The organism is Reichenbachiella sp. MALMAid0571 (genome assembly GCF_040151475.1).
GTDB lineage: Bacteria > Bacteroidota > Bacteroidia > Cytophagales > Cyclobacteriaceae > CAXBNB01.
Genome location: NZ_JBDKWG010000123.1, coordinates 57,672 through 107,799, shown reverse-complemented (window position 1 = coordinate 107,799; position 50,128 = coordinate 57,672). Strand labels below are relative to the sequence as shown.

31 protein-coding genes and 1 CRISPR repeat array (1 of these 32 running past the window's edge) are annotated in these 50,128 nt (G+C 39.7%); of the genes, 30 read left to right on the top strand and 1 reads right to left on the bottom strand.

From position 1 onward, the window contains the following. From AAOP42_RS10160 to AAOP42_RS10015, 30 genes are all read left to right on the top strand, one after another. On the top strand, positions 1-283 hold a 283-nt coding region (locus AAOP42_RS10160), incomplete at its 5' end, for a hypothetical protein (RefSeq protein ID WP_349528393.1). 1 nt (position 284) lies between these two features. Further along, positions 285-710, top strand: coding sequence for a hypothetical protein (locus AAOP42_RS10155; RefSeq protein ID WP_349528392.1), 426 nt, complete (start codon positions 285-287; stop codon positions 708-710). Continuing rightward, positions 707-961, top strand: a complete 255-nt coding sequence (locus AAOP42_RS10150; protein WP_349528391.1) for a hypothetical protein — start codon at positions 707-709, stop codon at positions 959-961. The genes AAOP42_RS10155 and AAOP42_RS10150 overlap by 4 nt, the downstream gene beginning before the upstream one ends. A 90-nt stretch (positions 962-1,051) precedes the next feature. Next, complete coding sequence (locus AAOP42_RS10145; protein ID WP_349528390.1) at positions 1,052-1,687, top strand: RNA polymerase sigma-70 factor; 636 nt, start codon at positions 1,052-1,054, stop codon at positions 1,685-1,687. Between the two features lie 105 nt (positions 1,688-1,792). Beyond that, positions 1,793-2,830, top strand: coding sequence for a FecR family protein (locus AAOP42_RS10140; RefSeq protein ID WP_349528389.1), 1,038 nt, complete (start codon positions 1,793-1,795; stop codon positions 2,828-2,830). Positions 2,831-2,993: 163 nt separating this feature from the next. Continuing rightward, positions 2,994-6,422, top strand: coding sequence for a SusC/RagA family TonB-linked outer membrane protein (locus AAOP42_RS10135; RefSeq protein ID WP_349528388.1), 3,429 nt, complete (start codon positions 2,994-2,996; stop codon positions 6,420-6,422). A 38-nt stretch (positions 6,423-6,460) separates the two neighbouring features. Then, the gene (locus tag AAOP42_RS10130) at positions 6,461-8,218 is read left to right on the top strand and encodes a RagB/SusD family nutrient uptake outer membrane protein (RefSeq protein WP_349528387.1); all 1,758 of its coding nucleotides are present in this window, start codon (positions 6,461-6,463) and stop codon (positions 8,216-8,218) included. A gap of 279 nt (positions 8,219-8,497) precedes the next feature. Further along, a complete protein-coding gene (locus AAOP42_RS10125; protein WP_349528386.1) occupies positions 8,498-11,179 on the top strand; it encodes a glycoside hydrolase domain-containing protein in 2,682 nt (893 codons plus the stop codon). Positions 11,180-11,227: 48 nt separating this feature from the next. Next, positions 11,228-13,501 carry a hypothetical protein gene (locus AAOP42_RS10120; protein WP_349528385.1) on the top strand — a complete coding sequence of 758 codons (2,274 nt, stop codon included), beginning with the start codon at positions 11,228-11,230 and terminating at the stop codon, positions 13,499-13,501. Between the two features lie 51 nt (positions 13,502-13,552). Continuing rightward, positions 13,553-14,833, top strand: coding sequence for an alpha-L-fucosidase (locus AAOP42_RS10115; protein ID WP_349528384.1), 1,281 nt, complete (start codon positions 13,553-13,555; stop codon positions 14,831-14,833). A gap of 235 nt (positions 14,834-15,068) precedes the next feature. Further along, positions 15,069-17,855, top strand: a complete 2,787-nt coding sequence (locus tag AAOP42_RS10110; RefSeq protein WP_349528383.1) for an NPCBM/NEW2 domain-containing protein — start codon at positions 15,069-15,071, stop codon at positions 17,853-17,855. 31 nt (positions 17,856-17,886) lie between these two features. After that, positions 17,887-20,319 carry a hypothetical protein gene (locus AAOP42_RS10105; protein ID WP_349528382.1) on the top strand — a complete coding sequence of 811 codons (2,433 nt, stop codon included), beginning with the start codon at positions 17,887-17,889 and terminating at the stop codon, positions 20,317-20,319. Between the two features lie 489 nt (positions 20,320-20,808). Continuing rightward, a complete protein-coding gene (gene cas9 / locus AAOP42_RS10100) occupies positions 20,809-26,493 on the top strand; it encodes a type II CRISPR RNA-guided endonuclease Cas9 (RefSeq protein ID WP_349528381.1) in 5,685 nt (1,894 codons plus the stop codon). Positions 26,494-26,518: 25 nt separating this feature from the next. Then, on the top strand, positions 26,519-26,677 hold the full coding sequence (locus tag AAOP42_RS10095) for a hypothetical protein (protein ID WP_349528380.1): 159 nt from the start codon (positions 26,519-26,521) through the stop codon (positions 26,675-26,677). Positions 26,678-26,695: 18 nt separating this feature from the next. After that, positions 26,696-27,337 (top strand): hypothetical protein, encoded by a 642-nt coding sequence (locus AAOP42_RS10090; protein ID WP_349528379.1) that lies wholly within the window; start codon positions 26,696-26,698, stop codon positions 27,335-27,337. Next, positions 27,330-27,677 (top strand): hypothetical protein, encoded by a 348-nt coding sequence (locus AAOP42_RS10085; protein WP_349528378.1) that lies wholly within the window; start codon positions 27,330-27,332, stop codon positions 27,675-27,677. The genes AAOP42_RS10090 and AAOP42_RS10085 overlap by 8 nt, the downstream gene beginning before the upstream one ends. 11 nt (positions 27,678-27,688) lie before the next feature. Further along, entirely contained in the window at positions 27,689-28,282 is a 594-nt protein-coding gene (locus tag AAOP42_RS10080) for a transposase (protein WP_349528377.1), read from the top strand. A 15-nt stretch (positions 28,283-28,297) separates the two neighbouring features. After that, positions 28,298-29,194, top strand: coding sequence for a type II CRISPR-associated endonuclease Cas1 (gene cas1 / locus AAOP42_RS10075; RefSeq protein ID WP_349528376.1), 897 nt, complete (start codon positions 28,298-28,300; stop codon positions 29,192-29,194). Beyond that, on the top strand, positions 29,191-29,529 hold the full coding sequence (cas2, locus tag AAOP42_RS10070) for a CRISPR-associated endonuclease Cas2 (protein WP_349528375.1): 339 nt from the start codon (positions 29,191-29,193) through the stop codon (positions 29,527-29,529). The genes cas1 and cas2 overlap by 4 nt, the downstream gene beginning before the upstream one ends. Positions 29,530-29,612: 83 nt before the next feature. Continuing rightward, a CRISPR array of direct repeats spans positions 29,613-31,362; the repeat unit is 36 nt; unit sequence ACTGTTGCAATCTAATCATTGAAAGCCAATCACAAC. A gap of 239 nt (positions 31,363-31,601) precedes the next feature. After that, entirely contained in the window at positions 31,602-32,204 is a 603-nt protein-coding gene (locus tag AAOP42_RS10065) for an RNA polymerase sigma factor (protein ID WP_349528374.1), read from the top strand. A gap of 155 nt (positions 32,205-32,359) precedes the next feature. After that, entirely contained in the window at positions 32,360-33,418 is a 1,059-nt protein-coding gene (locus AAOP42_RS10060; RefSeq protein ID WP_349528373.1) for a FecR family protein, read from the top strand. Positions 33,419-33,572: 154 nt separating this feature from the next. After that, positions 33,573-37,118, top strand: a complete 3,546-nt coding sequence (locus AAOP42_RS10055; protein ID WP_349528372.1) for a SusC/RagA family TonB-linked outer membrane protein — start codon at positions 33,573-33,575, stop codon at positions 37,116-37,118. A 10-nt stretch (positions 37,119-37,128) separates the two neighbouring features. Then, on the top strand, positions 37,129-39,003 hold the full coding sequence (locus AAOP42_RS10050) for a RagB/SusD family nutrient uptake outer membrane protein (protein ID WP_349528371.1): 1,875 nt from the start codon (positions 37,129-37,131) through the stop codon (positions 39,001-39,003). An 18-nt stretch (positions 39,004-39,021) separates the two neighbouring features. Then, positions 39,022-39,465: a DUF5018-related domain-containing protein gene (locus AAOP42_RS10045; protein WP_349528370.1), complete on the top strand. Its 444-nt coding sequence runs from the start codon at positions 39,022-39,024 to the stop codon at positions 39,463-39,465. A gap of 123 nt (positions 39,466-39,588) precedes the next feature. After that, positions 39,589-41,958, top strand: coding sequence for an alpha-L-fucosidase (locus AAOP42_RS10040; protein WP_349528369.1), 2,370 nt, complete (start codon positions 39,589-39,591; stop codon positions 41,956-41,958). Positions 41,959-41,965: 7 nt separating this feature from the next. Further along, positions 41,966-43,777, top strand: coding sequence for an arylsulfatase (locus AAOP42_RS10035; RefSeq protein ID WP_349528368.1), 1,812 nt, complete (start codon positions 41,966-41,968; stop codon positions 43,775-43,777). A 23-nt stretch (positions 43,778-43,800) separates the two neighbouring features. Further along, complete coding sequence (locus AAOP42_RS10030) at positions 43,801-45,477, top strand: alpha-L-fucosidase (RefSeq protein ID WP_349528367.1); 1,677 nt, start codon at positions 43,801-43,803, stop codon at positions 45,475-45,477. A gap of 61 nt (positions 45,478-45,538) precedes the next feature. Next, entirely contained in the window at positions 45,539-47,095 is a 1,557-nt protein-coding gene (locus AAOP42_RS10025; RefSeq protein ID WP_349528366.1) for a sulfatase, read from the top strand. Positions 47,096-47,230: 135 nt separating this feature from the next. Further along, positions 47,231-48,676, top strand: coding sequence for a sulfatase family protein (locus AAOP42_RS10020; protein ID WP_349528365.1), 1,446 nt, complete (start codon positions 47,231-47,233; stop codon positions 48,674-48,676). A gap of 27 nt (positions 48,677-48,703) precedes the next feature. After that, complete coding sequence (locus AAOP42_RS10015) at positions 48,704-49,807, top strand: acyltransferase family protein (RefSeq protein ID WP_349528364.1); 1,104 nt, start codon at positions 48,704-48,706, stop codon at positions 49,805-49,807. Positions 49,808-49,832: 25 nt separating this feature from the next. Here the strand turns inward: AAOP42_RS10015 and AAOP42_RS10010 are convergent, their stop codons facing one another. After that, positions 49,833-50,128 carry the 3' end of a hypothetical protein gene (locus AAOP42_RS10010; protein WP_349528362.1) on the bottom strand. Its footprint extends 625 nt past the window's final position, so the window shows 296 of its 921 coding nt (coding positions 626-921); the start codon falls outside the window, past its right edge — the gene reads right to left on this strand; the stop codon is at positions 49,833-49,835.

Here is a 50,128-nt window from a genome sequence, read left to right as displayed (position 1 = left end):
TAAATACCCTGAAAAAGTACGTTTAAACGAAATGAGAAAAGATTTTTTCGATTTCCTAAAACTACCCCCGTCCCCTGAAGGGGTGATCAAAAAGTCCCCTTTAGGGGATTTAGGGGTGATTTTGATGAATTTTCTTAGATGGCAAAATCTTTTCTCGGACACCAATAGTGTTAATACAAATAAAAAGGGCTGTCTGAAAAGACAGCCTTTTTATTTGATTTGCAGTCCTGATTCCACCATTCATCAATTAAAAAAACAAACTAAAAAACCTGAGAAAGGATGATTTGTTGGAACTGTGCCTGAGGATCGGGAAATACAAAAAAGACAACAAGGAATTACTCACCTATCTGTTGTTTGAAGCACATGACGAGCAAGGGTACATTGAGTCTGTCAAAAGAGACATGGATGAACAGGTGGAAAGCATCAATACTCGGAATACATGTTTGGCCAAAAAGACCCTGAGAAAGGTATTGCGGTCAGCCAACAAGTTCATTAGATATTTGGGAAACAAGCAGACTACAGTGGGGGTGTTGATGTATTTTTGTACTGTTCTCAAAGATTCGGGCATTCCTCTATACCAAAGTAGAGTTTTGACCAATATGTTTGATATGCAGATCAAGAATATAAAGCATGCTCTTGCCACGCTACATGAAGACTTGCAATACGATTACCAGCTTGAATTGGAAAACCTCGAAATGAAACGTCGATGAATTGTGTAACCAATAAAAGATGCTACGAAACCAAAGAAATGGCCGAAGAGGCTCTGATTCAAAACAGGTCTCGCAATCATCATGCTCCAAACACCGGGCCGGTCAATGTGTACCACTGCCATGAGTGTGGCAACTATCATTTCACATCCAAAGGACCGTCAAGTGAGATTCTGAATGCTGAAGATGTCAAGCGTAAAATAGCCTTAGGCAAAGAAGCCAGCTATTGGGAGGATAAGTACCGGAGGAGGTGATAACTTGTTTTAAGTTTTTTATTTCCGGTGTAAGGGAAAAATTTAAAACTTGTGTCATGTTTAAGGGATACCTAATAAGCAAAAGCTGATTTGGCAAATAATAATCACATAGACAGGGATAAACAGCTGGATTCTATTCGCAGAATAGTTCAATCTATATCTGAGCATGATGATCGGTTTGCTTTCAAAGAACTTTTCAATATTTATTATCCAAAATTACTGAATTACGCTTTCTATATTCTTGAGTCCCGGTCAGATGCTGATGAAGTAGTTTCTATGATTTTTGTTAAAATCTGGGATCAGAGAAAAAAAATATCGGATATAAAAAACCTTGACGGATACTTGTATATTTCTATAAAAAACCTGTGCTACAACTATATCCGGGATAATAAAATTTTTTTATTTGAAACACTGGATTCCGAAGAGTGTAAAGTGATAACGTCATTTGAAAATCCGGAAAACAACTTTTTAGAGAGTGAACTAAGAGAAAAGGTACTTGAAGCCATTGAAGAGTTGCCCCCCAGATGCAAGTTGATTTTTCGTATGGTAAGAGAGGATGGCTTAAAATACAACGACGTAGCAAAATTATTGAAATTATCAGTTAAGACAGTTGAAGTGCAGATGGGAAGGGCTTATTCTAAAATGAGGTCAGCATTGATTCCTTTTGTTCAAAATCATGACATTAGGTCTCCCTTGAAGGTGCTTCGAGATACCAAGACCGGATAATCTGAGCAGAAAAAACAAGTCTTTTTACTGTTGATGTAAGGGGAAAATAAATAGGCTGTGTCCTTTTATTGACGTGCAGTTAAAGTAAATATTAATAGATATAAAATGATTGAACCAAAATTTTCCAGGATAATGGCCAAAGTACTTTCGGGGGAAGCTACTATGGAAGAGAAGGTGGAAATTATGGAATGGGCCAATGCTTCTGAGGAGAACAACAAGCTTTTTAAGCTGTCAGAAATAGCATGGAAGGAAATTAAGACTAAAGTCAAAATAGATCAATCTGATGCTGTTTTTGATAACATTCAAAACACGATTGACAAGAAATCCAAATCCGGATATGAGACCAGGATGACAGGTATGTTGATAAAGTCCGGATGGAGAAGAGCCGAATATTTTGCAGCGGCAGTTGTTGTTTTGATATTGGCTGTGTCTGTTGTGTTTTATAGTCAAACGGATACGACTCATGAGGCGGTGGAAAATAACGAACAATGGGTGCATAAAGTGAATGCCAAAGGAGAAAAGTTAAAGGTTTTTCTTTCTGATGGTACTGTTGTGTGGTTAAACGGGGAAAGCAGTTTGTCATATAGAAAGCCTTTTAGTACAAATAAAAGACATGTGATTTTAAGCGGCGAGGCTTATTTCGATGTGGCACACGATCCTCAAAATCCTTTTTCAGTAAAGACAGGAAATGTAACTACTACGGCATTGGGGACTTCTTTCAATATTAAAGCCTATAGTGATGAAGAGTTTATAGATGTTGATCTGGAAACAGGCAAAGTCTTGGTGTCACTAAGTGAGCCAAGTAATGAAAGTCAGGTATTTATTGAACCGGGAGAAAGAATCAGGTACAACAAAACGGATAGCAAGATGGTAGTTTCAAAGTTTAACCCACTTCATGAACTTTGTTGGAAAGATGGCATTTTGAGCTTTGAAAATGCCCATTTCGAAGAAACAATTAAAAAATTGTCCAGATGGTATGGGGTGAAGTTTGAAATCAGGAATGGGGAGAAAAACAAACAGGAGTGGAGCTATACTGCACGGTTTAAAAATGATTACTTAAGCAGCATTTTGGAAGGAATGAGTTTCACCAAAAAGTTTGACTACACTATCAACAATGAATTAGTAACCATTACATTTAGGTAAATGCATATGAAATAGAGATATCTAAAAAAAGACCGGCCTCCTTAAGAAGGAGAGCCGGAAACAGTGTGTTGATTTCCAGTTTTATTGAATGTATTCGAGCACCTTCAATAATCTCAGGAAATGATTTTTAATGATTTTAATTATAAAACCAAACCTTAAAGTTATGAAAATAAAACTTTTACGACTAATATATATGATGTCAAAATACACGATTTTAGGTATATTGATAATTTGCACTCTTGCGGGTATGTTGGTTGCTTCCAATGGTAATGCCCAAAAAGCTAATAGTGTAAGGGAAGTTCTGGTAGATATTAAAGTGACAAATTCTGATTTGGCACAAGTATTATTAGAAATTGAAGCCAAGACCAATTTTAATTTTGCTTATGATAAAAAGGATCTGAAAGAAAGTGATCAGATTAATCTGGACTATCAGCAAGCTTCTGTAGCCGAGGTACTGATGGCTATTTCCAAAGTGTCTAATCTCAAATTCAAGCAAATCAATAATTTCATCAATATCAGCAAAAGAAAAAGCAGGGATAAAACTCCGTTAGAAATAATTCTCGGACAAGAAGTCGATATTTCCGGTAGGATCACAGATGAAAATGGAGATGGTCTCCCCGGGGCAACTGTTGTAGTAAAAGGAACTGCTCTAGGGACGACTACTGATATTGATGGCAAATATAAATTGTCTGTTCCTGATGATGCTTTACTTACTATTTCCTTTGTAGGGTATAAAACACAGGAAATCTCGATTGCTGGTAGAAGTACAGTAGATGTTGAGATGGTACTGGATGCCGAACAATTGAACGAAATTATTGTTATTGGTTACGGTACACAAAAGAAAGAATCAGTTACTGGAGCGGTAGCTACCATGAAAGCTGAAGATGTTGAGCGAATTCCCGTAGCTAACCTTTCAAATGCACTAGCTGGTCGTATTAGTGGAGTATTTGTTACACAGGCTTCTGGTGCACCTGGTTATGCTGAGGATATTCGTATAAGATCTATAAACACTTGGAAAGATTCAGGAACACAGCAACCGTTATACGTGATTGATGGAATAGTAAGAGATAAGCGAGCATTTAACGCCTTGGACTATGCTCAGGTTGATAAAATTACAGTTCTAAAAGATGCTGCTTCCGGGGCTATCTATGGAGCCCGTGCAGCCAATGGAGTTATTCTGGTTACTACAAAAACTGGCAAAAGTGGTGACTTTAAACTAAACTATAATTATTCATATAGTTTCGACAATCCCTCTAAAATCCCCGAGTATATGGATATGAAAGATATGGTCAGATTAGAGAACTATGCTTCTGCTCAAACGGGATCCGTATTTTATGATGATTTAGAGGTTGAATATTTTAGCAAGAATGATCCAGCAAGGGATTGGTACAATTTAGCTTATAAGGATCCTACATTGCAAAGGCATGCGGTCTCGGCTTCCGGAGGTTCTGATAATGTAAGGTACTTTGTGGGTGGGTCTTTTTTCGACCAAACAGCTTTTGTGAAAAATGCTGACTTTAAGAAGTACAATTTTCGATCAAATGTCAATGTTGATTTTACCAAGAATCTTAGTGGTGTTGTGAATCTTGCCTATAGTCAGGGGACAAGAAAAAGGTTTGTGATGCAGGAAGATAATGATGGCTTTGGTGTTAGAAGTGATTTTGGTAATTTATGGGGGCGTTTACTTTATTACCTGCCAACCTCTAAGCCTAAAACTGATGATGGCAAATTTATCAACCCAGGATGGATTGGAAATCCATTGGCGTTTATTGAAGAAGGAGGTACTAATACCTGGATTGAGCGCAATATCAGCAGTTTGTTTGCGCTGACATACAAAGTGCCATTTTTAGATGGATTGTCGGCAACTGCCAAATTTTCTCAAAATTATGCAGGAACATCAAATAAACAGTTTGAATTAAAAACTACTTTGTACAATACAGAAAAACTAGGATCAAATGGAAGGATACCAACCGATAATATTACAGGTACAATACAATCATCATATCCCAATAAGGAGCGTTTGGTAAAAGAACAAATAGGAACAACAAACTATCAACTAAACTTCTCTACCAATTATACCAAGAATTTTGGGAAACATGGGATAGATGCTATTCTTGTTTATGAACAAAGCGAAGGTTCTTACGATAGGTTTTATGGTACCAGAGAGGGGTATCCTTTGTTGCAAAAAGATCAATTTTGGGCTACTTCAAGTTCAAGAGATGATTCTTATGTTGGTGGAAGCGAGAGTCAAACAGGGAGAGCTTCATACATTGGAAGAATTGCATATAACTATGACGAAAAGTACTTTATGCAAGTGACCACCCGTCGTGATGGTTCAATGCTTTTTGCACCTGGTTTCCGTTGGGGAACATTCCCCTCCGTATCTACAGGCTGGATAGTATCAAAAGAGGATTTTTTTAAAGTTGGCAGTATTGATTTCTTAAAACTACGTGCTTCATGGGGGTTAGCGGGTAATGATGCAGTTGGTGGTTGGAAATGGAGTGAGTCTTTTGGCGTTAGTGGCGATTATTTATTTGGGACATCTCCCCAGAGTCGAGTGCAGTACAATGGGATTGTAAATAAAGAATTAACATGGGAAAAAACCAGTGAATTCAATATTGGTATAGATGCACGTTTTTTAAAGAGTATTTATTTTAGTGCGGAATATTACAAAAGACACAATTACGATATACTGGATTCAAGGGTAGTGTCTGTACCCCCTTCTTTTGGAGGGAATATGCCACCTGTAAATTACGGGATTGTAGATGCCCATGGTTTTGAGTTCGAATTGGACTATACTGGTGATATCGGTGAGGTAAATTATGGAGCAAAGGCGAATTTTGCATACGCAACAAATAAGGTAATATTAAGAGATGTTGCTGAAAATGTCAGGGCTTTAGATAATCCAAACGGCCGTCCTACTGATTATATTAGAATGTTGGTAGCTACTGATATTATTCGAACACAAGCCGATCTTGATGCTCTTCCTGCTGATTATAGAATTTATGGAAGGATACCAGAATTGGGGAATCTTAATTTTCAAGATGTAAGTGGTGTAGAAGAAGGTGTGCCTGATGGGAAGATAGACGATTACGACAGACAAGTGTTGGAAGGCAAACATTCTCAAAATCCATATACTTTTGGATTAAACTTAAATGCTAATTGGAAAGGTTTCGGAGTAGTAGTATTTATGCAGGGTAAGACAGGCATATCTAAGACATACGAAGACGGATATGGAAGAAGGTTTCATACCGGAGCAAGAGCCCCTTCATTTTGGCTTGACTCATGGTCAGAAGACAATATAGATGCCGAATACCCCAAGCCGGTAGGGTGGGATCAAAGTAATGACCATCTGACATCAACATTCTGGTTGAAAAGTGGTAATTATTTACGTTTACAGCAAGTCAATCTTACCTACTCGCTTCCTAAGTCTATTTTGGATAAGCTCAATATTTCTGATGTAACCTTAATATTAACAGGAACTAACTTATTGACATTTTCGACATTTGATTACTATGACCCAGGCGTTTACGAAATGAGGTCATACCCAACGATGAAAACATATACAATGGGTATTGACATTAGGTTTTAATGTTTGTGATGTTAAATATTAATTAAAAGAGAAATAAGATGAATATATTTAATAAAATAAGTGGGATCGTTTTTATTATAACAATGATTTCAGCTTGCAGCGATCCTCTTGATAAAGAAAATCTGGAGGCAGTTACAGGTGATGATGTTTGGGGCAACCCAGCTGTGGCAGAAGCTTATGTGAATGATTTATATGGTGACTTTATGCCAAGTAATTTTAATGCCGGACGCCAAACAGATGAGACTTTGGATGTTATAAACCAAAATGGTTTAAGTGGGTTTCTTCAAGGTACTATTACGGAAAATAGTTATAATGATTTTCCTTATACAAGTATTAGAAAGATCAATATATTTCTGGAGGGAATAGATGCTGCAACATTTAGTGCCGAGATTAAGGATCAGCTAAAAGGTCAGGCACTATTCTGGCGTGCCTGGGCTTATTTCAGGATGGTAAAAGCCTATGGTGGTGTACAATTGGTTTTGACTCCAGGTTCATCTACAGACATTGATGCTGCCTTTGTTTCAAGGAGTAAGACATCCGAATGTATTGACCAAATTATATTGGATTTAGATAATGCTATTTCTTTTTTAGAAGATAAAAGTAGCATAGGGAGAATAGATAAATGTGTGGCATTGTCATTTAAGGGAAAGGTTTTATTGTATTGGGCCAGTCCTCAATTTAACCGTACTAATGATGTTTCCCGTTGGACAGATGCCTATAATGCTAATATTGCAGCATTGGAGTTCTTAGATGGACAAGATAAAGGACTGCTGGAAGATTATGGTGAATTGTGGCATAACGAAATGAATAAGGAGGTAATTATGGTAAAGAGATTTCAATACCCTGGTTATGCCAATGGATACTCTCAGGCAGCAATGCGTCCACTTGCTTATGCAAGAGGAGCAGTAGGTGCTAACATGCCTTCACTTGAGCTGGTGAATGCGTATCCAATGAAGGATGGATCTAAATGGGATCCTGTAACAATGGATTATTCAGTTTTGCATGAAAACAGGGATGATCGTTTTTATGCATCAATTGCATATAATGGTGCTGAGCCTTTTATAAGTCCAATGTTTGGAAATGAGAATATGTGGACGTATTGGTACGATAAAGACGGTGATCCTGGAACTGGTATTAATGGAAAAGAATCACGGGCAGACAATGAACCTCAATTTGGAGATTGGGCAGAGAATTTAATCCCTCATGGGAGCTTTTATCCGGCAAAAATGCTTGACCGTGATATTACCAGAACAACTGTTGAAGATGGTCAGGTTGACTGGATTGAACTTAGATATGCTGAAGTACTTATGAATATGGCTGAAGCTGCCAATGAAAGTGGTAAGACTCCTGAAGCATTGGATGCCCTTTATCAAATTCGTGCCCGTGCTGGGATTGAAGTTGGATCAGGAAATTACGGTATTACTGCTTCCACAGTAGCTGATGTTAGGCAAGTCATTATGGACGAAAGATTTGTTGAATTTGCTTTTGAACAGAAACGATTTGATGATTTACGCAGATGGCGTATTTTTACCTCAACATTTAATAACCTGAACAATAAAGCACTTCATGGGCTCAGAATTGAATATACTGGAGCTGGTGCTCGACCTGAGGGTTTAACAGATATCAATACCATTTCGGATCAATTCACTGTAACAGTTATTGAAGGTGTTCAACCGACAAGTGTGGTAGAAGAAGACAAGTATTCATTCTTTGGAATACCAACATCAATTTTAGAACGAAATAGTAAAATTGAGCAAAACAATACCTGGGGAGGTACATTTGATCCCTTACTATAGGAGATTATTTTAATATAAAAAAGATACCTTCATCACTACTATGATCAAGGTATCTTTTTTTAAAGTATCGAATATGTTGTAATTTATACAAGAACTGATCTCAGTTATTAATCAAAATATCAACTGTTAATAAGCCGTTATCTGAAAGGCACTCATTTGATAAAGGGAATATCTTATTTTATAAATATCCTATATTTAGATGAGCCCTTCTTACTATTTATTGACTGATTAATATATTGATGAGGATGGAAGATGTAGTTAATAAATAGAATGAATAAGATGAAACGAAGAAGTGGTAAAGTAGCCCTAAGAAATTATGTTAACTATGTGGAATTGTTAATAATAGGCTCTTTTTTTCTCTGCCCATGTGTGTCAATGTCTTTTAGTGAAGAGTCATCCGATTTCATCGCTACATCGGAAGCTATTAGAAAATACAGTAGTTTTTTGAAGAATAAAACCATTTTTGTGTTTCCTGAATTGCGTGAAAATCCAATTAAATGGAATGATTCCATACCACAAGGGAAAATTAAAAACTATAGTATAGAAAAGCCCTTTCTATTGGCAGCTCAACCTAATGAATACTATGTCTATCAATTAGGAGTGTGGGTATTGAAAAAGGATGCTGAGGATATACAAATTGAGTTTTCAGATCTCAAAGATGATAGTGGAACTACTATTCCTTTAACAAAAATGACCTGTTTTAACAAAGAGGGCATTAATTTCAAGGGAGAAGCCTTTTCAAAAAATATAAATGTTTCTGCTGGAAGAGTACAAGCCCTTTGGCTAGGGGTCAATCTTGATGGTATTGAAAAAGGAAGCTATACAGGTTCAGTTTCGGTAATTGTTGATGATGAAAAACAAACAATACCGCTCCAATTAAACATTTCAGGAGAAGTAATCCCTAATCATGGATACAATGAAGGAAATCGTTTATCCAGGCTAAACTGGCTCAATGCAACTGTTGGTATTGATGATGAAATTACCGAAGGATATGTTCCAGTTAGGCTTGAAGGTAATATTATTAATATTTTAGGGCGTTCATTAAAAATTGCAAAAAACGGGCTTCCTGCTTCCATTACGAGTTTTTTTAGCAATTCCAACCAGTCATTTGATGACAATGGTCATACTATTGTCAATCAATATTTACGATTTATAATAGAAAAAGAGAACGGTGATATTGTCAAACTGATTCCGGGTAAATTAAATTTCACACATCAAACACCTTCTCAAATAGCTTGGAAAGTAATTAACAAATCCAAGGAGTTTGAGCTTGAGTGTGAAGGGCTTATGGAATTTGATGGGTTTGTTGATTATAAATTAAAGCTTACTAGTAAGAAAGAAGTAAAGGTGAAAAATATAAGGCTCGAAATTCCTGTGGAAAAGGAGAATGCTGAGTATATGATGGGATTGGGGCATGAAGGGGGGTATCGTACCTCGGAATGGAAGTGGAAATGGGATCAATCAAAAAATCAGGATATGCTTTGGGTAGGTAGTGTGAATGCTGGTTTGCGTGTAAAATGGAAAGCGGATAATTATGTGCGTCCATTGGTCAATATCTATTATGCTTTTGGGCCACTGAATCTACCGGAATCATGGAATAACAAAGGCAAGGGTGGTGTGGATGTAATGGAAAAAAATGATGATGTTGTAATTGACGCATATTCCGGATATCGTGAAATTAAGGCTGGTGATGTACTTAATTTCGATTTTGAACTACTGATCACTCCATTTAAATTAATTGATAATCAAATAAAATATGGTGACCGGTATTATCATGGTGGTGGGACAAATACTTCTGTGAAAATTGAGAATGCAAAAAAAGCAGGAGCAAACATTGTTAATATTCATCATGCAGAAGATATTTATCCATACATCAATTACCCATACCTTGATGATAATTCCAAAGAGCTTACCCAATTGGTAGCCAGTGCTCACAAGGAACACTTACGAATGAAGTATTACTATACTACCAGAGAATTGACCAAAAACCTGCCTGAGTTTTGGGCTTTCAATAGTTTAAATGGTGAAGTAATTTTCCCGGGCCCTGGTAATGCCAGCCGTACAGAAGCTTTACACCCCAATGGACCTAATGAATGGCTTGTTAAGAATTTGAGGGAGAATTATATCCCAGCATGGTCAAGTTTGGTTAAGGAAGGGAAGTTTAAAGGGGAGACAGATCTTTCGGTTATTACCACTCCAGATAGCCGACTCAATAATTTCTATATTGCGGGATTAGATTGGATGGTTCAGAATATGGGTATTGATGGCGTTTATATTGATGATTCTGCACTGGATCGATATACTTTACGTCGTGCACGAAAAATTATTGATAAGTATCGTCCAAATGGGAGGATGGACTTACACAGCTGGAATCACTTTAATGCCTGGGCAGGATATACCAATTGTTTAAATCTTTACATGGAGCTCCTTCCATATTTCGATTTGGCGTGGATAGGAGAAGGTCGGGATTATAATCGTTTACCGGATCATTGGTTGGTTGAAGTTTCTGGAATTCCATTTGGAATCACCGGACAGATGCTTCAAGATGGTGGCAATGCTTGGCGTGGTATGGTTTATGGAATTACGAATCGTGCTGGTTGGACTGAAAAGGTACCCAAACACTTGTGGGAGTTTTTTGATCAATATAGCATTGACGATCATGAATTGATTGGTTACTGGCAGAAAGATTGCCCTGTTAGATGTAGTAATCCTATGATCAAGTCTTCAGTTTTTTATAGTGAAGATCAATTAATTATCTCTGTGGCAAATTGGAACGAAAATGATGAAAAAACAGCAATAGCACTAGACTGGAAAGGCATGGGGCTAAACTCAGCGAACTTTGAAATGAGTATTCCTGCTATTACTGATTTTCAGGAAGAAAGTACAAGGGTATCATTAGAAAAGATGATTGTACCAGGTAAGAAAGGGTATTTGATTGTGTTGAAAAAGAAAAGCTTGTAGGAATAGTATAATTCCTACAGTACTATTAATTGGATATAATAATTAAAAATGAACAAAAACATTCTACCCTTACCCATTGTAATTCTACTCCTGATTAGCTGTAGCCCTCAAACTGAATGGGATTTTGCTACGAACTATTTTCAAGTTCAAATAAGCAACAAAGGGTTTATAACGAGTATGAAAAATACCACGGTTTCACCAAACCTGGAGTTTAGTCCTGAAGGCAAGCCATCACCTTTGATGCGGCTATATGATGGTAAGAAAAAAGCTTATTACGAACCTGAACGAGCAGCGTACAATAAGTCAGAACAGCTAATGACTTTGAATTATCCGAATGGTTCGGTAGCAGAAATCAGTCTGATTCCTAAAGAGAAATATTTTAAGCTGACACTTGAATCCCTGTCTCCCCGAAATGGAGTTGACGGTATTGAATGGGGAGCATATCATACAAACATTAACAATCTATTTGGCGAAATAATAGGAGTGGCCAGAGATACCAGTGAAGTGGTGAATTACGCCATTGGCATGTTTGCCCTCAACGACAATACACTAAGCGGTAATGCTGAAACCATTGCTGATGCAGCCCCTTTTCAGTATGTTATTCATAGTCCGGATGCCGAAACTTTTCCCTTGCCCGGCCATTTGCATGAAGGACAAGTTTTCACACTTGGTGGTGACGGTATCAGCGATGTGGCTTTTTATGCCCATAAAGAACCCTACTATAGAATCGTCTATGGAAATGGAGCTGTAGTGGATGAAAAAGGAAATATTTCAATAAGTTATCATTCAAGAGATCGGTCTTTTAAAAGAGAAGTGTATTACTCACTTATACCCAATATGGCTGCCAATACCCCAAACCACCTGGAGGTTCAGCCATTGCCTGGAATAGACTATATCGGTTCTTCGGTCGCTTTATGGGGTAGTCCTGATAATACAGCATTAATGGATGTGATTCAAGACATTGTATTGTCGGAAGACCTGCCTTATCCAACAATCGGTGGTAAATGGGTGAAAGATCCTACTGCTTTTGTTCCCGATGCGATCACTAGTGGTGGATTGTACGACAGTATTATCTCCTACACATCGAGATTGGGTTTTAAAACCATCAGCTTGTATGATCAAGGCTTTATAAGGCCTGATCGTGGGAATGGAGGTTATATTGATGGGAGAAAATTTGAGAATAAGCCCATTAAGTTAACGGCGGGAAACAAATCTCACAAAGAATTTTCCGAAATGGCAGCAAAGTATGGTATTACCATTGGACGAACCCCAATAACAACTGCTTTGGCTCCCGGAACCAAAGATGCCAGCCCTGTTCCCAGTGATAGTTTATGTTATCAACAAAAACGTTTGTTGGTTAAAAGTATAAGTCCTACCGATACGATTGTCATAGTAGATGATCCTACGTATTTAGAAGAGATTTCCAGTTGGGAGGGGCATGCGCAAAATTTGAATATGGTAAAAATAGGTAAGGAGCTTATTCATTACCTTGGTGTTTCAGAAAATGAACCCTACAGACTTTTAAATGTAAAACGTGGATACTGGGATACCACACCCGCCCAACATCAGGCGAACGATACTATATACAAACTTCAGGTAACATTAAACTATGGTTACGATGGCTTGATACCCAATATGGAACTTCAGGATGAAATTGCCAAATACTATGCTGATGTTTGCTTTATTAACGGATTAGGATATTATGATTTTGATGGGCAGGAGTTTTTGTTCAACAATGGACATGGATACTACTCTGCCAAACGGTTTTTTAGAACAATGTTTGAAAGGGCAGAAACCCTTGGTATTTCACACATACGTTTTACTGGAGCTACCTTGTCTGAAGGTTCCTGGCACTGTCAAAGTATATGGAATGTGGGAGGAGGTAAAAACTTATACGATGTAGAAACAAGAGAGTGGGGCAGTACGACTAGTCAGGGCAAAGACCTTCGAGACGTAACCTATGCTAATTTTTTCCCGGTAGGAATGGGAATGAATTTTGCCATAAACGCCAACTCAACCGTTGAGCAATACGAGCACATACAAGCCATTTCTGTAGGTGTAGGTACTACATACAGCATGAAACTAAATCAGAAAGATGTTGAGAGTTGCCCTCAGAAGGATGCTATTTTTAAAACCATCAGAACATGGGAAGATGCCAGGGCAGCCAATGCTTTTCCTCGACATGTAAAAAAACTTTTAGCAGATCCGTCTAAAAGCTGGGTTCTGGAAAAAGGGGATAATGAGGATACTTGGAAGCTATATGAAAAGGTCAACGGCGTAAAAAAAACGAATCCTATAATCTTGACTAAAGGAAAAGGGTAGTGGAACCAAATAATTGTAATAACCCAACTTAAACTTCATTAAATTCCCAACATGATAAAAAAATATAGTTTTTACTCGTTAGTTCTTTTCTTGTTGCAAGCAGGATGTATGCCAGACGGGAAAGTTGACCTGTCCATAGAGGGTAATTTGTATGCAAAAAACGTTGTGAGTGTACAAGGTAGTTTACCAGGAGATATCGAAGAAGAACAGTATTCTTGGTATCTGGGAGCTTCTCCAGATGGGCAGTGGGAAAAGTTGCCGGGAATATTTACCAAAGACATAGTATTGCTCACATCTTATAAGGACAAATATATTAAGTGTGATTTGACCTATTCATTGAAAGGTTCTGAAAAAATGGTTACCGTTTCAGTAGTTTCGTTAAAACCTGTTGAGATCAATGGAAACCCCAATACCGACTGGATGCGTGATGCTGGCTATGGTATTATGGTTCATTATTTAAAGCCAGCCATTGTGCCGGAAGGAGGAGCAAAAGAATGGAACGAAGCAGTGGATAGTTTTGATGCAGCAAAATTTGCCAGCCAGGCCAATGAGGCAGGAGCTGGATTTGTGATGTTTACTTTAGGGCAAAACTCAGGATATTATTGCTCTCCAAATTCAGCATATAACAAGGCTTTGGGAGTAAAGCCAGGGGAACTATGTTCCAACAGAGATTTACCTATGGATTTGATCAATGCACTCGATCAGTACAACATTCCATTGATACTTTATTTGCCCAGCAATCCTCCCATCAACAATGAATTGGTATCGGAGAAATTCAAGTATGCTTATAAAAAGGATTCGGCAACAAGCCAGTTCAACCAACCTATTCTGGAAAGTATGATTCGGGAATGGAGTGTGCGCTATGGACAAGGAGTAAAAGGTTGGTGGTTTGATGGGTTGTATTCCTGGAATGGCATCAGAAGTACACGTATGGACATGTCATTGGCGCACAATATCAGCACGCACACACTTGCCGCCAAAGCAGGAAACAAAAACAGTATTGTAACTTTCAATAGTGGTTTTGGGAAAATTCATGCCAATACGCCCTATGGGGATTATACTTCGGGAGAAAAGGCGACCATTGATGAATTCCCAACAAACCGTTGGGTGGAAGATGGTGTCCAGTGGTTTTTGTTCACCTACTTAGGTGAAAAATGGGGTGGACATGGCCAGCAGTTTCAAACCGATTCACTTACTGAAAAAGCGCAAAAAATAGTAAATAATCAAGGAGTCCTGTGCCTGGAAGTAGTGACCAATGCGCAAGGAGAAATCCTGTCAAACCATTTAGACCAGATCAAAGCGGTGGGTCAAAAGCTGGGAAGGACATTATAAAACCATCAATCACATTATACATTTTTCAATTTCAGACAATAAGAAAAATAAAAGTATATGTCATACAAGATTTCGTCACCTCTCAACAAGGCTGATGTGTTATCAGGTAAGTCATTTAAATACTCAAGTCAATTTGAAGTAAGCCTACAATCAGGGCAGTGAGAATATTAGATTTTAGTTAAACTATACTTATTGAATTAACAAAATGAATTTCAAAAAGCTAAAAATTATACTAGTGTTATTTTGCATTACTTCTTTGGTAAGAGCACAGGATGCCACTTTAGATCAACTCAAACTATCAAATCTTGACCTGAAAAAGGTAGAACAACCCTGGTGGTCCGCTCAAAAGAACAGGGCAATAAATGGTGAGAAAATTCAGATATCCGGAGAATCTTATTCTAATGGGATAGGAACTCTTTCAGGAAGTAAAATATTGGTCTTTCTGGATGGAAAATCAGAAAAATTTTCAGCTAATATGGGCATACAGGATCAGCATGATTTGGATGGAGAGGTTAAATTCAACGCATTGGGAGATGGAAACAAGCTTTTTTATCTGGAAGGTGAAAAGGAAAGCCGTTTCGTAGGAATTGCCAATACCCAAGAAGCTATCGGTAAAGGTTCTGTTCGTTTTCTGGTGTTTGGCGATGGAAAGGAAATGTGGAAGAGTAAGAAAATAAAAGGTGGCAGTAAAGCTGTTTCAGTAGAGGTCAATGTCAAAGGAGTTCAGATACTGGAATTGATTGTGGAGGATGCCGGGGATGGCGTGTCTGGCGATCATGCAGTATGGGCCGATGCTACATTATACTTTAGTGGCTTTCAACCGCAAATGGTAGATGGCAATTACCTCAGTAGAATGAAAAAAGCGGATGCTGTATTTACCAATACTATTGCACCAATGATGAAGCAATTGCCAAAGGTCAGCGAAAAGTACCTTAATGGTGTTGGGGAAGATTGGCTGGTGAAAAATGTTGATTTGCCTTCTTCTGTTTTGCAAGGTGAAAATGACAAAGAAATCATTTTGTCAAATGGATTGGTAAGTCGAACCTTTAGGTTGACACCCAATTGTGCTACGGTTGATTTCAAAAACCTGACTACTGGTGAGTCGCTGATTCGGGGCGTAAGACCTGAAGCAACTCTGACTTTCAACGAACAGGAATATAGTATAGGTGGATTGGATGGGCAAGTGGAATACGCCTACCTCAAGAAAGAATGGTTGGATCAAATGTGGAGCCCTGCTGGTTCTTTTCAGGTAGAAACATTTCGTGTGGAGGACATCAAGCCCCGTATCAATTGGAAAAACAAAAGATGGGCACTGGTGAAGAAACAGCCAACCAAAGGAAAAGAACTTATTTTTGTTTACTCACACAAAGATTTAAAAGGGATCAAAGTGGAAGTCCACTACGAAATATATGATGGGATCCCGTTGATCAGTAAATGGTTTACTGTCCAAAATGAAAGCAACAAGGACATCAAACTCAATACTTTTGTCAGCGAGGTGCTGGCAATGATAGAGCCCGAAAGTTCTGTGGAAAGGGGCACAACGGGCTGGGAACTGCCCAACATACACATTGAAAGTGATTTTGAATTTCATTCCATGTCGATGAAAAATGCCAATAAAGTGGTGCATTGGGAAAAGGATGAAAAATATTCTTCACAGGCTAATTATAGAAGATTGACTCCTTGTTTGATGGAATGCAGATTGCCTGTCGGGCCAAATGAGAGCATTCAGTCCGGGGCAGGCTTTGAATCTTTTAGAGTTTGGGAACTGCCCTATGACAGCTACGACCGTCAAAGAAAAGGGCTCGCAACCAACAGGATGTATAAAATACTGGCTCCCTGGAGCACAGAGAATCCCTTGTTTTTACATTTGACCACAACCGATGAAACAAAGGTGAAGGCAGCCATAGATCAATGTGTAGAAGTTGGTTATGAAATGGTGATTTTAAGCTTTGGTAGTGGACTAAATATGGAAGACCTTTCGGATGATAATATAGCCAAATTCAAAGGATTTGCTGATTATGCTCATGAAAGGGGAGTAGAATTGGGGGGGTATTCTTTATTGTCCAGCAGGTGGATCAGTGAAGAAGTGGATGTCATTAACCCGGAGACAGGCAAACGTGGAGGAGTCATTCATGGAAGTTCTCCCTGCCTCAACAGCCAATGGGGGATTGATTACTTTGAAAAATTGACTACTTTTTTTGAAAAAACAGGCTTTGATCTTTTGGAACATGACGGTTCCTACCCCGGACAATTGTGTGCCTCGACCTCACATGTGGCACATGAGGGATTGGAAGATTCCCAATGGAAAGCATGGAAAAGGATCACCGATTATTACAAGTGGAGCAATGAAAATGGCATCTCACTTAATATTCCGGATTGGTACTATCTGAGTGGCAGTACGAAAAATGGCATTGGATACCGTGAAGTCAACTGGTCTTTGCCAAGAGAACGCCAGTTGGTGCTAGGCCGTCAAAATATCTATGATGGTACCTGGGATCGCTTGCCTGGCATGAGTTGGACTTTTGTGCCATTGGTGCAATACCACGGAGGAGGAGCTGCAGCCACTATCGAACCATTAAACGATCACTTGGATGCCTATGAAGCGCACATGGTACAAAACTATGGAATGGGAATCCAGGCTTGCTACAGAGGGCCAAGATTGTACGATACCGAAAAAACCAAACAGACGGTTATAGGAGTAGTAGAGTGGTACAAAAAATACAGAAGTATTTTAAACTCCCCTATCGTTCATATCAAACGAGCCGATGGCAGGGACATTGATGGCATGATGCATGTAAACCCTGATCTGAAAGAAAAGGGTTTTGCAATGTTTTTTAATCCAACAAACGAGACGATAAAGAAGAAGGTGAAGTTACCCCTTTATTATACAGGACTTACGGATACAGCTAAGATCAGAGAAAAAGAAGGATCAGTTAAAAACTACACTTTGAGCAGGGACTACTCTGTAGAAATTGAAATAGAAGTACCTGCTATGGGCAATACATGGCTGGTGATAGAATAAGATTGTGAAACAAATTAAAAAGAGATATATTATGAATTTCAGGTACTTATACCTTGTTTTTGTCCTGTTTGTAGCGGGGGCATGCAGTCAAAACGGAAATGAATTTTCATCTGGGGGCTTTACTTTGGGTTTCAATAAGAAAGGACAAATCACCCAGTTAACCAGTAATAAAAGTGCAGTGAATTATGCCAGAATGGACAATGAAAATGCACTGCTTGCGATTAGAGTCCGTGGAAAACTGGAATACCCGGAAACAGCAGAATTCGATGAAAACAAGGGAGTCATTACACTGACTTATCCATTGAATGGTGTGGTAGCTGAAGTCAAAATTGAGAGCAAGGAGGTTTATCTTACTTTGGAATTGCTTTCATTGACTAATAAAGAAAAAGTGGAATTGGTACTATGGGGGCCATTTCAGACCTCCATCAAAGAAACAGTAGGTGAAACCATTGGAGTGGTAAGGGATAAAGAATTTTCAATCGGCATTCAGGCTTTGAACATTCGTACTCTTGGAGGATACCCGTCCAGTGAAGACGATTCTACACCTTCCTACAACATTTTTGCTACTACCAGTCTGGTGGATATTTCGGATTCATTGAACATTTTGTACAGGGGGCATACCGCCTTGCCAAAGGAATACGGAAGCTCGTTGCAGGCTTATACCAGAGACAGATCCAAAGACAGGATAGTGGCTGCCATGAACCATGAAAAATATGTTGCCCCGGCTTATGACGATGAGGGAGTCGTAGGATCCAAAATTGCCATTTTTGGATGCGCTCCGGAGACAGTTTTGGATGTAATCGAAAAAATAGAATTGACTGAAAACTTACCTCACCCGATGCTGGATGGCGTGTGGGCAAAAAGGGCTACCAGTGCTACTGCTGCTTATTTGATTCAGGGATTCAACAGTGAAAATATAGATGATGCGATTGAATTGACAAAAAAAGCAGGCCTGAAGTATTTATATCAGGGAGGCCCTTTTGAAAACTGGGGACATTTTGATTTGCATGAAAATGGATTTCCAGACAATTGGGAAAGCATGAAAATGTGTGTGGAGAAAGCCGAAAAAGCAGGGCTTAAGGTAGGTGCGCACACCTTGTCCAATTTCATCACCACCAACGATCCCTATGTTACCCCAGTGCCGGATCAGCGATTGGCAAAAGTAGGCTCAAGTACATTGGTGAAAGCAATAGATGACAAGGAAAAGAATATTGAGATTGAGAGTCCGGATTTCTTTAATCAGATGAAAAACAACAGCCTGCATGCCGTGGTGGTAGGAGAAGAGATCATCCGATACGAGAGTGTGTCTGAAGAAAAACCCTGGGTACTGTTGAATTGTGAAAGGGGTGCGTTCGATACGAATGTTTCTTCACATGGCAAGGGTGATAAGATATCCAAACTGGCTGATCATGGCTACAAAACATTTTTAACAAATGCGAACTTGTCTGTCGAAGTGTCTGGCAAGCTGGCTGAGTTGTACAACCAGACCGGACTCAGGCAAATTTCATTTGATGGATTGGAAGGAAATGCATCGACAGGCATGGGTGCTTATGGAGAAGCACTTTTTGTCAAAAACTGGTTTGATAATCTGAATCCGGAAATCAGGAATGACTACATCATGGATGCCAGCAGACCTGGTCATTATTTCTGGCATATGTTTACCCGCATGAACTGGGGGGAGCCCTGGTATGCCGGATTCCGGGAAAGCCAGACCTCTTACAGGCTGCTCAATCAGGACTATTTCCGTCGTAATTTCATCCCGTGTATGCTCGGTTGGTTTAGCATGCGTGACAATACGAGCATTGAAGACATAGAGTGGATGTTGGCCAGGAGTGCGGCTTTTGATGCGGGCTATTCGCTGGTGACCTCTGCAGGACTGATCGCTAAAAATGGTTTTGGAGATCAAATTCTGGAAAAAATAAAGCAGTGGGAAAAGGCAAGGATGTCCAAAGCGTTTTCTGCTGATCAAAAGAAAAGAATGGAAGACATCAAGGCAGAATTTTCTCTTGAAACTGTCTCCGACAACAGTTGGAACCTGATTCCTTATAGCGTGCAGCGGTTCGAACATAAATTGATCGTACGCCAGCCGGGAGAGCCTGTATGGTCCACTTTTGATTTTAACAACCCTTACGGACAACAGCCACTGGGATTTATCCTCAATACCACCAATGGAGCAACAGCATCCAAACTGTTTATTGAGATTGATGACTTTAAGAAAATTGATTTGGACATTGCTGTAAAACCCAACCAATATTTGAAATACACGGGAGGAGATGAAGTAGCGTTATATGACCAAAACTGGAATTTGCTGGAAACCATAAAAGTCGATCCATCTAAATTTACTCTGGCCAAAGGAGCACACAAAATAAAAGTGGATTGCCGGTTTGCCGGAAGTGATAAGGCCAGCCTCAAACTCGAACTGAAAACAGCCGGTGAGCCGGAAAAGGTAGTAGCTGGAAAGTAAGAAAAACAAAAAGCAGCCATAAGGCCGTTTCTTCGTACAGAGGAAACGGCTTTTTTTTGGGCGGTTATCCCGAACTTTCCAAAAGTTTATTCAATTACAGCACTACATACATCTGAGTCTGACTTTTGGAAAGTTTTCAAGATTAATGTTGTGATAGGTAAAGTTATTATAAACCATTGATTGGAAGTATTTGTTGGTTTAGGAAAGATGCAACGTATGGTTAAGGTGGTTTTTGCAGCTTAAAAAATGAATAAATGCAACTTATTTGAACTTTTTGACTTTTATTTTGGATTAAAAAGGGCTGTTTGGATCATGTGACAATATTCATGTTTTTTTTAAGTAACTAATTCAATAGTTTTTTATAAATTCTGAGGGAAATAAAGAAGGCGAGGAATGATCCCCGCCTTGAATGTTTTCACAACGGAATAATCCTTATTGTGATTGGCTTTCAATTAGTTCAAATGTACATATAATTTTTAAAAATCCCGCATGAAAAAGATTTTAGGACTTGATTTGGGTACCAACTCGATTGGCTGGGCGCTGGTTGAAATTGACCATGAAAATGGAACTGTGAAAATTATTGCATTGGGTTCCCGCATTTTACCGATGGATGCCGGAGAAATCGGGGATTTTGAAGCGAGTGGGAAGATAAAAAGTGCAGCAGCAGCCCGAACTGAAAAAAGAGGTCCAAGACGGTTGAATGAACGCTACCTGCTTAGAAGGGACAGGTTACATCTCGTGCTTAATTTACTTGATGCACTCCCACAACATTATAAGCTTGAAATTGATTTCACGAACGAAAAAGGTGAAAAGTGTGGCCAGTTTAAAGAAAACAAGGAACCGAAATTTGCCTACTTACCTAAAAAGCATGGACAGAAGTCCGAATTCCTTTTTATGGATTCTTACGAGGAAATGCTCAAAGACATTGGTCATGAAAGTGTCAAAAATGAAAAGGGAAAACGGATTCCTTATGACTGGACACTTTACTATTTACGGGACAAAGCTCTAAAGGAAAAAGAAACATTAGAAAAAGAAAACAAAAAACCTTTGACTTTGGAAGAGTTGGCTTGGGTATTACTCAGCTACAACCAAAAACGGGGATACGAGAAAATAGAAGCACTTGATGAATTTGATGACTTGTCTGAAAAACTGAATGAGTTTGGGATTACGAAAATCATTCAGGAAGCAGTAGATACAAGCAAGATTGAGATTGAATCACTTGTGCTTAAGGTAGTTCAAGTGTTCAAAGCAAAAGATGAATTTGGCACCTACTTCAATATTCGTTTAGAAAACGGATACTCATACAAGGAATACTCAACTGAACAGATTACTGAATTAAAAGACAATATAGATGAAGTTAAAATTGTTGAGCGGTTCACAATATTAAATGATGAGGGAACAGATAATGATGAGACCAAGACCATATATAAAGTTGAAGACATCTTTGAATTAAAGGTTTCGGATATAAGTCCGAAAGATACCAAAGGCAAATATTTGAAAAAATATGGCAATGGTTGGCAAGTTGATACTAACTATTCAGATTTCAATAAATTCAAAAAAACTGATAGAGAAATAAAAGAGGAGGTTTTCTTAACGAGACTCTATAACAGAAAAGGAGAACTAATCAAGCCATCTAAAAAAGGTGATTCACTTAATCTAAGTATTTCAAAAGACCCTTTTTCGGAATTCAAATTGCTTGATCCAAACAAAGCCAGTAATTGGAGATTATTAAAGAAAAAAACTGAAAAAGAAGCGTTACAATTCAATAGTTTAAATGGTTATGTAGACGAGAAAGGGAATGTGGAAAACTATATATCGCCCAAAATATACAGCATCTTGAAAGATGATGCCAAAACAGAAAAACGCACCAAGATCATTGGTGGCATGTTCCAGGTGGTTGAGCGAGATTTTTATCGTGAGGAACTGAAGCAAATTATAGCCACACAAAGAAAATTCCACAATAGCCTGAAAGATGCAGCACTTTTTGAAAGATGTGTCAAAACGCTATATCCCAAAAACGAATCCCATGCAAAAAACCTGTTAAGCAATAAAGACACGATTGAGCACCTACTCGTAGAAGACATCCTGCTGTACCAAAGACCACTGAAAACCAAAAAATCAGAAATAGCAGACTGTAAATACGAAATCAGGCATTGTCAGGAATTGCGTGACAAAAAAACAGGAAAGCCTATTGAAATAGTTGATAAGGAAACCGGGGAGATTACGATCAGCAAGGAAGCTATTTACCACAAAGCCGTTTCGGCATCCCACCCCTTCTTTCAGGAATTCAGGATTTGGGACAAACTGCACAATTTGAGACTGACCCAGTTAGAGCGGAAAACTGATGGTAAACCCTCCACCAATGTGGATGTGACGAGTGACTATTTTGATAAGGAAGCATATCAGGCACTTTACGATTTAATGAATAACCGACAATCGCTTAATCAAAAGCAATTTCTTTCCTTCTGTAAGTCCAGGTTTGAGATAAAAGACATTGAAAACTATGTCTGGAATTTTCCAGAGGATGAAGAACTAAAAGGCAATGAAACACGGGTGAGTTTCGCCACCAGATTCAATAGATGTGGCTTTACTGAGTATGCTGATTTCCTGACCCAGGAAAAAGAAATAGAGCTTTGGCATTACCTCTATTCGGTGAACTACAAAGAGCGTAAGGAAAATGACAGCAAGAGTATCAAAACCTTCTTTAACCGCTTTTTAAATGAAAGTGTCGTTTCTGACGAAATCAAAGGAAAGGTTATTGAGGGCTTTACCAATTATCCAAAGTTCGCTTCGAGGTACTGCGCTTATTCTGAGAAGGCTTTGAAAAGGCTGCTTCCCTTCCTGAGAATGGGAGAAAATCGCTTTACAGGGAAGTTTGACCTTTCAGCGTACAAGGCCGATTTAGAAATCATCAGCCATGATAAATCCAGGATTTCGTCCTTCATAGCCAACTCAAATAAAACGGGAAAAGAAGCAGAAGAAACAAGACAAAGCCTGTATGAAGCCCTGTGGAAACACTCCATCAACGAACGGATAGACGAAATACTCAACCGGCTAAGCAAGATTGATTTTGAAGCGGAAGAAATTGAATGGAAAAAATTTACCGACAATGATGCCAAAGTTCCGTTTCCAAAAGGCTTGTTCAAGGCTTTCAGAGAGTTTAAGGAAGCTACAGACTTCACTTCTCTCGACCTGACAAAAACGTCTTATCTGGTTTATGGGCGTCATTCGGAATTGGCTCAGGCCATCCAGTGGAAATCTCCCGATGACATCAGAAAACAATTGCATCAGGAGTTAAAACAACATTCCTTGAATAACCCCGTTGCTGAAAAAGTAATCCTGGAAATGATGCAGGTAGTGGCTGATATCTGGGAGCATAAAGAATTAGGAAATAGTCAGCCCAATTACTTTAATGAAATCCATGTTGAAGTTGGGCGGGAACTAAAGAAATCTGTTAAAGAAAAAGAAGCTGAAACAAACAGACAAAAAGGGAACCGGGCACAAAACAAACGAATCCGGCAGGTTTTGGAAGAGTTTTTAGCAAGCAGTCCGTATAACGCAAACCCGAAGAATTCTGACCATTTTGAAAGGTTGAAGATTGTAGAAGATGCCGTCTTGAATCAACATCAGTATAAGAAAAAAGCCGAACGTGATGATATTGACAGCCTTCTCAAATCGCCTATCACAAAAGAAACTTTTGAAAAGTACAAATTGTGGATAGAACAGGGCTATAGATCACCTTACACTAATTTACCTATTAAGCTTACCGACCTATTTGATGGCGACAAGTACAACATTGACCATGTATTCCCCCAAGCTTCCATCACCAATGATTCACTCAGCAACAAGGTAGTCTGTGAAAGAGAAGTAAACAAACTGAAAAGCGACCAAACAGGACGTGAATTCGTCAATCAGCCAAAAGAACGTGAGCAATACTGTGTAGCACATGGCAAGATGGTTAAAATAGTAGATGACGACACCTATGTAAGCATAGTAACGTCCCGGTTTTCCGGCAGCAAGAGATACATCTTGCTGTCAAAAGAAATCCCTAAAGGATTTACTAATAGTCAGCTAAACAACGCCCGCCATATTGCCCGGAAAGCAATGGAACTTTTAAGCCATGTCGTTCGGGAGGAAGGTGAGGTTGAGTTCCTTTCTAAGAATGTATTACCCGTAACTGGCGCAGTAACGGGAAAACTGAAAGAAGAATGGAGATTGGATCAGGTCTGGAAAGAACTTGTTGCGCCACGATTCATCAGGATGAATGAATTAACAAAATCAAGTCTATTCGGGCAGGAAAGGCTATCAAAATCCGGGCATAAATACTTTGACTGCAACCTGGACGATAGCATTCGGAAAAAGGATGAATCATATAATATCAAGCGCATTGACCATCGACACCATGCATTGGATGCGCTGATAGTCGCTCTCTGTACAAGAGATCACGTCAACTACATCAACAACATCAATGCTGGCGCTAAGTCTCCGGACTTTGATAAACAAAGGCAAATAAAAAAGTACAGAGAAACACTGAAAAGAAAACTTATGTTCTCCAAACCAAAGAAAGACAACCCAAATGAAAAGGACTGGTATTTCATGTTTCCCGGAGAAGTAAGACAACCGGACGCTGAAGAATCCACAAGAGATACAATAAAAACAATGTCTTATTTCTACAAAGACTCGGATTCAAAGGGTGACTACAAAGCAATGGTATTAAATGCCCTACAGCATATCGTGGCAACCTTCAAACAAAATCTTCGGGTGATCAACAAAACTGTAAACCGGCACGAAAGCTACAAAGACGAAAATGGCAATCTCCGAATTGGTAAAAATGGTAAGCCGGAAAAGGGCTTAATTTCTCAAAAAAAAATAAAAAATTGGGCAATTCGCAGAAGTTTAGGAAAGGGAACATTTTATGGAAGAGTTGATATTGGGGAACGAGAAAACAAGCAGCTACTAAAAAATATTGACTTCTTTTTTAAGTATCCTGATGCAATAGTAGATAATGAATTAAGAGGAAAAATTGAATCCATCATAAATGAAACCAAGTCAACAGAAAGGTTTGAACAGAGACTAAAAGCCCAATTCAAGAATGAGAAAGTAACGTGTATTGCTTATCAAGCTGTAAGTAGATTTAATAGCGAATTAAATACCTCCTTTAATAGAGATAAAATAAAAAATCAAGTAGCTGATAAAGGGATTCAAAGGATTTTAAATAGACAGTTGGATGAATTTGACACTGTTGAACTCCCTTTCGAAGAAGCTTTGGATTACTACGAAGCAGTTTTAGAAAAACACGAGTTAGGCGCAATAGTAAGCGATAATGAAACTGATTTTGATACTTTTGATGACTTTACCTCATACCTGAGGGCAAATCACTATAGATACCAAAAAGTTGATTACACAAAACTTAATGTGTTTATTGATCAAGTTTCAGACAGAAAATTCCGAAACGAAGAGCAGTTCAAAGATAAAATTGTTGAACATCCTGAAATTGCATTCACACCCGAAGAAATTGTTAAAATGAACACTCCTGAGAATCTGAGAAAACTCAATATGAATAAGAAGGGAGAAGAAAAAAATCATGCCCCAATCAGGAAAGTTAGAACTTATACTGGTTTTGGAAACGAAAAAAGAGTAGGTAACAGCGAGAACACAAATAAGTACCGTCAATTTGTTAAGGTGGATAAAGGAACCAACTTTTACATAGCCATCTATGAAATAGATGATAAATCAAAAATTAGTAGAAAAAATCCATTAAGATTATTCAAAGAAATCAGTCTCTTTGACTTAATCGACTATCAGAAGTCAACAAGTACAAATGATTTACCAATTGAAAAACAAATTTATAGTGAGGATGGAGAGAGCTATCGATTTCTGTTCACACTGACTCAAAATGACAGTGTTAAAGTTGATGATCAAGGTCATGAGCTAATATATGCCTTTAATAGGTTTACTGGTAGTAACAAAAGTTATGATATCTATTTTAGACCTATAAATCACGCATCAGAAATAGATGAATACGAGGTTGATTTAAAACCGATTAATCCTAAAACAGGTAAAAATCCAGGTTCTCAAACAAATGAAACTACAAGTTTGAATGGGGAGCAAATTAAAAATATCTGTATCAAACTCAACGTGGATCGGCTCGGCAACATTAAAGCAGCTACTTAACAAAACAAGCCCTAAATGAACACAAATGGCTACTGAAAGGACAAAAACAACTACTAAATGTACACCAATAAGCCCTGAGCCGGGCAAAATGACCGCTGAACGGAAACAAAGAAGCCCTGAAGGGCCAAAAACAAATGCCGAAGGGCCCGGTATAAGCCCTGGACGAAAAGAAAAACATGTATAACCAATAAATAGTTGCGCTATGAACCAACAACAGATCAACCGCCTGGAAATGTACCGGGCCACCAACGACTACCTGGATGCACAAAACGCCCTATGGAGTGCCATACCCATCATCGGTAACTACAAAAACCAACTGTCGGCCCTGATAGCCGGCATAGAGGAAGCCGCCTCCAGCCAGGCAGGTGCGCAGGTTTTTATCGGCAAGTCCGTTGCGGCACTGAAGAAGCTGATGGCAGAGAAGCTCGACCTGCTGGACGACATCCTGGAGGCCTATGCGGCCGATGTGGGCAATGCCGAACTGGAACAGCAGGCCTCCAACTCCAAGACCGACTACCTTTCCCTGCCCAACGAAGATTTTGAAATCAAATCAAAACAGATGATCGCCCTGCTGGAGCAGCACATGGAAGCCATGGCCGACTATGGCATGACCAGCGCGCAGGTGGATGACATAAAGCAGGACATGGACCAGTTCCTGGCCTCCAGGGGCAAGCCCAGAGCCTATCAGGTAGCCAGCAGGGCAGCCACTAAAGATATGGAGGCCCTTTTTAAAGAAGGCACGGCCATCACCGAAAAACTCGACAAGGTGCTGAGCCGCTTCAAGCGTGCCAACGCCAGCTTCCACAACGGCTACACAGCCGCCCGCAAGGTGGTGAATGATTGATAGAAGACCTGACAGGTTTTCAAAACCTGTCAGGTCTTGGTCAGGTATTCTTTGGCCGGGTTTATCAAAATTAGAAGGTTCCAATTTTTTCAAAAATCAGGTTAAACAAGTAAAACTAAACAACATGCAACCGGAAGCCTGCTATTATATATACAACCACGCCAATGGAAACGACAACCTTTTCCAGACATCTGAAAACTACAGGTATTTTTTGCAGCAGTGGGCCAAAGAAGACCTGACAGGTTTTCGAAACCTGTCAGGTCTTGGTCAGGTATTCTTTGGCCGGGTTTATCAAAATTGGAAGGTTCCAAATTTTTTAAAAATCAGGTTAAACAAGTAAAACTAGACAACATGCAACCGGAAGCCTGCTATCATATATACAACCACGCCAATGGAAGCGACAACCTTTTCCAGACATCTGAAAACTACAGGTACTTTTTGCAGCAGTGGGCCAAATACATAGAACCAATAGCCCGTACGCATGCCTATTGTCTTATGCCAAACCACTTTCATGCGTTGATCAGAATCCGGAGCGAGGGGGAATTGGAGCGGGTGTTTAAGGCTAAAGACCTGACAGGTTTCGAAAACCTGTCAGGTCTTCTGATCTCCAAAGCCTTCAGCAACTTGTTTAACTCCTATGCCAAAGCCTATAACAAACAATATGATCGGCGGGGATCGTTATTTAACAGGCCATTTAAAGCAAAAGAAATCCCTTCCGACCGGGATCTGGCCGCTGTTACCCACTACATCCATAGCAACCCTGTTCACCATGGGTTTGTCAGGAGCATAGACTTATGGAAATGGAGCTCCTATCACACGCTGCTGTCAACCAAACCTACCCTTTTGGAACGCAACGAAACAATAAGCTGGTTTGGAAACAGGAATGATTTCCTGTCCATGCACCAGCAAGCTATCGAAATAAAAGAAAAAGAATGGATTGACTAACCAAACCCCATTGTCATGATCAAACGAACGCTTTACTTTGCCAATCCGGCACACCTGCACACCACCAGGCAACAGTTGGTGGCCACCTACCCGGAATCAGGGGAAAAGAAAACTGCTCCCATTGAGGATGTGGGGATGGTATTGCTGGAGCATCCACAGATCACACTCAGCCACACCCTCATCAGTAAGTTGCTGGCCAACAATGCGGCCATTGTTACCTGCGACAGCCACCACCTGCCTCAGGGCATGATGCTCAACCTCAACGCCCATAGTACCCAGCAGGAACACTTTCGCACCCAGATGGAAGCTACTGCTGCACAAAAGGCACGATTGTGGCAGCAGACCGTAAAAGCCAAAATACTCAACCAGGCGGCACTACTCCGGCAAAATGGGTTGGCAACTGACAACATGGAACGCTGGGCTGCCAAAACCGCACCGGGAGACCCGGACAACTTTGAGGCCAGAGCTGCTGCCTTTTACTGGAAGCGGCTCTTTGAAGACCACTTACGGGATTTTAAAAGAGGACGCTTCGAAGGAGCTCCCAACAATATGCTGAATTATGGCTATGCCATATTGAGGGCAGTGATTGCCCGTTCTCTGATCGGGAGTGGGTTGATGCCCACATTCGGTTATCACCACAGAAACAAGTACAATGCCTACTGCCTGGCAGATGATGTCATGGAGCCTTACCGACCCATAGTTGATGAGTTGGTACTGGAATTGGTAAGGTCACTGGATGATTACGACGAACTCACGCCAGCCATCAAGCAACAACTGCTCCAGATACCCGTGCTTGATGTGCGGATTAACGGGCAGGTAAGCCCTCTGATGCTTGCTGCACAGGAAACCACCAGTAGCCTGTACAAGTGCTATGCCCGGGAATTGAAGTCAATCAAATTTCCAGGGCTGTGAGTTTGCAGCGGCTTAACCAATACAGAGTCATGTGGGTCATGGTATTTTTCGACCTGCCTACCGAAACCAAGGCAGATACACGCAACTACCGCAGGTTTGTAGATGTGCTGGAAAAAGATGGTTTCACCAGATTTCAGTTTTCGATATTCCTGCGTCATTGTCCCAGTATGGAAAATGCTCAGGTACATATGAAGCGGGTAAAAATCAATTTGCCGCCTAAAGGCAAAGTAGGTATTATCCGGGTCACAGACAAACAGTTTGGCATGATGGAGGTTTTCATATCCGCCAAGGCGGAAAAAATACCTGAACCGGTACAGCAATTGGAGTTGTTTTAAAGCAAAAACCCTGAAAGTGTTTAAAATCTTTCAGGGTTTTGAGCGATTAAATTGCTGTATATCAGCTTCTTGTACTAAGGTGTACTGTTGCAATCTAATCATTGAAAGCCAATCACAACATCACAGTATTGCTCCATGACATATTGAACACTGTTGCAATCTAATCATTGAAAGCCAATCACAACACATACACAGCAGATATATCTTTGTTTTCACTGTTGCAATCTAATCATTGAAAGCCAATCACAACTTTTCTTCCTCCTTGCATTTTTTTTGGAGACTGTTGCAATCTAATCATTGAAAGCCAATCACAACCCCACATGGCCTGATAAGCTGGGTCTGTTACTGTTGCAATCTAATCATTGAAAGCCAATCACAACACGTCATGACTATAGAACAATTATTATTTGACTGTTGCAATCTAATCATTGAAAGCCAATCACAACTATGTCGATATGACAATCACACTTAAATAAACTGTTGCAATCTAATCATTGAAAGCCAATCACAACTTGCTATAGCGTAGCAAATAGAATCCACAAACTGTTGCAATCTAATCATTGAAAGCCAATCACAACGGCCAAATGGCCACTTATTATGATTGATACACTGTTGCAATCTAATCATTGAAAGCCAATCACAACGATTGGAGGGTTCAAATAGAACTTTTTCTTACTGTTGCAATCTAATCATTGAAAGCCAATCACAACAAACTTATAGATTGGTCGCCACAGTCTATGACTGTTGCAATCTAATCATTGAAAGCCAATCACAACGAATTAGACCATTTGTTAATGGTTCAGCAGACTGTTGCAATCTAATCATTGAAAGCCAATCACAACATCCCAATAAAATTCTACTACAACATCATTACTGTTGCAATCTAATCATTGAAAGCCAATCACAACTCCAGCTTCTGGCAATCCCAAAAGTAGATGACTGTTGCAATCTAATCATTGAAAGCCAATCACAACTCATCGCTCATTGTAAACAATGCTATAATAACTGTTGCAATCTAATCATTGAAAGCCAATCACAACCGGACTCGTGCAAGCCATTGGCAATGTGCTACTGTTGCAATCTAATCATTGAAAGCCAATCACAACGAAGGTTCCCCAAACTACACGCTACGCCTTACTGTTGCAATCTAATCATTGAAAGCCAATCACAACAGGAGCTGGATAGCCAGTCGGCACATCTTCACTGTTGCAATCTAATCATTGAAAGCCAATCACAACGTACAGATCGTTCAATTCAGGATGATTACAACTGTTGCAATCTAATCATTGAAAGCCAATCACAACCCAACAATCCAGTATAGAATTTAACAGACAACTGTTGCAATCTAATCATTGAAAGCCAATCACAACGCATACCTACTTCTACCATTGCCCCTTGGAACTGTTGCAATCTAATCATTGAAAGCCAATCACAACCCCAGCTTCAGCCACCACCTGAGAAACTACAACTGTTGCAATCTAATCATTGAAAGCCAATCACAACAGTGGCAGGGGTATGTACAACCACGTACTTACTGTTGCAATCTAATCATTGAAAGCCAATCACAACGAGCCGCTTTACTTATAAACATAGTGCAAAACTGTTGCAATCTAATCATTGAAAGCCAATCACAACCCCTGCCATTGTCTTATACCGGGATTAATTACTGTTGCAATCTAATCATTGAAAGCCAATCACAACGGGTTCGGTCGATATTCTTAGTCTGCTGGTACTGTTGCAATCTAATCATTGAAAGCCAATCACAACGTGTGAAATAGGAGATCCACTCGGGATCATACTGTTGCAATCTAATCATTGAAAGCCAATCACAACTGCGCAATGCGCTAAGCGCTAGGCGTACTGTTTGTTTTATAGCAATGTCAACGGCAAGGTTCATTGAGTGTAATAAATAAAAAAAGAATCGCAAAATGGGATACTTATGTAATTCTATTCCTCTATAATAGCATAGAGTCATGGTTAGAATTTCAGGTTAGAAAATACTTTGGAGAAAAGTGGAAGTTTACAAACATTCATATCAATCGGGTGAAAGGCAGGAAAACCCTGTGATAAAAATGAGTGATCGCTTTTCTGCTTTTTCTGATGCTGAACTCTGGACTGCATTGCGAAATGGTGATCAAAAGGCACTTGGCCATATCTACAATCAAAACATTCAGCACCTTTACCGGTTTGGATTTCAGTATTCTAAGGACCGGGAATTGATAAAGGATTGTATTCAGGATATATTCATCTCAATTGGCAAAAAAAAGGATTCTTCGCAAACCATACATTCTATCAAATCTTACCTTTTTAAAGCACTCTACAGGGAGTTGATGTACAAAATTAAAAAGAATAAAAAGTACAGAGAAAGCGAACTTAATGAGCTGTTTGATGGATTTTCAATCGAAATAAGTATGGAATCTCATTTGATCCATCAGGAGAATATAAAGGAAAAAATTTCGAAGGTAAAACTAGGGTTGAATAACCTTTCCCCAAAGCAAAGACAGGTGATCCTTCATTATTATTATGATGGGCTTACCTATGATGAGATTGCAGATGTAATGGAAATTCAGCATAAGAATACGGTTGCTAAATTGATTAAGCGTGCTTTGGATACGTTACGTCAGAATGTTGCAATATCGCTTCTTTTCGCTTTCCTGTTGAGCTTCTTTTTATAAAAAAGCTCTTGCCAGTAGCCGACACACAACGACTCAACGCCTGAGTTTAAAGTTGATTATGAATCTTCTTTGGAAAAAAATATTCTGTCAGATGGGATACTCTGTTAATGGTCATACTCTTTACTTGTGAAGACCATTGAGATGTCTTGGAGAATATGAAATACGAAAATTATACGGTCTGGGATTTTATTGAGGATGACTACTTTGTAAGCTGGGTGAAGGAAGGCCATGATCAAACCGATCAATTTTGGGATAAATGGTTGTCTCAAAATACGCATAAGTATGAGGAAGTCCAACTGGCCCGATACATATTAACCCATATCCAGTACGATGAGAAAGAACGTCCAACCGAAAAAGAGTTAGTGGATGCTTTTGAAAACATTGTAAGAACGAGGCAAAGGGATCAAAAAAGTAAGCTCTTTGGCAAACAATCTTTTTTCACTCCCTTCCTAAGGTATGTAGCTGTTATCCTTATGGCTTTCTCAACAGTTTTTTGTTTTTGGTATTTTGCCTCTTATCAGCCTGAGAAAGTAGTTTCCGGCAAGGTAGCCATGATTGAAAAAAACAATCCGCGAGGGATGAAGACTACTATTTTGCTTAGTGATGGAACGAAAGTCAAACTTAATTCTGAAACATCATTGCGTTATCCTGAGTACTTTTCAGATTCTATAAGAATAGTTTATCTGGAAGGAGAAGCATTTTTCGAAGTAGAAAGAGACGAATCCAAACCCTTTATCGTAATTTCAAAAGGAATACGAACAAAAGTTTTGGGAACATCATTTGATGTCAGGGCTTATCCGGAAGAGGGTGAACTCAGGGTTGGGGTGGTCGAAGGAAAAGTACAGGTAACAGGAGATGAAAAATCAGGAGTGATACTTGATCATCAATTACGGCCTAATCAAATAACGGTGATTGATTTCGATAAAAAAACTGCACATAAAACGGGTTTCAACCCTGATGAGTTAACAGCCTGGACTTCATGGGTATTGAAGTTTAAAAATCGTCCTTTGAAATCTATTTTCCATGAAATTGAAAAATGGTATGCAATCGAGGTTGTTGCAGGTTCTGATATTGATTTAACTCAATCTTTTTCAGGAAGCTTCGAAAATGAACCTTTGAATGCAGTATTGGAGATTTTGAGCCACAATGCTGAATTTGACTTTAAAATATCAGGAAAGCAGGTAACGATCACAAAAAAGCTTATCGCAAACTAAAACATATTCAAAATGAATTTTAACAAACCTATATGCAATTATGATACAAGCTAAAAAAATGCTTCGAGTCATTGGATCAGTTTGCAGACCATCCATTTCTTCGAAGCATTAACCTAAGTTTTCAATAAAACACTATCAAAAAACTTATTAGATTATGAATGTAAATTTACTAAAAAAAATCAAAATCGTGAGCCGGATTACACTTATAGTAATTCACATACAGTGCCTGATTTGTACCATGCTGCTGGCAAGTGGAAGCAATGCACAGTACATGCGAGATATCTATCTGTCCGTTCAGTGGGAGGACGCAAGCATAGATGAGGTTTTTAATTCTTTAAATAAAAAAACGGGATTCAACTTCCTGTTTGATGATAAAAAAGTAAGCAAGATTAAAGGCATATCTTTAAATGCAAAAAACGAATCACTGGAGGGAATTCTTAAAAACCTGTCTTACAAAAAGGAACTTCAATTCAAACGTGTCAACAATACCATTTCAGTAAAGAAGTTTAACCTGGAATCTTCATCTGATCATGTTAGAATAGTGGAATTGGCAGATGTAGATATCTCGGGTAAAATCACTGATGAAAATGGTGAAGGGTTACCCGGTGCATCCGTGGTGGTAAAAGGCACTGCTACAGGGATCAATACAGATCTTGATGGTAATTACAAGTTATCAGTATCAGAAGAAGCTATATTGACTTTTTCTTTTGTTGGCTACAAGACACAAGAGGTACCAATAGCTGGTAGAAGTACTATTGATATTCAGATGGTACCTGATGCTGCTCAGTTGGAAGAAGTGGTTGTGGTAGGTTATGGTGAAGTTAAGAAATCACATTTAACGGCAGCAGTCGATCAGGTAGGAGGAAAAATCCTTCAAGACAGACCTCTCAGGTCAATAGCTGATGGTTTGCAGGGGTTGGTTGCAGGGTTGAATGTGCAGGCACCAAGTGGTGCTCCTGAAGCCAAGCTTAACCTGAATATCAGGGGGTTTACAGGCTTTGGAACTTCTGCCTCGCCTTTGATCCTTGTCGATGGGATAGAAAGAGACATAGCTGACATTAACCCGAACGATGTGGAATCAGTTTCTGTGCTAAAAGATGGAGCTGCCTCTGCAATATATGGATCTCGTGCGCCATTTGGTATCATTATGATTACTACCAAAAGTGGAGGGAGAAATGAAACAATGAAGATCAATTATTCATCTAATTATCGATTTGGCAGCCCTACTAATACTCCCGATATGATGGACAATTATGTTTGGGCCGGACGTATCAATGAAGCCTTTAGGAATCAGCCGGGAGGTGGTACATCTGGATTTTTCAGTGAGTTGCAAGTGGAACGAATGAAGGCTTATGCTGCTGGTGATTATAGCAATCCTGTTTTTGATGGGTTAAACCCTGATGAAGTTCCATATGGCACATATGCTTTTACCCCAACTCAGTGGGGAGGGCATCAACAAGCATTTGGTAATGTGGATTGGTTTGATGAGGCTTTGAAAAAAGTGGTGCCAAGCCAGCAGCAAAATTTAAATTTTTCAGGGGGTGGTAACAATGCCAACTACTATGTAGGTCTTGGTTTCAATGGTACAAATGGTATTTTCAAAGGGGTATCAGATTTTAAAGACAGATATTCAGCCTTGGTCAAGGTTAGCTCTGATATCACGAAGTGGATGGAATTGAGCACAAGTGCCAACTATGTGAGAACCAATGAAAGGGGGCCTAACTATAGCGGTAATGGGCGTGCTTATGGCACTATATGGGATGCTTTGGCCAGATCGTTCCAGATTTGGCCAACAACCTCACCAAATGATACTTATTACAGGTTCAACAATGCCCCAAATTTTAATGGAAATTCAGGTTCAGAGTCTGTTGTAAGGGACGACCTTACATGGACTGGTGGATTGAGTATAAAGCCCTTAGATGGATGGGAAATCAATGGAAAATACACATGGAGGTATAATGCCAATAATTATGAAAAAACCCAGTTTGTTTTGAATCAAATATTACCAAATGGAACACAATCCCCTACTCAACGAACCGCTACTGTTTCCAGTATTATTCGAAGGATGCAAAACACCAATTACCATACAATTGACTTGCACACCTCATATACAAAAACCATCAATAGCGTACATAACTTTTATGCGCTTGTCGGCTATCAGGAAGAACAGAATGACTTGATTCAGTTAAATGTTGAGGCCAGGGATTTCTTTTCGGATGGTGTGCCTACTGTAAGTACTGCAGCTAACTTATTTAATGGATCAGACAGATTGTTGGATTGGTCCACCAGAGGGGTGTTCGGTCGTTTTTCTTATAACTATGATGAAAAGTACTTTATTGAGTTTAATGGTCGTAGGGATGCCACCTCAAGGTTTGCAGCCAATAAACGGTGGGGCTTTTTTCCTTCTTTGTCAGCAGCTTGGAATGTTTCTGAAGAGTCTTTTTGGCCAGTACCTGAAGTAGTATCAGGTTTTAAGATCAGGGGGTCTTGGGCCAATTCGGGAAATTTAAACGTTGATTTAAATGGAAATAATGAGATTGACGATTTTGAATATTACCTGAGTCAACCATCGATTCCTATTACAAACTCATCTGAAATCATTCTGGATGGAAGCTTTGTGACACAGGCAGGGTTGCCAAATTTGGTTAACAGCCAGCTTACCTGGGCAAAGCCAAGGACAATAGGTGTAGGCATAGATGTCAATGCATTGAACAATAGGTTGGAAATGAACTATGACTGGTATCAACGAACAGTTAGAGATCAATTTGGTCCCGCCAACCCCCTACCGGAAGTATTGGGGACGGCCGTGCCATTATCCAACAATGCGGTATCTGAGACCAGAGGCTGGGAGCTTTCGTTGAAGTGGCGAGACCAGCCTATGGAAATCATGGGAAAACCCTTCAAATACAGTGTTCAGTTTAGGCTTAGTGACTACATAGGTTATGTGGTGGAATACGAACATAATGGTACTGGATCCAGGAGTAACCAATGGATTCCGGGAGAAATTTTCGGACAAAATTTTTTCTATCAATCGAATGGTATCATGCAGGATGATCAGGCTTTGTATGACAATGTGTCTCAGGGAGGAGCATGGTATTATTCTGGAGATTTGGCACTCAAAGACCTGAATGGCGATGGGCAAATAAATACAGGCGAAGGGGGGGTATGGTATGCCGAAGGAGACCGTGTGAAAGACGGATTTAACTATCCACGAAAAAGATATGGATTTACATTGGGAGCAGAATGGAATGGGTTTGACGTATCTGTGATTTTGGATGGGATAGGTCAGTGGAAAAAATATTCATCTTCACAGTATGTATTTGGTATTAGTGGTTCTCAATGGTTTGCCCCCTGGTATCAGGAGCATGAAGACCTTGGTGCCTGGAGACCAGACAACACAGATGCATTTTTTCCAAGAAATATGTTGAACAACAAAAACAGAAGCAATTCAAATGATCAGTATGCTTTAGATCTTGCCCATTTAAGGATACGAAATATTCGGTTGGGCTACAGTTTGCCGCATGGTTTGCTTGACAAGGTTAAGTTGAGTAATGTATATGTATATGCCAGTGCAGAGAATTTGGGGTTCATCTATTATAATTCTTTTATCAAATACGACCCTCAATTAATAGGTGGTTCAAATGGTCAGGGTTACCCGCCTCAAAGGATCATTTCATTTGGTTTGAATGTAGGACTATAAATTAAGGATTATGAAAAGGATTTTAAATATAACAATATCAATAATAATAATGACGGTGCTTTCATCTTGTCATGATGATTTTCTTGACAAAGTGCCTCTGGATGATTTAAGTGAAGATGCTTTTTTTAATACTTCTACAGATTTAAAGACATACGTCAATGGATTTTATGATGAAGCACTTAGAAGGTATGACTATCAGGGAGGCAGACAAGGGAGTTTAAATGCTTTTTTGGATCTGGGATCAGATGTGTTAATAAACAATGCTAATATTACCAGTTCATTAAACAGGATAGGGGCGAGTGGGCAATCAAGTGTAACTTCTGATACCTGGAATACACAATATGATCGTATAAGAAGTATAAATTACTTTTTGGCCAACTACGATCGGGTAGATAGCAGGGATATTGTAGCCAATCAGTATATTGGTGAAGGTTATTTTTTCAGGGCATGGCAGTATTTTGAGCTTTTGAAGGTCTTTGGTGGGGTTCCATATATTGATCGTCCATTAAATGTAGATGATGAAGAGCTTTATGCTGTCAGGGATTCAAGGAATGAAATGGCCAAAAAAATCATCGCTGATCTGGATTCTGCTATCTTGAATTTGTCATGGAAAGGAATGTCGGCAGCTGGAGCAGGAAGGGTTAATAAAGAAACGGCAATTGTAATGAAATCCCGGGTGGCGTTGTATGAAGGAACCTGGGAAAGATACCATAGCCAATCAGGAAGTCCTTTTGCAGTAACAGGTGAAAATGGAACGGAGTTTTTACAAATGATAGCATCGGCAGTTCAGGAACTCATTGACCATCAGGGCAACAATATTTTCATGTCAGGGGGTATATTCAATGAACCTTATAACCAGCTTTTTATACAGACCAATGGAGAATCTACTGCTGGGGTATTTTTTTATAGGGTATATGATGCAACGCTATTGGATAATAGCCATAATTTTTATGATAATATTACTGATATCGGAGCTTCTATTACGGATCGATTAGTTAATGCCTACCTTGATGCCGATGGTATTCCGCAAGAGTTAAGTGCCAGACCTATGACCACTTTGAACGAGAAAGGTCAAAATCTGGATCCACGTTTTAGGCAGACAATCTGGACACCAGACAGGGGGCCAATGACGGGATTGCCTGGAAGAGCTCAACAGGGAGATCTTGATTTAAGATATCCATTGGTTAATAATACTGTTGCTAACGAGTTTACTTCCACTGGATATAGGCGATGGAAGGGGGCTGTTTTCGATGTTACCAGGTATAGGCTTGGAGAAGCTGATGATATATTGGTCAGGTATGCTGAAGGGTTGCTGGCATATGCAGAAGCCAAGGCTATTTTGGGTACTATTGACCAGTCAGACTTGGATCAAACAGTCAATGTTTTGCGTGGCAGAGTAGGAATGACTCCTATGAGTTTGAGTGCTGTCAATGGTTGGTCTGTAGCATATGACGCTGCTACTGGTTTTGACCCAACAGAAACCAATATCGTGAATGAAATTAGAAGAGAACGGACTGTGGAATTGGCCTTGGAAGGCTTCAGACTGGACGATCTGAAACGATGGGCACTTTATGATGAAGCTGCAAACGGGTACAAACCAAAAGGTGCAATACTGCAGGAATTTTTAGACTATTTTAATGACCCTGGCCAGTTGGCAGCCGATGGATGGACAGGAACAGATTTGACACTTACTCCAGGATCAAATGTGGGCATGGATACGGATGGTTTTATTAATCCTTACTTCCAATCTACACAGTTTCAGGCTGGCGGAACAGGTTTTATGATTGATGGCAATAGAGATTATTTGCAAGCAATTCCATCTGGTGAAATTGACCTGTACAATCAATCAAATGTTACCCTGAAACAAAATCCGGGGTGGTTTTAATCTAAAAATATGAATATTATGAAAAATTTATTAATTATATCAATCATGGTGATAGCCGTCTTTTTGCTGGCTTGTGACCCGAGAATTGATTTAGATAAGGGGCAATTTGGAGATCATGCCTATTTGACCAATGTGCAGGTGTTTACAATTACAGAAGAAGAACATGAATTGCAGGAATATTACACTGACGGAGTGACAACTACTGGTATTCGAAGGAATATTCTAACTACAACTACTACTATTGATAGCTTGGCAGCAACAGCTTCTATTCTGGTTCCGTCAGGTACAGATCTTACAAACGTGGGGATCATATTCAATCACCGGGCCCAAAAGATTGAACCAATTGGAAGTGCTCCCATAGCTGGTTTTTTAGATGACTTTTCCGCAGGTCCTTATCAATACAGGCTTTTTTCTGCAGATGGCACACAGCGTGATTGGACTGTCTCGTTTGATGGAGAATAAACACTTAAATAATGGTTATATAAAAAGGCCTGGCATTTGTTCAGGTTTTTTTATAGCCATATTTTTAAATTGATATTTGAAACAGAATTTATCTAAAATACAATTTGTAGAAACCATTCCATTATGAAAAACCACTTGATATTATTAATATTCTTATTGTCACAAATAACTTTTGCTCAATCCGGGGTTGACGATCTGTATCTTTTTGATAAAGTTTCTGAAATCTCGGAGGATAATATATTCAAAACAGAAGGCTATTACAATTGGGGTACGTCCATTATCAAAGGCAATGACGGTAAATATCACATGTTCTATTCCCGTTGGAAAAAGGAATACAAATTTACAGGCTGGCTGACCCACTCAGAAGTAGCTCATGCCACTTCCAAAAGTCCGGCCGGACCATGGAAATACAAAGAAACAGTCCTTGAGGGGAGGGGTGAAGGAAACTGGGATGCTATTACAGCGCACAATCCCAAAATCAAATATTTCGATGGCAAGTATTATCTCTACTATATTTCCACCAATTTGGGAGACAAGCCCCTTACCAATGATGAATTGATTGAGACGGCTCATACAGGGTATAGCCACCCTAATTGGAAGATACTCCGGCCTAACCAGCGTACAGGAGTGGCGGTTTCCAGTTCGATCAACGGTCCATGGACAAGAATGGATCAACCCCTGATCGAACCGTCAGAGCCTATTACCACACTCACAGTGAACCCGGCGGTTGATAGAGGAAAAGATGGGAAGTATTATCTAATTGTGAAAGGGGATAAACCCAATGCTACAGGATTTGTGCGCAATCAGGCTATAGCTGTTTCTGATTCTCCTACAGGGCCATTTCAAATGCAGAAAAAGCCTGTGATCGACTATATGGATACTGAAGACATGTCTATTTGGTATGATCCATCAAGAAAACTTTTTTATGGTGTTTTTCACGCACATACTTTTATAGGATTGGTAAGTTCTGCTGATGGCATCAACTGGAAAAAGGCCAATGAACATGTCTTGATGTTGAAATCTGTAATGATGAAGGATGGTACTGAACTGAAACCCGACAGGCTCGAAAGGCCATTTGTATATACTGAAAACGGCAAACCCAAAGTATTATCACTGGCAGTAAAAAAAGGAGACGAGTCATATAGCATTTTCATTCCTTTTAAAGACAATAAATTTCCTTTGCCAAATGCCCGTCAATTAGCCTGGCAAGAAGCTGAATTGGGCGTAGTATTTCATTATGACCTTCATGTCTTTGATGGAAAGAAATATGGTCAGGGAGGAAATCGGATAGACCCTATCCCAGACTATCAGATTTTCAATCCCGAAAAGCTGGATACAGACCAATGGGTAAAAGCTGCCAGAGATGCCGGAGCAAAGTTTGCCATCCTTACCGCCACACACGAAACGGGCTTTGCCTTATACCAGTCGGAAGTAAACCCCTACAGCCTGAAAGCAGTCAACTGGAAAGATGGCAAAAGTGACATAGTTGGTGACTTTGCGGCATCATGCAGGAAGTATGGCATCAAGCCAGGCATCTATTTGGGCATTCGCTGGAATTCCTTTATGGGAGTTCATGACTTTAAGGTAAATGGAGAGGGGGATTTTAGAGAAAACCGTCAAAAATGGTACAATAAGATGGTGGAAGGTATGGTGAAAGAAATCTGTACTAATTATGGAGAGTTGTTCGAAATCTGGTTCGATGGAGGTGCCGACCACCCCGACAATGGCGCACCCGATGTGTTGCCTATAGTGCGCAAATACCAGCCCAATTGCCTTTTTTACCACAATGGTCAATTGGCAGAAGCCAGATGGGGAGGTTCGGAAAGTGGTACAGTAAGTTATCCATGTTGGGCCACATTTCCTTATCCAGCGACAGGGGCTGGCAGTAGTGCTAAAGAGGATATAGCCAAAGACGGGTTTAAGTTACTAAAGCATGGGGATCCTGATGGTAAATATTGGGTGCCGGCAATGTCTGATGCTCCGCTGAGGGGCTACAATGGCAGGCACGAATGGTTTTGGGAACCCGGCGATGAGGAACATATTTTCCCTACAGAAAACCTCGTAGATATGTATTACAAGTCAGTAGGCCGCAATTCAACTTTGATTCTGGGATTAACACCAGATCCCACTGGTCTTATGCCTGAACCTGATGTAAAACGACTGAAACAATTTGGGGATGAAATCAAAAAGCGATTTTCTAATCCTATAGCTCAAACCCAAGGATCGGGCAATACAGTTGTGCTTAAGCTTGATGGAAAACAGGAAATCAACCAGCTTGTTATTTCAGAAGATATAGAAAAAGGAGAAAGGATCAGGGAATTTGTAGTGGAAGGTAAATCCGCTATGGGCTGGGAGGTGCTGGCCAAAGGACAGAGTATTGGGCATAAATTTATCGCTACATTTGATGAAATAGAAGTATCTTCAGTTAGACTGGTGGTGGTAGAAAACACATTAAAACCAATCATAAAAGAAATATCAATTTATAAAATATAATCAGGTAATGAGCAACAAAAATGTGGTCAAGTGCTGTCTTGCATTTGCAATAATAGGGTTGAGTATTTTTTCCTGTCAGGACAAAAATATAAAACCACCCAATATTATCGTTGTTATGACTGACGATCAGGGATATGGTGATATTGCAGCACATGGCAATCCCTATATTGAAACACCCAATATGGACAAGTTGCATGATGAATCCATTAAGTTGGAAAATTTCCATGTGAGTCCTACTTGCTCCCCCACTAGGGCGGAGTTGATGACAGGTAAATACCACCATAGAGTTGGGGTGTGGCATACCGTTATCGGTCGTGAAAGGATCAGAAAATCAGAGCTTACCATGGCAGATGCATTTTCACAGAATGGATATGCAACGGGAATATTTGGGAAATGGCATCTTGGTGATGGTTACCCGTTCAGGCCGTCCGATCGGGGATTTACAAAGTCGGTTATCCATAAAGCAGGTTCAGTAAGCCAGATGGCCGATTATTGGGATAATGACAGGATGAACGACACCTATTTCCACAATGATCAGCCGCAAAAGTACACCGGATTTAGTTCAGATGTGTTTTTTGAAGAAGCTATGGCTTTTATGAAATCTAGTAAGGATAAACCTTTTTTTGCCTATATCCCCACAAGTGCGCCACATGGCCCTAACAATGTATTGCAGGAATGGGCTGACAAATACCTGGAAAAAGGATTAGATGAAAATGTCGCCAACTTTTATGCCTCTATCGAACGTATTGATCAGAATTTGGGCAAGCTAAGAGCGTTTATGAAAGAAACCGGGCTAGACCAAAATACAATACTTATTTTCCTGACAGACAATGGCACCACCATGCCAACCGACCATAATAGTGCAGGAATGAGGGGGAGAAAAGGTTCTGTATATGAAGGAGGCCACCGTGTGCCATGTTTTATTTACTGGCCAAAAAAGGATATAAAACATGCCGTCGGATATCATGAGCTAACCTCTGTAACGGACTTGTTGCCAACTTTGATAGATGTGTGTCAATTGAATGTTGATGAGAATGTATCTTTTGATGGAAAGTCATTAAAGCCGCTATTGTTTGGTGAAACATCAGGATTAGAAAACAGGCGTTTGTTGGTAGAACAACAGAGAATTCCTAATCCTGTGAAGTGGAAAACAAGTGTAGTATTGGATAAAAAGTGGCGACTGGTCAATGGCAAAGAGCTGTATGACATGGAAGCGGACTTTGGGCAAAAGTATGATGTGTCTGAAAAATATCCTGAAATAGTGAGTGATTTAAGGGGAAGTTATGATGAAATATGGAAAGAAATCAGTGCCAAAGACGATGAATACCATCGCCTGATATTGGGAAGTTCCGAAGAACCGGAAGCATTGTTGAGTGCTCAGGATTGGTATTGGAGAAATAATAGTGACAATCAAAATCTGGTAGTTGGACAGGCGACAGTGCGGGATGGAAAAATATCCAATGGGATGTGGCCGGTTGAAATAGCCAGAGACGGCAAGTATATTTTCGGGTTGAGACGATGGCCTAAAGAAAGTGGACTGAGCTTAAACGAATCACCTCCAGAGGTGAAAAGTGAAAACAACGATATAGAATTAAAGAAATGGGGTACAAAACCCAGGGGGAAAGTGTTTGACATTATCAGGGCGAAATTGAAAGTTAATGAAATTGAAAAAGAGGTTGAGGTGAATATGGACATGAACCCCGAAGTAGAGGTTAGTGTAGAATTGGACAAAGGGCTTGCAGATATACAAACCTGGTTTTATACTTCAGAAGGGGATTCACTGGGTGCTTATTATGTGTATGTGAGGTTGTCCGAATGATCAATATTTCCAAACACATTGTTATGAAAAAATCTTTTATTATTGGGCTTTTAACGGGCTCTGTCCTTTATTTAAATTCTTGTAATAGTCCCCATCTTCCAAAACCTTCGGAAGAGCAATATCAATGGCAGGAGCAGGAACGGATCATGTTTCTTCATTTTTCCCCCACTACTTGGACGGAATTAGAGCAAAATGACAATTCGGTTCCATTGGAACGTATCAATCCTATCAAATTGGACACGGATCAGTGGTGTGAGGCCGCTATTGCCTGGGGAGCCAAACAAATAATTTTTGTGGCAAAACATTCCGGGGGCTTCTGTTGGTGGCAAACCCAAACTACCGACTATGGCATACGCAACACACCTTATAAAAATGGGAACGGGGATGTTTTTCAGGAACTTTCAGAATCTTGTAAAAAATATGGGCTGAACCTGGGTGTATATATCTATCCGGGCGACAGAACCTGGGGAGCAATGATTGGTAGTGGCGGAAAAACCAAAGACCCGTCAAAACAAGAAGCATATAATAAAGTGTTTCGTACTCAACTCACGGAAGTATTGACCAAATATGGTGAAATGAACGAGGTGTGGTTTGATGGTAGTTGTGTAATAGATGTCTCGGATATTATGGAAAAATATGCTAAAAACTCTGTTGTTTTTCAAGGCCCTCATGCTTCTATTCGCTGGCCAGGCACAGAATCCGGAAAATTATTTTATCCTGCCTGGAATACAGTTAAAAAGGAAGATTTAAAAACAGGGGTTTCTACCCAACTACATGGCAATCCTAATGGAGATGTTTGGGCTCCTCTTGAGACAAACACTACCCTTTATGACCATTATTGGTTTTGGTCGCCAAATAAGGCTCAAACCAGAAAATCTGTGGATAAACTGATGGAATGTTATTACCAGTCTGTCGGCTATGGTAGTGTATTTCTTTTAAATGCCTCACCAGATACGACAGGCCTCATTCCGCTTGAAGATATTAAGCGTTATGAAGAGTTTGGGGATGAAATAAAAAGAAGGTTTGGCAAGCCAATAGCCAAAGTGGAAAATAAGAAGGGTAAAGAAATATTGCTTGAATTTGAAAAGCCTGCCGTCATAAACCATGCTATAGTAATGGAAGACTATAAACATGGCGAACGTATCCGTGAATATAAAATTGAAGGTTTTACGTCTGGAAAGTGGATCACCTTAACAAATGGGATTTCTGTGGGAAGAAAAAAGATTGACTATTTTGATTCTGTGGAGATCACCGCAATAAGGCTGATGGTTACAAAAATGGCTGACGAGCCACTTGTAAGGTCTTTTTCGGCTTATTATGTGGATGATTTTACTCCTCCTAAAAAACAAAGTATGCGTGTATGGGCACGTCCCGAACGTGTGTCAACCTGGAATAGAGAAGATTTACAAAACAATAAATTGCAACTCAAAGTGCATTTGACCGGAAAAGTGAATGTTCCGGGGCAGTATGTTTTAAATTTCCAACCTGAAGAAAGGGTAGAGTTTGAAATACAAGATGCCGAATTGTTTTATAATGAGGACAAAGCACTAAAGGAATTTGTTGAAATCAAGGAGGGCAAAATATTTATAAATCAGACAGCTCAGATTACCGATAACAGCGACCTATACGTTATGGTCAGCCTTAATTGTGATAAGCCTTGCAGCGGAAAAGTTGAATTTAAGGCGGTCTTGATTCATTAATTCGTTTAAGGAAGAAAAGTATATAAGTGGTTTTTACCGATTAATTTTTACCAAAAATCTAATGAAGAATTTAATTATCTATTGTTTTTTTTCTCTTGTTTTAATCAATTGCTCTTCAAAGAAGCAGCAGGAATCAGTTGTAAAGCCAAAGCCGAATATTATTTTATTTTTAGTAGATGACATGGGCTGGCAGGATACTTCAGTTCCTTTTTGGGATAAAAAGACTCCTTTTAATGAAAGGTATCAAACGCCTAATATGGAGCGGTTAGCCAGAGAAGGGATGAAATTCACTCAGGCGTATGCCACCCCGGTTTGTTCTCCCACCAGAGTGAGTTTGATGACCGGGATGAATGCTGCCCGCCATAGGGTGACTAATTGGACTTTGCATAAAGATGCACTACAGAGAGCGGAACAAAACCATAAGGAGTTGGAGTTTCCCCGATGGAATGTCAACGGAATTTCTCCCAATGCTGGATTGGAATTGGCGGTACATGCTGATGCTTTGCCTTTACTTTTAAAGAAAACAGGTTACTTTACTATCCATGCCGGCAAGGCGCATTTTGGAGCGATTGGTACGCCTGCTGAAAATCCAGGTGCAATAGGCTTTGATGTGAATATAGCAGGCCATGCAGCTGGTGGGCCTGGGAGCTATTTGGGTAAAAATAATTTCAGTGCCAAATGGCGGGGAGGATCGGATGTATGGGACATCCCCGGTTTGGAGAAATATCATGGAAAAGATGTCTTTTTATCGGAAGCATTGACACTGGAAGCCAAAACTGCGATGGACAGTGCCGTCAATTCTGACAATCCTTTCTTCCTGTATATGTCCCACTATGCTGTACATTCACCCTTAGAGAAAGACGACAGGTTTTATCAAAAATATGCTGATATGGGATTGGACGAAAAAGAAGCTATTTATGCGGCATTGGTAGAAGGAATGGACAAGAGCCTTGGGGATATCATGAATTATTTGGAAGAAAGAAATGTAGCTGACAATACGATTATATTGTTTATGTCGGACAATGGAGGGTTGAGCGCACACGGCAGGGGAGGAAAAGCGCACACCCATAATAAACCATTGTCAAGTGGCAAAGGGTCGATACACGAGGGAGGCATTCGGGAGCCAATGATTGTAAAATGGCCTGGAATGGTAAAGCCCAACTCATCTAACGACAATTATCTGATCATCGAAGATTTCTTTCCCACTATACTGGAAATGGCCGGTACTACGAAATATGAAACAGCCCAGCATATTGATGGTAAGAGCTTCGTACCATTGCTATTTAACAATAAAGATGGGCAAACCAATGAGAGGCCTTTGTTTTGGCATTTCCCAAATCATTGGGGCCCAAAAGGGCCCGGGATTGGTGCATTTAGTGCCGTACGTTTGGGAGACTGGAAATTGATTTATTACCATTTGGATGAGAATTTTGAATTGTTTAATATTCCTAATGACATTGGTGAAACTCAAAATCTGGTTAAAGACCATCCCGAAAAAGTAAAAGAACTGTCCATGATTCTGACGAAATATTTAAGAAATGTTGATGCTCAATTTCCTGTTCATAAATTGTCAGGAAAAACTGTGGCATTTCCCGAATCTGTAGTTAAGGTCTTGTAATTACCTAATACACTGAAAGTGTAAGCTTTTTTGTGCAAAAAATTCTTAAAAATTGTCATGAAAGTAATTTTGTTAAAAAATGGCACTATTTTTTAGAGCAAACGATCTGATTTTTAAAACCTAATACCTTACTAAATGATTAAGATTTATATAAGTTATATAGCTCTGATAGCTTTAATTTTCCAGAGTTGTTCACAAGAGGAAGATAAGAGCCGTCCCAATATAGTGTGGATAATGGCTGAAAATATTGGCACAGACTTAGGTTGCTATGGTGATCCGGCAGTGAAAACACCCAATTTAGATAAGTTAGCAAATGAAGGCGTATTGTACAATCAGATGTTTACGACCGCTCCGGTATGCTCTACTTCAAGAACATCTATGATGTTGGGTGTCCACCAAATACGTTTCAATGGCCATAATCACCGGACAAAGAGAAATAAAGAGCTTCCTTCTCCTTTTATGCCCATTACCTACTATTTGAGAAAGGCAGGATATTATACGGCAGTAGGTTGTGGGTTTGCAGGCAAAACAGACGTCAATTTTAAAATACCCAAAGACAAACCTGTTGGGTTTGATGGTAAAGATTGGAAATCACGCCAGGAAGGGCAACCCTTTTTCGCTCAAATTACTTTACCTATCACGCACAGAGGCAATCACTGGTATGCTGATTCTCCGGATGAAATTACATATCCGGAGCAATATGCTCCGGGTGCACCTTATTATTTCCGATCTGAATTTACTCATCAGGTAAGTCCTGATAGTGTGGTGTTACCGCCATACGTTCCGGATCATCCTGTAGTAAGGGATGATTGGGCAAGATACCTTACGCAGATAGAAAAAATGGATGTACAGGTGGGAGACATATTACAAAGGTTGGAAGATGAAGGAATTGCTGAAAATACTGTGGTAATTTTTATTTCTGACAATGGGGCTGATCATTACCGTGGTGAATATTGGCTGTACGACAGAGGTATTCAGGTTCCTATGATAGTCCGCTGGCCAAATAAATTGAAAACAGGGAGTAAAAGTAACGACCTGATAAGTTCTGTGGATATTTCTGCTACTGTCCTTGATATAGCCGGAATTGATGTGCCGGAGCATTTGGACGGTGTTCCATTTATCGGGCAAAATGCAAAAAAACGGGAATATGCTTATGCTTCAAGGGATCGGATTGATGATCAGGTAGATAGGATCAGGTGTATAAGAAGCAATGACTTTAAATATATCCGCAATTATATGCCGGAGAAAGGCTATCAGGAAACGGGATGGATTTTGGAGCACAATCCGGCACTAAAGGCGATAAAGTCTTTGTATGAAAAAGATAGCTTGTCACCTGCTCAGGCTTTGCATATGGCTGATGTCAAGCCAGAGGAAGAATTGTACGATCTCAAAAATGACAGGTATGAACTAAACAATCTGGCTGCTTCTCCGAACTACAAAAAAACGCTTGAGAAAATGCGTCTCCTTCTTAACAATTGGATTGAAGAAACCGGAGATAAGGGGCAGTTTAGAGAAAAGAAAGAAGATGCGGCTGAAGAAAAATGGTTCAGCTACGACAAGGTTTATGGAACTGATGGATGATTCGAAAGCTATTAAAGAATAAAGTACATGGCAAATCAAGCAGGCTTGGGTGAACAAAGATTACTTTCTCTGGATTTTTACAGAGGACTGACAATGTTTTTGCTTATTGCAGAATTTTCTCACCTGTTTTCTGTTTTGGGATCACCACAATTAGAAGGGACATTTATTCATGTTCTTGCGGAGCAATTACATCATGTAAAATGGGAGGGATTGCATTTTTGGGATTTGATTCAACCATTTTTCATGTTTATAGTTGGTGTATCTATGCCTTTGTCTTTTTCCAAAAGAATGGCAAAGGGAGATTCGTATGAGCAACTTCTAAAGCATGCGATCAAGAGATCTCTTTTGCTTTTGCTGCTGGGATGGGCACTGTACTGTATTGGTCCCGGAAAAATTGTATTTAGATTTCAAAATGTGCTGGCGCAGCTCTCAGTGACGTATATGCTGGCCTTTTTGATTATTAGAAAACCAGTAGTTTTTCAGGTAGCTTTTTCGGTACTGTTGATTTTGATTAGTGAAGGATTGTACAGGTTTTTCCCTTTAGAAGGATTCAATGAAGCATTTACTCCGGGTCAAAATTTTGGAGCTTGGTTCAATATTCTCATTTCAGGTTTTGAGGATCGTGGACATTGGGCAATGTTTAATGCAATACCCACAGCTGCACATACGATTTGGGGTGTTTTGGCTGGCCAATTATTGATCAGTGATCGATCTGACAAGAAAAAATTGCAGGTGTTAATTATTTCAGGAATCATTGGACTGGTTATAGGTTATGGTTTTAGCACTTTTACCCCGATTATCAAACGTATCTCGACGAGCACGTTTGTATTTGCCAGTGGAGGTTGGGCTTTGTTGGCATTAGCACTTTGTTATTGGTTGATCGATATCAAAAAATACCTTAGAAGGGTATTGTTCTTTACGGTTGTGGGAATGAATCCATTGTTTATCTATTTGTTTGCGCATGTTGGAGGAAACAACCTTATCAGAAAAATAATACTTCCTTTCTCAAATGCCTTGTTTGGTTGGATGGGAGAATTGGGTGCAAAAGCTATGTTAGGTATGCTGGTACTTTTCTTTTTATGGTATATATGTTATTGGCTATACAGGAAAAGGATATTTATCAGGATTTAGTGGAGCATCCACTTTTAAGGCCAAACTACCACCTTGCCTTCCAGCCCCGAACATCCACATGGATGAAACCATTGTGGTGGTTGTTTTTTCTGTAAAAGCCTAAGCCTCCTTTGAATTTGTCATAAGAAGGTTTGCCAAATTCCGCTTCTACAATGTTGTAAAATAGTTGTACATCTTGTTCATCTATGGAGCCATCATCATTAAGGTCATCCATGCCACCCTGATTGTTTGGATTTATATAGATGTCAGCTGCTCCACCATAGACATGACGGCTGTATGGCACATTGTTTATCAGTTTGTTGTAGTACGGGGTGCGGTAGC

Bases quoted from the DNA above. Each gene is read 5' to 3' on its own strand.
- cas9 (WP_349528381.1), top strand. From the start codon at position 20,809: ATGAAAAAGATTTTAGGACTTGATTTGGGTACCAACTCGATTGGCTGG.
- AAOP42_RS10150 (WP_349528391.1), top strand. From the start codon at position 707: ATGAATTGTGTAACCAATAAAAGATGCTACGAAACCAAAGAAATGGCC.
- AAOP42_RS10130 (WP_349528387.1), top strand. From the start codon at position 6,461: ATGAATATATTTAATAAAATAAGTGGGATCGTTTTTATTATAACAATG.
- AAOP42_RS10035 (WP_349528368.1), top strand. From the start codon at position 41,966: ATGAGCAACAAAAATGTGGTCAAGTGCTGTCTTGCATTTGCAATAATA.
- AAOP42_RS10090 (WP_349528379.1), top strand. From the start codon at position 26,696: ATGAACCAACAACAGATCAACCGCCTGGAAATGTACCGGGCCACCAAC.
- AAOP42_RS10085 (WP_349528378.1), top strand. From the start codon at position 27,330: ATGATTGATAGAAGACCTGACAGGTTTTCAAAACCTGTCAGGTCTTGG.
- AAOP42_RS10140 (WP_349528389.1), top strand. From the start codon at position 1,793: ATGATTGAACCAAAATTTTCCAGGATAATGGCCAAAGTACTTTCGGGG.
- AAOP42_RS10120 (WP_349528385.1), top strand. From the start codon at position 11,228: ATGAACAAAAACATTCTACCCTTACCCATTGTAATTCTACTCCTGATT.
- AAOP42_RS10135 (WP_349528388.1), top strand. From the start codon at position 2,994: ATGAAAATAAAACTTTTACGACTAATATATATGATGTCAAAATACACG.
- AAOP42_RS10015 (WP_349528364.1), top strand. From the start codon at position 48,704: ATGGCAAATCAAGCAGGCTTGGGTGAACAAAGATTACTTTCTCTGGAT.
- AAOP42_RS10095 (WP_349528380.1), top strand. From the start codon at position 26,519: ATGGCTACTGAAAGGACAAAAACAACTACTAAATGTACACCAATAAGC.
- AAOP42_RS10115 (WP_349528384.1), top strand. From the start codon at position 13,553: ATGATAAAAAAATATAGTTTTTACTCGTTAGTTCTTTTCTTGTTGCAA.
- AAOP42_RS10050 (WP_349528371.1), top strand. From the start codon at position 37,129: ATGAAAAGGATTTTAAATATAACAATATCAATAATAATAATGACGGTG.
- AAOP42_RS10080 (WP_349528377.1), top strand. From the start codon at position 27,689: ATGCAACCGGAAGCCTGCTATCATATATACAACCACGCCAATGGAAGC.
- AAOP42_RS10125 (WP_349528386.1), top strand. From the start codon at position 8,498: ATGAAACGAAGAAGTGGTAAAGTAGCCCTAAGAAATTATGTTAACTAT.
- AAOP42_RS10025 (WP_349528366.1), top strand. From the start codon at position 45,539: ATGAAGAATTTAATTATCTATTGTTTTTTTTCTCTTGTTTTAATCAAT.
- AAOP42_RS10045 (WP_349528370.1), top strand. From the start codon at position 39,022: ATGAAAAATTTATTAATTATATCAATCATGGTGATAGCCGTCTTTTTG.
- AAOP42_RS10055 (WP_349528372.1), top strand. From the start codon at position 33,573: ATGAATGTAAATTTACTAAAAAAAATCAAAATCGTGAGCCGGATTACA.
- AAOP42_RS10065 (WP_349528374.1), top strand. From the start codon at position 31,602: ATGAGTGATCGCTTTTCTGCTTTTTCTGATGCTGAACTCTGGACTGCA.
- AAOP42_RS10105 (WP_349528382.1), top strand. From the start codon at position 17,887: ATGAATTTCAGGTACTTATACCTTGTTTTTGTCCTGTTTGTAGCGGGG.
- cas1 (WP_349528376.1), top strand. From the start codon at position 28,298: ATGATCAAACGAACGCTTTACTTTGCCAATCCGGCACACCTGCACACC.
- AAOP42_RS10040 (WP_349528369.1), top strand. From the start codon at position 39,589: ATGAAAAACCACTTGATATTATTAATATTCTTATTGTCACAAATAACT.
- AAOP42_RS10020 (WP_349528365.1), top strand. From the start codon at position 47,231: ATGATTAAGATTTATATAAGTTATATAGCTCTGATAGCTTTAATTTTC.
- AAOP42_RS10060 (WP_349528373.1), top strand. From the start codon at position 32,360: ATGAAATACGAAAATTATACGGTCTGGGATTTTATTGAGGATGACTAC.
- AAOP42_RS10030 (WP_349528367.1), top strand. From the start codon at position 43,801: ATGAAAAAATCTTTTATTATTGGGCTTTTAACGGGCTCTGTCCTTTAT.